We start from the raw sequence: 46,023 nt of genomic DNA on the forward strand, positions 1-46,023 counted from the left end.
TGCTCGTGGGGGAGTTTAAGAAGACCGGGTCACGCAAAAGGGCCGGTTGCGCGCGCACCCCGCCGCACGTACCGCGGCGGGGGGGTCCCGCGCGCAACGGGCAGTACTCAGAAAGAGCAGGGCATGGCGCGTACGGCGTGCACGAAGTTGCTGGTGAGGAACTCCGGTTCGCCTGCCTGGATGTCGGGGACCTGTGTCAGGAGCTCACGGAACAGAGCGCGCAGCTGGGCCTTGGCGACCTGGTTGCCCAGACAGTAGTGCGCTCCCCCGCCGCCGAATCCGAGGTGCGGGTTGGGGTCGCGGCCGAGGTCGAACGCCGTGGGGTCGGTGAAGACCTCGCTGTCACGGTTTCCTGAGGTGTAGAACATGACGACCTTGTCACCTGCCGCGATGTGCCGGCCGCCCAGCTCGTAGTCGGTGACCGCGGTCCGGGCGAAGGTCTTGATGACGGTGCCCCAGCGGACGAACTCCTCGACAGCGCTGTTGATACGGCCGTCGAAGTCCGCCCGCAGCCAGGCCCGTTGCTCCGGGTGGTCGGTCAGGGCTTTGAGGGCGTGGGTGGTGGTCTGCCGGGTGGTGTCGGTGCCGGCGACGGAGAGCAGGACGAAGAACGAGCCGATGTCGGCGTTGCTCAGTTTCTCGCCGTCGATCTCGGCCTGGACCAGGTTGGTCATCAGGTCGTCCCGGGGTGAACTGCGCCGCTCCTCGGCCATCTGGACCGCGATGGTGTGGAGGTACTGATGGGCGGCGTCGGTCACCTCCCTGCGCGGCCGTCCGGCGAGGAAGACGGGGTCGGCGGCGCTGAGGAGTGATTCCGCGGCGTTCGCGACATGTTCGCGTTCCTCGTCGGCGATGCCGAGCATGTCGCCGAGCGTGAGGACCGGCAGCTTGGCCGCGCACGCGTGCACGAAGTCGGCGCCGCTGCCGGCTTCGGTGAGCTGCTCGACGATCCGCTTGGCGTTGGCCGTGATCTGGTCCTGGAGCCGGTTGACCTCCTTGGGCGTGAAGGCGGCGCTGACGAGCCTGCGCAGCCCGGTGTGGCGCGGGGCGTCCATGACGAGGAACGACAGCGCCCGCTCCATCACGTCCTGCGGGAAGATCTCGAACAGGACGCCGTTGCCCGAGACGAACACGTCGTTGCGGCGGCTGACTTCCACGATGTCGGCGTGGCGCACGACGGCCCAGAAGCCGGGGGCGTCCGGGGGTTGCGGCAGCGTGCTCTCGGCGGGCCGGTGCCAGGAGACGGGACGCTTCGCGCGCAGCTCGGCGAAGTCGGCCTCACGGGCCGCGGCGGGCTTGGCCCAGAAGGCGAGTGTGGAGAGGTCGATCTCGTCGTAGGCCCGCCCGGCGGCGGGTCCGGCGGTCCGGGCGGTGACCACGGCGGTCTGGTCGGGGAGTCCGGTGGCGTGCGGGTGGGGGTGCAACGTGCCTCCAAGCGATCGCCGCTCGTCGGGTCTCCGCGCGACGACTCGCGCTCCGGTCTGTGGACGGGCGGGGCGTGGCCTGCCGACGGTCTCTCGGCAAGTGGTTTCGTGGGTCGGTTCACGGGGTTCCGACCACAGGCTATGGACCGTGAGACCCGTCACAGAACGACAAGCGTTCAGATTCTGGCGTGCGGAACGCGAAGCGCTAGGACGCGAGGTCGTGCTCGATGTCCGCGGCCACCGACCTGAGGAGCGCGACCAGCCGCGGCAGGTGCTCCTTGTCGTACCGGACGCTGGGCATCGACACGGCGATGCCGGCGGAGACCTCGCCGTCCGGTGTGTGCACCGGTACGCCGATGGCGACGACGCCGCGTTCGGAGCGTTCCCGGTTGAGGGCGAAGCCGTTGCGGCGCACCTTGGCCAGGTCGGCCCGGAGCGAGGCCAGGTCGGGCAGCTCGCCCGGCCGGTCTTCGAACCGCGCCTGGTCGTAGAGGGCGGCGAGCTCCTCGGGTGTCAGCTCGGCCAGGAGCAGCAGCCCGGCGGTGGTGCGGTGGGCCGGGAAGACCATGCCCTCGCGGTTGCCGACCCGCAGCGCCTGGCTCGACTCGACGCTGGCGACGAACCGCACCGCGTCGCCCGTGCGGACGGTGAGGTTGGCCGACTCGTCGAGCAGGTCGACCAGTCGGCGCAGATGAGGAAGAGCGGCGGCACGCAGTCGTGACGTGGCCGACCGGGAGTGGGCGGCGAGTTCGAGCACGGGACCGACCCGGTACGCCCTGCCCTCGTCCTGCACGGCGAAGTCGCGGTAGACGAGCATCGAGAGCAGGCGGTGCGCGGTCGAGGCGGCCACGCCCAGCCGACGGGCGACCTCCGAAACGCTGAGAGTGCCCTCGAGCTGGAGCATCGCGGCGATGCGCAGCGCGTTGTCGACGCTGGTGATCGCGTACGGCGGCGGCTGCTTGGACGGCTTGTCCACCGCCGGCCTCCATTCTGCTGTCCAGAATCTTCTTTTCTGCGTCGGCGTCGACGGCCACCGTACACCCATGACCGCGACACCCGTCGAGACCCCCGTCCAGCTCCACGCAGTCGATGCCCCTGACCAGCCGGACGTCACTCCCGCCCTCGAAGAGCTGTATCGCGGCTTCGAGCAGGAACTGCTCGTGCCGCTGTGGACCGAGATCGGCGACCTCATGCCGGCCCACCCGCACTCCCGCGCGGTGCCGCACCGATGGAAGTGGGAGAACCTCCTCCGCCTCGCCGATCGGGCCGGGCACATCGTTCCGGTCGGCCGTGGCGGCGAGCGGCGCGCGATCGCCCTGGCGAATCCCTCGCTGGGTGGACGCCCGTTCGCGACACCCACGCTGTGGGCCGCGATCCAGTACCTGATGCCGGGTGAGGACGCCCCTGAGCACCGCCACACGCAACATGCCTTCCGCTTCGTCGTGGAGGGCTCCGGCGTGTGGACCGTCGTGGGCGGCGACGCGGTGCCGATGAACCGCGGCGACTTCCTGCCGCAGGCGGGCTGGAACTGGCACGCCCACCACAATGCCTCCGACCAGCCGATGGCCTGGATCGACGGCCTCGACATCCCCTTCCAGTACGTCACCGAGTCGCAGTTCTTCGAGTTCGGCCGCGACGAGATCTCCGAGGGCGAGCGGATCACGCCCGAGTACTCACGCTCCGAGCGGCTCTGGGGTCACCCGGGCCTGCGTCCGGTCGGCGTCGCCCACACCACGCCCGGCTCACCGCTGCTCGCCTACAAGTGGGAGCACACCGACCGCGCGCTGGCCGACCAGCTCGCGCTGGCGAAGGAGGGGTACGCCGGCACGGTGGAGCCCGGCCATGCGGCCGTGCGCTTCAGCAACCCGGCCGACGGCACCGACGTACTGCCCACCGTCCGCGCCGAGTTCCACCGGATCGTGCGCGGCACCGAGACCGCTCCCGTGCGCGAGACCGGGTCGAGCGTCTACCAGGTCTTCGACGGCTCGGGCGTGATCACCGTCGGCGAGAGGACCTGGTCGGTCACCCGGGGCGACCTCTTCGTCGTCCCGTCGTGGGAGCCGTTCTCCGCGCGGTCGGAGGCCGGTTCGACCGACTCCGACTCGGGCGCCCTCGATCTGTTCCGCTTCTCCGACGCACCCGTCTTCGAGGCGCTCCGGCTCAACCGCACCCAGCTCGACAAGTAAGGAATCCCTCAGCGATGAAGCTCGCGACCATCCGCACCGCAGGCGGCACCCGCGCCGTCAAGCTCGTCTCCCTCGACGGCGCCGACACGCTCGTCGACCTCGGCGCGCCCGACCTCGGCACCTTTCTCGCCGACCCCGCGTGGCGGACCGCGGCGGAGCGGGCCGAGCGCCCGACGTACGACGTCGAGGGCGCCGACTTCGCACCCGTCGTCCCGAACCCCTCGAAGGTCATCTGCGTCGGCCACAACTACTCCAACCACATCAAGGAGATGGGGCGGGAGCTGCCGTCGTACCCCACCCTCTTCCCCAAGTACGCCGACACCCTGCTCGGCGCGAACGACCCGATCGTCAAACCGGCCGAGACGGACGCCCTGGACTGGGAGGTCGAGTTCGTGGTCGTCATCGGCCAGGAGGTCCGCCGCGCCGACGACGCCCAGGCGGAGGCGGCGATCGCCGGCTTCACCGTCATGAACGACATCTCGGTGCGCGACTGGCAGTTCCGCACCGTCGAGTGGACGCAGGGCAAGATCTGGGACTCCTCGACGCCGGTCGGCCCGTACCTGGTCACCCCCGACGAGGTCGGCGGCATCCGACCCGCGCTGCAGGTCCGCACTCTGGTGGACGGCCGGGTCATGCAGTCGGACAACACCGGCACGCTGCTGTTCGACCCGGTGTTCCTGGTCAAGTACATCTCGACGATCATCACCCTGCGCCCCGGCGACCTGATCGCCACCGGCACCCCGGCCGGGGTCGGCCACGCCCGCGACCCGAAGGTCTATCTGACCGGCGGGGAGACGGTCGTGACCGAGATCGACGGCCTCGGCGTGTGCACCAACGTCGTCCTGAAGGACGCCTGACACCTGGCTCGGCCCGCAGGTCTCAGTGCCCGCGGGAACCGGGCGTGGTGTCACACGTGGGCCTGGCGATCGCCCGGGCGGCGGCGTGCGGGGCCATGTGGCGACCGGCGGTGCTATCGAGCCGGGACGACAGGGGGAAGCATCGGAGATCTCCACGGCAGTTCCTCCAGCGCGTCGAGGACCCCTGACACTCGGTGGCGTACTCGGGGCAGGAGCCTCGGTAGCCGCGCAGACGGCGAGTTGGCGTGCCGCCTCAACCCAACTCGCCAGATGACGCATCAACAACGCTCCAACAAGCCCAGAGACACCGAGAGGTGACGCAGCGACAGCAAAACCCTCCAGTGACCGGAAGGCGCGGAGCGGCAACGCGATCACACTTGACGCCGACATGGCGATCGATAGATGATGCATCAACTTCGGGTCCGCGCGTCTCACGTGCGCCCCACGATGCCGAAGACGGAAGGTATGCATCTCATGAAGAAGCAACTCATCAGCGCGATCACCGCAGGCGGCGCGGCAGTCGCGGCACTGGCCGTGACCGCGGGCCCGGCCCAGGCGGCGAGCACGCCGCCCGAGTGCCAGGCCGATGCGGGCTCCGCATGCGTGGCCGTCACCAATGGAGCCGGCGGCCAGGTCCACAGCATCAGCGTGAACGGCCAGTGCGCGACCTTCACCACGGACAGTCGCAACATGTACTTCCCCGACGTGACCGTGGACCCCTCCCAGGCATCCCCCACCACGCTGACCTACTCGGGCTACTACTGCGAGAGCAGCACCCAGAATTCTCAGGTCGTGGCCTGGACCACGGGCTCCACCGGAACCGGCAACTACCGCTGGGTGACCATCGGCCGCGTCTGGATGTGACACATGCGGTGGGGGTGGCCGTCCCGGCGGCGGCCACCCCCACCGGCGCGCTCCGGCCATGGATACGAAGGCGGCCCAGGGAATAGATGACACATCACTCGAATTGAATGATGTGTCCTGCGGCGCGGCAAGGTCGCCGTACGCGTCGCATGACGTGCCCCGACCCCCTTCACGGAGCAGTGATGACCTCACAGTTGACGGGCCGACGGACCCTCGCCCGTATCACCACCAAGCAGCACCTGGGCCCCGACGCCCAGGTCGACGACAAGGCCCTGGTCTTCATGCCGACCGACCCGGCACTGACGGATCCGTTTCTCGTCCTGGTCGAGGACTGGTTCTCCACCCCCGGCTTCGAGTGGCACCCCCACCGCGGCCTGGAGACCGTCACGACCGTCGTCGAGGGCGTCCTGGAACACGGCGACAACCTCGGCCACGCCGGCGCCCTGGAAGCAGGCGAGGTGCAGTGGATGACCGCCGGGAACGGCATCATCCACCGCGAGCTCGCCTACCGCGACGAACGCGCCCACATCCTGCAGATGTGGCTCAACCTCCCCAAGGACAAGAAGCTGACACCGTCGCGCTACCAGGACCTCAAGGACGCCACCATGGCCCGGGTGCACGCGCCCGGCGTCAGCATCGACGTCCACGCCGGCACCGTCGACGGCGTCACCGGCACCGCCGCCACCCACCACCCCGTCCAGGGCGTCGTCGCCACCCTCGACCCCGGCTCCTCCTACGACCTCCCCGTCCCCGCCGAACACCGCCTGTTCGCGTACGTCATGAGCGGACGCCTGCTGATCGGCGACCGGGAACTGCGGGCCGGACAGACCGGCTGGTCCGACCCCGTCACCGGCGAGGCGTCCACGACGCTGCCGCTCACCGCGGTGGACCCCGAGCGGTCGGCACGCGTGATGGTCTACAGCGGCACGCCCCTGCGGGAACCGGTCGCCCTGGGCGGCCCGTTCGTGATGAACACCAAGGACGAGATCAACCAGGCGTTCACCGACTTCCACGCCGGCGCCTTCGGACCCGTGCCGCGCACGGCCCGGCTCGCCCACGACCGCTGAACCGGTGGCCGCGGCGTTTCGGGCGCCGCGGCCACCGGGTCAAGTCCAACAGCCGTTGAGTCCGCTGCCGTCGTACATCGCGAAGTTGTCCATCGACACGCCGTAGCGGCTGAGCACATCGCATACGACCGCCGTTCCGTCCTCGAACGTGGCCTGGTGGCCGACGCCGAGCGCGGTCATCCGCAGCAGTGTCTCGGCGATGTTGTTGTCGCTCACCTTGAGCATGTGCTTCACGATCGTCGGCAGCTTGTCGGATCTGTGCGACGTCACCGTCGACCGTGACACCCCGCTCGGCGAGGAGCCCGGCGAAGGCCTCTCCCGCGTCCAGTGAGGTGTCCTCGACCGCGTGCGCCGTAGACGACCCTGGTGGTGGACCTGTGGTCGGGGCCGAGCACGGTCAACGCGGCGGTGACGGTGGCGAGTTTCGTGTTGGAGGCGGGCATCAGCGCGGTGTCCGCGTTGCGGCCCCAGACCACCTTGTCGGATTTCGCGTCCATGACGACACCGCGTTGGTGCCCAGGCACGTCCTGGCTCCGGTGTCGAGATTGTCCGCGATCTGCTGCTCGGCGGGCTTGCGAGGACGGCCGACGACGGGGGAAGAACTGCGCTTGTGGAAAGCCTCGGTGGGGAGACTACGACTCGGACGGCTGCTTCCCGGCGTCCGTCATGGACCAGTGGGGCAACCTCAACGGCGGTCTGAAGCCGACCGGGGCGGGACGGCGGCTGCCACGGACCACCTCACCAACGCCAACACCTACGCGCGGGCCAAGTGCAACAACGGCTGGTGCGGGATCGTCTACAGCCTGTACTTCGAGCAGGACCAGGTCTATCCCGGCATCGGACACAGCCAGGTCCAACGGCGGATGGAACACGCCGGCCCTGGTGAGCTGAGACCACTTCCCGAAGAGCAACGACCCCAGCAAGATCCCGTTCAACCCCTGGGCCTGACGGCCGGACGGTCCGAACCACATTGACATCTGGTTGATGCATCATCTATAAAGATGATGCATCAACCAGATGTTCGGGGCGTCCAGAGGTTCGGGTCATGGAGACAGCGCAGCATCGGCAGCAGGCGGCACCGGGTGCCTTCGCGGCCTTCGCCCGTTTCGTGCTCTTCGGCGGCGGCGTGGGGCTCGCCTCCAGCTTCGCCGTGGCGGGCCTCACCTCCTGGATTCCCTGGGTCCTGTCCAACGCCCTGATCACCGTGGTGTCCACGCTCCTCGCCACCGAGCTGCACGCCCGCTTCACCTTCGGCGCGGGCAAGCACGCGTCCTGGCGGCAGCACGCACAGTCCGCCGGGTCCGCGGCGGCCGCGTACGCCGCGACCTGTGTGGCGATGCTCGTCCTGCATCTGCTGGTCGCGACCCCCGGCACCATCCTCCAGCAGGTCGTCTACCTGTCCGCCTCCGCACTCGCCGGTATCGGGCGGTTCGTGGTGCTGCGCCTCGTCGTCTTCGCCCGGAACCACTCGCAGGCCGCGCCCACCGTCCGCACCTCCCGGCCCGTTCACACGACCGTGGACCGCACCCCGGCTCTGACGGCCCCGGCGGTACTCCTCCGCGCCGCCTGACCGCCCGGCCAGGGGTGCTCCTCAACGGAGCCGTCGCGCGGCGCAGCCTCTCAGGGTTTCCACGTCTCGGCGTCCTCGTACGAGTAGGCGGCGAGTTCCGGCGCTCGCAGGTCGAGCGCCGCCACGGCGGACGCGTCCGGCGCGACCCGGACCGGGGAGAAGTCGCCCGTGTCGGGGTCGTCCGGATCGGGGCCACCACGACGGCCGGGGTGCATCTCAGCATGTCGGCGCGGGAGTAGTGCCGCACGACGGTGCCCCTCTCGCCCGGCTCGATCAGCGTCAGGAACTCGCACCTCGGCCACGTGGTCGTGCATGTCGACCCGGAGCGACTTCAACTCGGCGCTCGTTTCGGCGAGTTGCCGGGTGGCACTCAGGTGTGGACCTCGCCCCGCTCGGCCTTGGCCACCAGGGAGGCCGGCGGTACGAAGCGCTCACCGTAAGCCGAGGCGAGCTGACGGGCGCGGGCGACGAATCCGGCCAGGCCGCCCTCGTACTGGTTGATGTACTGGATGACGCCGCCGGTCCAGGCCGGGAACCCGATGCCCAGGAGGGAGCCGACGTTGGCGTCGGCCACCGAGCGCAGTACGCCCTCGTCGAAGCAGCGGACCGTGTCCAGTGCCTCGGCGAACAGCATGCGTTCCTGCATGTCCTCGAAGGGGATCTCGTGACCCGGCGTGGTGAAGTGTTCGACCAGGCCGGGCCACAGGCGGGTCCGCTTGCCGTCGGCGTAGTCGTAGAAGCCCACGCCGGACGAGCGTCCCTTGCGGTCGAACTCGTCGATCAGCCGGTCGACGACCGCCTCGGAGCCGTGCGGCTGCCACTGCCCGCCCTCCGCCCGTACCCCGGCCATGAACTCCTGACGGATCTTGCGGGGCAGGGTGAGCGTGAGCTCGTCCATGAGCTGTAGCGCGGGCGCGGGGTAGCCGGCCTGGTTCGCCGCCTGCTCGACCGAGGCCGGGTGGATGCCCTCGCCGACCATGGCGATGGCCTCGTCCATGAACTTGCCGATGACCCGGCTGGTGATGAAGCCGCGGCTGTCGTTGACCACGATCGGCGTCTTCCTGATCTGCCGGGCGACGTCGACCGCCTTGGCCAGCGGGCAGGCACTCCTGGATGAGGGCGAAGGGCGCCCGGAGCTTCGCCGTGTACTGCCGGTCCAGGCGGCGGAGCCGGAAGTCCGCGAGCCGTCCGGCCTGGCGACCCCCGGCTGTCACCGGCCGACGCGGTGCGGCTGCTGAACGACCCGGAATCCTACGTCCGCGGCACCGCGGTGCGCAATCCGCGGCTGCCGGCCCGCGTCCTGGCCGGGTTGCTGCACGACCGCGACACGGCATGCGAAGCGGTCACCAACCCGTCGATCCCGGTCCCCGTCCTGCACCGCATCCTGGCCGCGTCGGCGGCAGCCGTGGCAGCCCGGCGCTGAACGCCGACACGGACCGGCCAGCCACTCCTACTCCCCGAGCACTCGCCGTACCCGGTCGTACGTGCGCCGCCGGCGCACCTGCGGGGCCACCTCTGATGAGCAGCCGGTGCGGTGGCCGCCGGGGAGGCCACCGCAACCCCGTGTGTCACATCCAGACGCGGCCGATGGTCACCCAGCGGTAGTTGCCGGGTGCCGTGGAGCCGGTGGTCCAGGCCACGGCCTGGGAGTTCTGGGTGCTGCTCTCGCAGGAGTAGCCCGAGTAGGTCAGGGTGGTGGGCGACGCTCCGTCGGCGGCCACGGTCAGCTCGGGGAGGTAGAAGTTCCGGCTGTCCGTGGTGAAGGTGGCGCACTGGCCGTTCACGCAGATGCTGTGGACCTGGCCACCGGTCCCGTTGGTGAACGGCCACGCAGGCGCTGCCCGCGCCGGCTTCGCACTGGGGCGGCTGGCTCGCGGCGCAAGCGCTCACGTCATCCCGACCCCGCCGGCAACGGAGCGTGTCACACGACTCAACATCCATACAATTGCGGGCATTTGACCGATCCATAGAAGTGGAGTCACGATGCCCGCCCTGACGTGGAGCCAGAAGCCCACCCTGGATGCATCGTTGACGCATCATGCAAAAATGCGCGCGGTGACAGTGAACGACTACGGACGGACGCCGATCCTGTCCGACCATGCGCTCCCTGCCGGGATCGCGCCACGCTCACCGAACGCCGACTGACGCAATGTCGGATCGTCCACCGGCAGGCCACATTCACTGTCTGCCTCGATATTGGCTCTCCGACGGTCCCCCACCCATGCTCCTGCACCGGACGTCCAACCCGCACCACGATCCCCCCGCAAGGAGTCGCAGCCGTGAACGAGTCGAAAGCCGACGCGAACCGCCCGACCAGCCCCGCGAGCGACGGATCCCTCACCCGCCGCCGCTTCTGGCAGCTCGGCACCGCCGCGGCGCTGAGCGCGGGGGCGACGGTCCTGCTTCCGGGACAGGCCACCGGGGCCACGGCGGCCAGGAGCAAGACTTCCCAGTACTACTTCGGCCGGGCGGCCGCACTGGCCGGCGACAACCCGATCCTCACCGACCTCGTCGCCGGGCTCACCGCCGGATTCAGCATTCCCTTCCCTCCCGCGCCCGCGCCGCTGAAGATCTTCGACGACGTGGCCGTGCTGAGCATCGGCTGGGTGTCCGCCACGGCGATCCTCACCTCGGACGGCATCATCCTCATCGACGCCCTGACCTCTCCCGCCACCGCCCAGCAGACCCTCGTCCCCGGGCTGCAGGCCCTCGGCCTGGACCCGGCGACGATCAAGTACGTCGTCGTCTGCCACGGTCACGGCGACCACTTCGGCGGCGCCCAGTACCTCGCCGACACCTACGGCGCCCGCGTCATGATGGCCCCGGCCGACTGGGACATGCTCGCCGCCAACCAGCCGGCCAACGCGCCCACCCGCGACCTGGACATCACCGACGGCCAGAAACTCACCCTCGGGAACACCACGGTCACGCTCCACCACACCCCGGGCCACACACCCGGCAGCGTCTCCCCGATCTTCCCCGCCCACTGGCAGGGCAGGGCGCACAGGGCGATGCTGTGGGGCGGGACGAACCCTCCCACCGCCACCGCGGACAAGGAGACCTATCTGGCCTCCGCGCAGACCTTCGCTTCCCGGATGAAGCGGGCCCGGGTGGACGTCGAACTGAGCAACCACGGATTCTGCGACCACGGCCTGGCGCGCATGGAGGAGCTGCGCGCCGCGCCGGACAGCGCCGACAACCCGTTCGTCATCGGCACCTCCGGCGCACAGCTGTTCATGAAGGTCATGCAGAACATGCTGCGCGGCCGCATCCTTCTGGACCAGGCGTCCGCCGGCACGGCCACGTCCGCCGCCGCCACCACCGCAGCGGGCTGCGGCTGCTGACGGACGGGTAACGTGGCGCGGGCGCGACCGGTGTGTCTCACCGGTCGCGCCCGCGCCACGTGATGTGTTGCGGTCCGCGTCGTCTACGATCCCGTGCCGGCGTCCGTCTGCCCGGGGGCGGCCGGAGCTTCGGTGGTTCGGGCGGCGAGCGGGCTCCTGCCCCTGCTGAGGGCGAGGTAGACCACTCCGGCGACGGCGACGCCGATGAACCAGGAGTACGGGCCCAGGTTGTCCCCGTATCCGGAGGGGCCGTAGACGGGCAGGATGCTGGAGAAGACGGAGCCCACCGCGGCGGCGACGAGCGCCCGGACGTTCCAGCCGCCCTGGAAGCGGAACTCCCCGTCCTCCTGGTAGAGCGCGGGCACGTTCAGCTGGGTCTTCCGGATGAGGTAGTAGTCGACGACGAGTACGCCGAAGAGCGGGCCCATCGTCGAGCCGATGGCGTTGACGAAGCTGGGGGCGTTGTCCCAGGGGTGCAGCGGGTAGAGCAGCAGCGCGATGACGGCGGCGATGAGGCCGCCCCGCCGGAAGGTCAGGTACTTCGGTGCCACGTTGGCGAAGTCGAAGGCGGGGCTGACGAAGTTGGCGACGACGTTGATGCCGAGCGTCGCGACGGCGAAAGTCAGGGCGGCGAGCAGGACGAGGACCGCGCTGTCGAACTTGGCGGATATCTCGGCCGGTTCGAGGATGACCTCCCCGTACACCTTGCTGGCGGCGGCCGTGGTGATCGCCGCGACGAGGGAGAAGAGGATCAGGTTGACGGGCAGGCCCCAGATGTTGCCCTTCTTGAGGGTCTTCTTGTCGGGGGTGAAGCGAGCGAAGTCGCCGAAGTTGAGGAACAGGGCCGCGAAGTAGGTGATCCAGGTGGCGGCTATCGCGGCGATCGCGGCGAACGAACCGGGGCTGACGTCGAGTCCGGTGGCGCTCTTGGCGAGTGCGGCCAGATCCTTGGCCGGCATGTCGACCGAGAAGGACAGTGCACCGGCCTTCACGGACAGGGCGATCGCCAGGATCAGCATCATCAGCCAGACCGCGGGTCCGGCGAAGTCCTGGAAACGGCGCACCGTCTCCATGCCCTTGCTGATGATGAGCAGCTGAGCGGCCCAGACACCGAGGTAGCACAGCACTTCGAGGCCGCTGTGGTCGAAGAGGTGCGTGGTCTCGTGCAGGTCCCTGGGGCCGTCGTAGCGGACGAGGAAGGCGACTATGGCGCCCGCCGCAGCGCTGGTCTGCGCGCCGTACCAGAAGGTGGCGACCACGGCCCGGGCGAGCGCCGGGACGTTGGCACCGAAGGTGCCGAACGAGGCGCGGGCGAGGACGGGGTAGGGGACGCCGGTCTTGACGCCCGCATTGCCCATGAGGGTCATCAACCAGTAGATGACCAACGAGCCGACACCGATGCCGATGAGGAACTTGAAGGTGTTGCCCGCGACGAGGAACAGGCTGGCGGCCAGGAAGTAGCCGTAGAGACTGTGTACGTCCGAGGTCCAGACGTTGAAGATGCTGAAGGCGCCCCATTTGCGCTCGGTGGCGGGGGCGAGGTCCTCGTTGTAGAGACGGGGGGAATACCCCGGCGGTGTGGCGGTTCTGTCCGCGTCCGCGTTGTCCGTCGCCGTCATGTGCTGCTCCTTGGTGCTGGGCCCGACATCTCCCTCCGGCGTCGCACCGGATGGTTGATGTGTCAGACAACGGCCTGTGTGTTGCACCGGGATGCCTGGCATGTAACAGGCTCGTCAACGGAAAGTTTTTTCCATTTCCAGCCTCGTTGGCGACCGCGGGCCACCTCGGGCTCAGTCGGCCTCGGGCTCGATTTCCGGGCGCGGCACCGGACCGGTGGAGCTCCGGACCTCCAACGTGGGCGTCACCAAGTACTCGACGGCCGTCCGTTCGGGTTCGGCGATGCGGTCCAGGAGGACGCGGGTCACCCGTCGGCCGACCTCATGAGCACCGATGTCGACGCTGGTCAGGGAGAGGTGCCGGATCTTGGCGAGGAAGCTGTTGTCGAAGCTGGCGAGCGAGAGGTCTCCCGGCACGGAGAGGCCGAGTTCCACGGCGGCGGAGAACGCGCCGACGCAGGCGGGGTCGTTGGCGACGAACAGCGCGGTGGGGCGGGGACGGGCGCGGCCGAGCAGGCGGACCGCCGCGCGGTAGCCGCCGTCTTCCGTGGTGTCGCAGGTCTCGACGAGGACGTGATCGCCGTAGCCGTGCTCGCGCATGATCGTCTCGTAGGCGCGGCGGCGGATGCCGAAGACGGCGGCGTGGTTGCCCGCGATGTGGGCGATCCGGCGGTGGCCGAGGTCGAAGAGGTGGCGCATCACCAGTTCGACGCCGCGCCCGTCGTCCTCCGCGATCACGTCGACGTTGGGCAGCTTGAAGTCGCGGCTGCCGGCCACGGCCGTGGGCAGCCGGGAGGCCGCCTCGGTGATGGTGGTCGACTCGGGCATGGTGCCGGCGAGGATCAGGCCGTCGACGCGCATCTCCATGAACGCGCGCATCAGCCGTTCGTCGGCGTGCCGGTCGAGACGTCCGTCGCCGACGAACATGTGCAGGTCGCTCTCGGTGAGCGCGGTGTTGACACCTTCGAGGAAGTCCACGAACCACGGCTGGCGCAGATCGTTGACGAGCACGCCGATCGCCCGGGTGCGCCGCTCCGTCAGGCTCCGCGCCGCGCCGTTGGGTCGGTAGCCCAGCTCCTTGATCGCGTCTTCCACGGCCTTGCGCTTCTCCGGCCGTACATGCGGCGAGCCCTGCAGAACCCGGGAGACGAGGGACTTGGACACACCCGCGTACTCGGCCACGCTGCGGATCGTGTGCTGACCGTCAGCCGCGTTGCGCGGGTTCGTGCTCATGGCGGTCATGCCCCCTTGTCGCTCCACAGTTCCGGTACCGGTCCCAAAGGATCGCTATCACCGAGATTCTACGGCAGCCAGGCGGTACGGAGAGGGCGCCGTCCCCACACAGCACCTGCCCGGTAGCCACACCTCACAGCGTGATTGTTTCGTCCGCATGTCTTGACATGAAAAGCCGGCCAGCCACAGTGTTGGGACCGGTCCCAAAGCCGCTCGTTCGGCTGCCGAGTGATCCGCCGTGGACTTCAGAGAAGAGAGCTGTCCCGATGACGAGCCCGATCACCCACCACGCACCGAAGCACGCAGCGCTCGCCCAGGTCAGGGTGGGCAGCGCCCCGGATTCCTGGGGTGTGTGGTTCCCCGACGACCCGCGTCAGGTCCACTGGTCGCGATTCCTGGACGAGATCGCCGAAGCCGGATACGAGTGGCTGGAACTCGGCCCCTACGGCTACCTGCCCACCGACCCGGCCGCCCTGGCGGCAGAGCTCGGGCAGCGCGGCCTGAAGATGTCCGCCGGCACCGTCGGTGGTGCGCTGCACCGCGCCGAGGAGTACGCCGGGGTGCGGGAGGAGGCCCTGCGCGTGGCCGGCCTGGCCGCCGCCGCGGGCGCCTCGTACCTGGTGTTCCTGCCCGCGATGTACCGGGACCTGATGACCGGTGCGTCGCTGGAACCCGCCGAACTGGACGCGGACGGCTGGAAGCGGCTGACCGGGTCGGTCGAGGAGCTGGCGCGGACCGTGTGCGGCGAGCACGGCGTACGGCTGCTCCTCCACCCCCACGCCGACAGCCACGTCGAGACCCAGGCCCAGACCGAACGGTTCCTGTCCGACACCGACCCGGCCCTGGTCGGCCTGTGCCTGGACACCGGGCACATCGCCTACCGGCGCGGCGACAACGCCGAGCTGCTCCGCCGGTTCCCGGAGCGGGTCGAGTACGTGCACTTCAAGCAGGTCGACCCGGTCGTCCTGGACGAGGTCGAGCGCGAGAACCTGCCGTTCGCCGAAGCGGTCACCCGGGGCGCCGTGTGCGAGCCGCCGAAGGGCGTGCCGAGCCTGGAGTCGCTGGCCGACGGCCTGGCCGGACTCGCCCCCGACGTGTTCGTGATCGTCGAGCAGGACATGTACCCGTGCCCGCCGGACCAGCCGCTGCCGATCGCCACCCGCACCTGCGGCTACCTGCGCGGCAGCGGACTCGGCTCCGCCGCACGGCGAGCCGGACGCGGCTGAGCCCGCGCTCCCCTTTCCACCTCATCGAACCCGTACATACAGCTGGGAAGTAGGAACAATGACCGAGCGAATCGGCGTGGCAGTCGTCGGAGCGGGCATGGCCGGTCAGGCCCATGCCTACGGCTACCGCAACGCGACCATGCACCCCGACCTGGCCGGGCGGGTCGCCGTCGACCTGGTCGCCGTGGTCGACGCGAACAAGGAACTCGCCGAGAGCACGGCCGCCCGGTACGGGTTCGCCACCGCGCACGCGGACATCCAGGCGATCCTGGACGACCCGGCCGTCGACGCGGTGAGCGTCGCGCTGCCCAACAACCAGTACATCGGGGTGATCCCGCGCCTGCTGGCCGCCGGCAAGCACGTCATGGCGGAGAAGCCGCTCGGACGCACGGCCGCCGAGGCGCTGCAGCTCGCGCGGACGGCGGAGAAGTCGGGACTGGTGCACGCGATCAGCTTCTCCTGGCGCCGGCTGGCCGCCGTGGAAGGCATCGCCAAGCTGGTGCGGGAGGGCGCCATCGGCGAGCCCCGGCACTTCTCCGCCTGGTACCTGACCGACTACGCGGCCAACCCCGAGGCGCCGCTGTCCTGGCGGTACGACCGCGCGCTGGCCGGCGGCGGCGCGATCCTGGACATCGGTCCGCACATCGTCTCCGTCCTGGAGCACGTGCTGGGTCGGACGGGCCGTGTGGTGGCCGCCGACATGCGGACCGTCGTGCCCGAGCGCCCGGTCCCGGCCGGCGCCGTGGTCGGACACGGCCCGGTCGCCACCACCGGCGAGCGGGGCCCCGTCACCACCGACGACGTCACCACCGCCATCACCGAGTTCGCCTCCGGCGTGACGGGGCACATCACCGTCAGCCGGGTCGCCACGGGTGTGCCCAACTCCCTGGGCTTCCACCTCATCGGCTCGACCGGCTCGATCCGCTTCGACTCCGTCCACCCCGACGAGTTCGAGCTGTTCACCAGCTCGCCGCCGAACGGTGTCACCAACGGATCGCGCACGGTGATCGTCGGCCCGGAGTACGACTCCTTCGCCCACACCATCCCCATGCCCGCCCGGGGCGTCGGATCCGGCTACGGCGCCGGCTTCGTCGCCCAGGTGCAGGAGTTCCTCGGCGCCATCGCGGGCAACGGCACCATGCAGACCGACTTCTTCACCGGTTACCGCGCCATGCTCGTGTGCTCCGCCGCCCAGCGGGCGGCCGCCACCGCGAGCGCCGTCGACCTCGCAGCCCTGGACACCGAGCTCCGTGCGGCCTCGTCCGCCCTGACCGGCGGCTGATCCCTGACGTTCCACACCGCGCACAGCCCGGCCGCCGTGCCCGCGGCGGCCTTCCGGGCCCGGCCCGGAGCAGCACCACCCATTCGAAGAGCACAGTGAGGTGCCCGCCATGAACCGCAGCTCCCGATCCCGCAAGACCCGCAGAAACGCCGCGCTCGTCGCCGCCGCCGCGGCGACCGCCCTCCTGGTCGCCGGCTGCTCCAGCAGCTCCGGCGGCAAGAAGGCCGAGGACTCCGACGGCGGCGCGGCCGCCGCAGGCAAGGCCGACACCCCGCGTATCAAGGTCGCCCTGGTCACGCACGCGGGACCGGGCCAGGCCTTCTGGGACACCGTCCGCAAGGGCGCCGAGGTGGCCGCCGCCAAGGACAACGTCGAGCTGCTCTACTCGGCGGACCCCAGCGCCGGCAACCAGGCGAACCTGGTGCAGAACGCCATCGACCAGAAGGTGGACGGCATCGCCGTCACGCTCGCCAAGCCCGACGCGTTGAAGGGCGTCCTCGCCAAGGCGGAGGCCGCCGGCATCCCGGTGGTGGGGCTCAACTCGGGTACGGACACGTGGAGGTCGCTCGGGCTGCTGGAGTTCTTCGGGCAGAACGAGTCCGTGGCGGGTGAGGGCTTCGGCGAGAAGCTCAACGCCCTCGGCGCCAAGCACACGCTGTGCGTGGTCCACGAGCAGGGCAACGTGGGCCTGCAGGCTCGGTGTGACGGCCTGAAGAAGACCTTCAAGGGCAAGACGGACACCCTGTACGTGAACGGCACCGACATGCCCTCGGTGAAGTCCACCATCACCGCGAAGCTCCAGCAGGACAGCTCGATCGACGAGGTGGCCACCCTGTACGGGGCGATCGGTCTCACCGCCGTGGAGGCCGCGAAGGACGCGGGCAGCAAGGCCAAGGTCGCCACCTTCGACCTGGACAAGCAGGTCGTCGCCGCCATCAAGGACGGCACCCTGCAGTTCGCCGTCGACCAGCAGCCCTATCTCCAGGGCTATCTGGCGATCGACTCCCTGTGGCTCTACCAGACCAACGGCAACTACATGGGCGGCGGACAGGAACCCGTCCTCACCGGCCCGGCGTTCGTCGACAAGTCCAACATCGCCGCCGTCGAGAAGTACGCCGCCAAGGGAACCCGGTGATGACCATGACCCCACAGGCCGCGCCGGCGGTGACCGCACCGCCGGCCTCCGGCCCACAGCCGACCGACGGCCGGACCGCTGAACATCCCCTGGCCGTACGGCTGTTGGCACGCCCGGAGATCGGCGTCTTCCTCGGCGCCGTGGCCGTCTGGGTCTTCTTCCTGATCGCCGCGCCGCCGGTACGCGACGGCAGCTCGATGGCGAACATCCTCTATCAGTCCTCCACCATCGGAATCATGGCCCTGCCGGTGGCCCTGCTGATGATCGGCGGCGAGTTCGACCTGTCGTCATCTCCCACTGGGACAACGGCAAGATCCGCAACGACCTCTCCCCCGACGCCGTCATCAAGTCGCTCACCATCACCTCGGGCCTGTGGCGCCGCAGCGCCCATACGTGGCTGAAGCTGCCGGTCGTCGACGACGTTGAGCCTGCTGTGAGCGGCGTCAGCAAGTGCAGGCTGTCGTACGGCACTTCAGCCGACGACGTCACCGACTGCGCGTACCTGCCGCACAAGTCGGCGGCCCGGATCAGCAGCGCGCACGGGGGTCGTCACGCGCTGCCCTCCGCCCGTACCGAGCGGGGAGGTCACTCGGCTCGGTACGGGTGCAAGGAGGACGTGTCCGTCGAACGTCCACCAGCAGGCCACCGCGGCAGGCAAGCGGGCCCAGGCCCTCGGCGGCGCCGAGAACCACGCCGTCGTCCTGGTCGAGATCCTGGAGCGCAAGGCCCGCGAGGTGAAGGTCGGTATGGGCCCGCTGGTCACCAAGGCCGCCCAGGAGCGCGTCGAGAACGCCGTCAGCACCGCCGCCACGCAGGGCGCCACCGGCGGCATGATCGGCATCAACGTCCCCGAAGTTCCTTCTGCGTGCGCTCCGGTCAGCCGGTGAACAGCGAGAAGCGGGACAGCGGTTCCACGAGTTCGCGTTCCTCGTAGGACAGGTGCGACAGGAGCGTGTCCGACAGGACGTTCACGTTGTCGCGGAGCTGTGTCACGTCGCCGGAGCCGTCGACCAGGGCGACCAGTGCCCGGTCGACACGTTCGAGGACGTCGTGGATGACGTGGTGCTCCTCCTCCAGCCGGTCCAGTACCGGCTTCAGCCCCGGGTCCGCCCGCCGCAGCTTGGGGAAGATCGAGTCGTCCTCTAGGGTGTGGTGCAGGGTCACGCCGCGGCAGTACGACTCGCAGTAGGCGCCGAGCGTCCAGTTGTTCTGCCGCATCGTCAGCTCGTTGATGACCGACCGCGCGCCTCCCACGTCCATCACCCCGGCGGCGACCTGCTCGACGAGGTCGCGCACCTTCTCCAACTCGGCCCGGAGATGGTCGTGGACGTCGATCAGATGCTGACCGTTCGTGCGCTGGGTCGCCGTGTACGTCTGTCCGGGCCGCGGCGCCGGAGCGGTCGGCCGTGTCGACTCGTCCCACAGCCGTTCCCCGCTCAGCCGCACCCCGTCGTCGGGTGTCGGTGCGAGGCCGAGACCCGAGTCCGATACGACGGGTGCGGCAACGGCTGCTGTCGCGGTTTCGGTGACGCCCGCTCCCGTCGGCGCGGTCCCCTGTGCCCCCGCGCGCGCCGCCTCGACCGCCTCCCGCACGCCTTCGGCGACCTCCGCGAACCGGCGGATGTCGTCCGGGGCGTCGCTGCCGAAGACGTAGACGCTCATCCCATGGGTCAGGGTGATCTCCGTGAGGCGGTCGACCCATTCCTCCACGGGGCCGTCGAGTGGGCTGTTGCCGGGGCCGATGTTGTAGATCCGGCGGATGTCGGAGGGGTCGCGGCCCGCCTTGAGTGCCGCCGCGTCGATCTCGGCGTTGGGCTCGGCCAGCTTCTCCGGGGCGAAGTACGGGCTCGACACCATCCAGCCGTCGGCCAGCCGGCCCGTGAGCCGCAGCATGCGGGGCTTGACCGCGCCCAGCCAGATGCCGACGTCGTGGGCCGGGGCGGGTCCGCGCTTGGCGCCGACGACCTGGTAGTGCTTGCCGTCGGCCTTGATGCCGACGCGTTCCGGTGACCAGACCTCGCGGATGATCCGTACGCCCTCCTCCAGGGCCTCTACGTTCTCCCCCACGGTGCGGTCGGGACCGCCGGCCGCCACGATGGCCTCGCGGAACGCGCCCGCGCCCAGGCCGAGTTCCACCCGGCCGCCGCTGAGGATGTCCAGCGAGGCGACGCTCTTCGCGAGCACGTAGGGCGGGCGCAAGGGCAGGTTGGCCACGTTCGGGGAGACCTTGACGCGCTGGGTCTTGGCCGCGATCACCGACAGCAGCGTCCAGGTGTCGAGGAAGGCGGGCTGGTACGGATGGTCCTGCACCGTCACCAGGTCGAGGCCCACCTGCTCAGTGAGCTGCGCCAGCGCGACCACGCGGTCCGCCTGCGCCGCCGCCGGCGTGAGAAAGGTGCCGAACATCAGCTCGTGCCCGTAATCGGCCATGGCGCAGCTCCTTCGCCCCACGTACTATTCGCAGTACGAACAAAGTACTTTGTGGCACGAACAAAAACAACCGGAGGAGATCTCCCATGCGGGAAGCGGCCGGTCCGGCAGCCGGTCTGGTGCGGCTGTCGTTCCTGATCCAGACCGTCTACACCGAGTGCAGCCGGGACTGTGGACTGACCTACGCCCAGGCTCAGTTGCTGTGCTCACTGACCTTCGGCCCGAAGGGCATGGCCGAGCTGTGCGGCGTCCTGGGGGTCGAGCGGTCCAGCCTCACCGGACTCGTCGACCGCGCCGAGCAGCGTGACCTCGTCGAGCGCCGGCCCGATCCGGCCGACCGCCGCGCGGTCCGCGTGGCGCTCACCCCGAGCGGCGAGGAGGCGATCGGAGCCTTCCATCGCGGCATCACCGAACGCCTGGACGCGCTCCTCGCGGACCTCCCCGCCGCCGAGCGGAAGAGCTTCCATCTCACGCTCACGAAGCTCACGGCGGATGCACCACCCGTCTTCGTCGACTGAGCAGTCGACGCTTCGTCAATTCCCGTCCGGCTCCCCGGGATAGCGGATCCCGGTGACCGCGCGGGCGGCGTCCGAGGTCGCCATGACCGCGAGGGTGCCGTCCAGCGGGACGAGCGGTGACTCGGTGGCGCCGGCGCGCAGGCAGCGGGCCACCTCCAGGGCCTCGCGGAAGTAGCCGTTGCCCTGTGCGGTCGGAAGGCGGAACTCCTCGGGTTCGCGACCCTTGCGGTGCAGGACGAAGCCGTCGGCCCGGAAGAAGTCGCGGACGATCTCGATCCGGCCGAGCGTGCCGTTCACCGATGCGCGCTGGTCCGTCCCGGTGCCCAGCGAGCAGGAGAGCACGGCAATGGCTCCGCTGTCGTAGCCGAGCAGGATGCCGGTGTTGTCGTCGACGCCCGAGGGGTTGAGATGCGCCTGCGCGGAGACCGCGCTGGGCACCCCCAGGAACAGGTGGGCGAACGAGACGACGTAGAAGCCGAGATCGAGGAGGGCCCCGCCGCCCTGTCCCGGGTCGTGCAACCGGTGGTCGGGGTCGTAGGGCACGGCGATGCTGAAGTCGGCGTGCACCGAACGGACTTCACCGATCGCGCCGTCGGCGATCAGCTCCTGCATCTTCAGTACGGCAGGGTTGAGATAGGTCCACATCGCCTCCATCAGGAAGACGTCGCGCTTGCGGGCCATGCCGACCAGGTCCTGGGCCTGCGCGAGGTTGAGGGTGAGGGGCTTCTCGCACAGCACCGCCTTCCCCGCGTCCAGGCACAGGACGGCGGCGGCATGGTGGGCCGCGTGTGGTGTGGCCACGTACACCACGTCGACGTCCGGGTCCGCGGCGAGGGCGTGCCAGGTGCCGTGGGCGCGCGCGACGCCGTGCCGGTCGGCGAACCGCCGGGCGCTCTCGACGCTGCGGGAGCCCACGGCGACCAGCTCGGCGTCGTCCGGGATGAGTTGCAGGTCTTCGGCGAAGGTGTGGGCGATGGCGCCGGTGGCCAGGATGCCCCAGCGGACGGGGCGGGAGGCGGCCACCGGTGCTTGCGGGGTCGGGTCGGTCATGTGCTCGGAGCCTTCGGTGAGTGGGCGGGAAAAGACCTGGATCGGCTGCTCACTTGCCGAAGCCCGCGGTCATGCCGCTGATGAGCTGGCGGCGGCCGACGACGTACAGGGCGAGGATCGGCAGCGTGGAGAGGACCACCGCGGCCACGATCGCGGGGACGTTGATGGTGAACTCGCCCTGGAAGCTCCACACGAACAGGGGCAGCACACGCTTGTCCGGGCTCTGCGTGAGGATCAGCGGGAAGAGGAAGCCGTTCCAGACGTTGAGCGCGTCGTAGATCGTGACGGTGAGCAGCGCGGGGCGCGCGAGCGGCAGGGCCAGGTTCCACAGCATGCGCCAGTGGCCGGCGCCGTCCGCCCGCATGGACTCGTACAGCTCATCGGGGATGTCCCGCAGGAAGTTGACCAGGATGATCACGGTGAGCGGGATCGCGAACGCCGCCGACGGGAGCACGAGGGCGAGCAGGGTGTCGTACATCTGCGCCTTGGCGATCAGGTAGTAGATCGGGATGATCGTGGCCTGCATGGGGATGGCCAGGCCCAGCAGGAAGACGCTGAACGCCCAGCGCAGCCCTTTCCCGGTGCCGCGGACGATGGCGTAGGCGGCCAGGAAGGACACGACGAGTGTCATCAGCGTGGCCCCGACCGTGACCACGAGGCTGTTGAACAGGTAGTGCCAGAAGCCGTTGTCGAGGACCAGGCGGTAGTTGTCCAGGGTCGGATCGGACGGTATCGAGAGGGGGTTGGCCTCGAAGAAGCCGTCGCGGGTGCGCAGACTGGTGACGACGACCCAGTAGATGGGGACGATGACGATCACCAGCCAGACCAGGCCGCCGAGCGCGCCGAGTGAGTTGGTGCGGCGCAGCCGGGCGAACCGGCTCGGTGGTGCGGCGGGGGTCTTCAGGTGCGTCGGCGTGCCGGGGGTGCGGGTGGAGGGGGCCTCGGAGAGCGTGGACATCACATACCTGCCTGCTGGCTGCGCATCCGGCTGAAGCCGGAGAACCGGACGAGGGCGAGCGAGATGATGAGACCCGCCGCGACGAGCACCACCGAGATGGCGCTGGCGAGGCCCATCTGGTTGCTCTGGAAACCGGTGATGTACATGTCGAGCGGGAGGATGCGGGTGGAGTACCCGGGCCCGCCGGCGGTGAGCACGAAGATCAGGTCGAAGTAGGTCAGCGAGCCGACGACCACCAGCGTCGAGGACGTGACGATCGTGTAGCGCAGCTGGGGCAGGGTGATGTGCCAGAACTGCTGGAGCCGGCTCGCGCCGTCGAGGGCGGCTGCCTCGTACAGCGAGCCCGGGATCTGTCGTGCGCCGGCCTGGTAGAGCAGGGTGTGGAACGGCATGAACTGCCAGGAGATGACGAACACGACGACGTAGAAGGCGAGTTGCGGGTCACCGAGCCAGTTCTTGTCCAGCAGCGGCAGGTCGAGTGTCGCGCCCAGACCGAAGTTGGGGTCGAGCAGGTTCTTGAAGATGATGGCGATGGCGGCCGTCGAGATCAGCAGCGGGATGAAGAAGAACACACCGAGCAGGGCCCGGTAGCGCTGCTTCCCGGCGAGGAAGACGCCCAGCAGCAGACTGATCGGGGTCTGCACGACCCAGGCGAAGAGCATCATCTTGAGGCTGAGCCACACCGCGTGCCGGGTGACATCGCTGGACAGCGCGGTACGCCAGTTCTCGAGGCCGGTCCAGTCCGGCGTGCCCAGTCCGTCCCAGCGGGTGAAGCTGAGGTAGACCACGATCCCCATCGGGACGAGCGCGAACAGCGCGAACAGCAGCAGGGCGGGCAGCGCCATGACGAACGGCGGGCCGCCCTTCTGAGTGGCCGCGGAGACCTTGGCCGTACTCACTACCTTGGCGGTACTCACTTCGCCGCCGCCTCGTCCATCTGGGAGCAGAACTCCTGCGGGCTGATCTCGCCGAGGAAGAGCTGGTCGAGGTGGGTGAGCAGGGCGTCGCCGAGTTCGGGGGTGAGCGCCTGGTCCCAGGAGAGCTGGAAGCTCTTGGCGTCACGGGTGAGGTTGTAGACGTAACTCGACCAGTCTGCGCTGTCGGACGCCTTGATCTTGGCGTCCAGGTCCTTCACGGGCGGGACGTTGCCGATCTCGAGCAGGCTGTCGATGTAGGAGTCGTTGTAGACGCCGTCCTTGAGGTACGACAGCGCGGTCGCCTTCTGCTTGGCGCCGGCCTGCTCGGAGACGGAGAAGAAGTTGGCGGTGTTGCCGACGACGTTGGTCGGGTCGCCCTTGCCGCCCTCGACGGTCGGGAAGCCGGTCCAGCCCAGGTGGCCCTCGGAGACGAACTTCGGGGCGCCGGTGACGAAGGTGCCGCCGTAGGCCCAGCTGCCCTGGAGGATCATGGCGGCCTTGCCGGTGTACACCTGCGCCTCGGCCTGGCCGGTGTCGGCGGAGACGGAGGTGAAGCCCTTGGCGAAGCCGTCCGCCTTCACCAGCTGCCGGCTCATCTCGGCGGCCTTGAGGACGGCCGGGTCGGACCAGGCGCCCTTCTTGCCGGCGACGATGTTGGCGAAGACCTCGGGGCCGCCGATCCGGTCGACCAGGTACTCCATCCACATCAGGTCGGGCCACTTGGCGCCACCGCCCATCGCGAACGGCGCGATCCCCTCCGCGTTGAACTTCTTGACCAGGTCCAGCAGGTCGTCCCAGGTCTTCGGCGGCTCGGCGCCGATCTTCTCGAAGAGCTGCTTGTTGTAGTAGATGACCACGGGCTGCACGCCGTTGACCGGGACGCCGTAGACCTTGCCGTCGAAGGTGGCGGATTCGAGGATCGAGGGGAAGATGCGGTTCTTCCACTGGGGGTTCTTGTCCAGTTCGGGCGTGAGGTCGGCGACCTTGCCCGCGTCGACGTAGGTCTTGAGGATGCCGCCGCCCCAGTTCTCGAAGAGGACCGGGCCGTTGCCGGCGCCGACCGCCGTGCGCAGCTTCTGCTTGTAGGGGTCGTTCTGGAAGAACTGGTAGTCGACCTTGCTGTCGGGGTGGGCCTTGTTCCACTCCGTTGCCGAGGCCCGGAAGGTCGCCTCGGACCCCTGGGTCAGGGCCCACACCAGCGCCTCGTCACCGGAGCCGCCGTTTGCGGTCCGGCCTGAGCTGCCGCAGGCCGTGATGGTCACGGCGAGGACGGCTGTGGCTGCGGCAACGGTGATGCGGAAGGGATTTCTCGGGTTCATGGTGAGCTCCTTCGCTCTTCAGAGGCTCGAACGCGGAACCGGCTCGAAAATTTTCGAAACCTCTGCACTTCCAGACCGATAAGTTAAGAGCCCCTCTGGGCGGGGTCAAGGTGTCGGACAGAGGGAATCCGTTGAGATGTCAACTGACGTGACGTCACGCGAGGGCGGGCTCTACGCCCACGCCTCCCGGGCCGTGGTGACCGGGCCGCCGGTGCGCACCGACTCGCCGATCGCGAGGGAGATCAGGTGGTCCTGGCAGGCCTCGGCGAGCGGGTACGGCGGTGGGCCCTCCTCACGGGACCAGGCACCGGTCCGCTCCAGGAGGTCCGCGACCGCGATGTCGTCGTCGGACCGGGCGGCACCCGCGAACGGATTGCGGTACACCACCCGTCCGTCGAAGCTGATGTGCTTGAGATCGAGCAGCTCCAGATCCAGGTCGACACCGGTCTGCCGCCGGACCAGGCGGGACTCGACCGGCGTTGTCGGATCGACCAGCCTGACCACCCGGTCGTCGACGATCTCACCGACCGAGCCCCGCACCACGATGCGCCGGGCCCGCAGCGGGTTCCACCACTGGTTGTCGGTGAAGTCGTACAGGCCCATCCGCCCGCCGAAGTCGAGGGTCGTGATCGTCGTGGTGAGTTGCTTCGGCGTGTCGTCGCCGGTCCAGCCGCTGAACTCCAGCGGGTTCGCCAGCGGGGCGGTGAACGCGCTCGCCCGCACCTCGGCGGCGGCGAAGCCGACCCCGAGCAGGCCACGGATGAGCGAGACCGCGTGGTACAGGTGGGTCGAGGAGACCTGGACCGAGGTCGGCTCGCCGATCACTCCGTCACGGACCAGGCTCCGCCGCGCGGCGTGTCCCGGCATCAGCAGGTACTGCTCGGCCACCTGGACCCGCCCGCTGCGGCCCACGTCCGCCCACAGCGACCGCAGACCGGCCAGGTCCGGGGCGGGTGGCGTCTCGGCGAGGACCGGCATCCGGTGACCGACCACCTCCCGTACCGCGTCCGGCATCACCGCCCAGGGCACGGAGGCGAGGACGTAGTCGGGCCGTTCGTGCCGCAGAAGGTCGTCGACCGAGCGGAAGGTCGGCACACCCCACTCGGCGATGACCTCGTCGCCGCGCTCCGCGCTCCGGGTCACCACGCCGGCGACCCGGAACCGGTCCGGCAGCGCCTTGGCCAGCCGCAGGAAGAACCGCGTCCGCCATCCGCTGCCGATCACCGCGAACGCCGTACTCACGACAACCAGACCTCCTCCGGAGCCGGGGCGACCTCCTGCCACAGCTCCTCGGGAATCGGGTGCTCCGCGAGCGCGATCGTCCGCTCGACCCGCTCGGGCCGGGTGATGCCCACGACGGTCGAGGTGATACGGGGTTCGCGCAGCGAGAACTGGAGTGCCGCGGCGGCCAGCGGAACGCCGTGGCGTTCGCACGCGGCCTGGATCCGTCGGGCCGCGTCCATGATCTGCGGAGGCGCGGGGTTGTAGAAGTACCGGTCGGTGGTGTCCGGACCCTTGGCGAGCATGCCGCTGGCGAAGGGCGCGGCGTTGACCACCGCGACACCGGCCGCCGCGCAGTCGTCCAGCAGCGGCCCCGCCGAACGGTCCAGCAGGGTGTACCGGTTGTGCGAGAGGACCACCTCGAACACGCCGGTGTCGACGTAGCGCCGCAGCAGGTCGACCGGGCCGCCGGCCACGCCGAGATGGCCGATCACTCCGTCGGCCTGGAGTTGCCGCAGGGTCTCCACCGGACCGCCCGGGGCCATGCTGTCCTCGTACGACAGGCGCTCGGGGTCGTGCAGGTACACCAGCGGTAGCCGGTCCAGACCGAGCCGCTCCCGGCTCTCCCGCACCGAGGCGTGCACCCGTCGGCCGGAGAAGTCGCCGGTGGAGTCGGGGTCCACCTTGGTCGCCACCAGGAATCCGTCGGGCACACCGCCGAGTTCGCGGAGCACGGTGCCGATGAGACGCTCGCTGGAGCCGTCCTGGCCGTATTCGTTCGAGGTGTCCACGAACCTGACCGGCCCCTGGAACACCCGGCGCAGCGTACTCAGCGCCTGGTCCTCGTCGACCGAGTAGCCGTAGGTCTGCGGCATGCTCCCGAGTGCGCTGGTGCCGATGCACAGTTCGGTCACCTCAAGCCCGGTCTTGCCGAGCGTACGGATCTCCACGCCCGCCTCCTTCGAAACTTTTCGCAATGATGAGCGTAATTCGGCCGATAACCTAGGCATCGACGCCGGTGCGGTCAAGGCGTCGGACCAGAACAGTTCCGGGCTTGGCGACCCGGTTTTCCCTGCCAGTCCGAGCCAAGTTGCCCGAGATCCCCTCTGGACCCTCGCCGAAACATTGCGCTACGGTCTCCTCAAGTCTCCGAAAGGATCAGCATGGCGAAGAGAGCCGTCGAGCGGAGCCGGACGACGCTGACCGGTATCGCCGAAGCGGCCGGCGTGTCGGTGGCCACCGTGTCGAAGGTGGTCAACGGCCGTAGCGACGTGTCGCCCGAGACCCGGGCGCGCGTGGAGCGGCTGTTGGTCGAGCACGACTACGTGGCCCGTGGCCCGGGCGGCGTCCAGTCGCCCGTGCGTACGATCGACCTGACCTTCGACCAGCTGGTCAACCCCAACAACCTGGTCATCACCCAGGGGGTGACCGAGGCGGCCGCGGAAGCGGGCGTCGACGTCGTCATCGGCACGGCGCCCGACGACCCGCTCGGCGCCTCCTGGGCCCGGAAGATCACCAACGCGGGCCGGGAGGGCGTCATCCTGGTGACCTCGGAGCTGACCCAGCAGCAGCGCGCCCAGTTCACTCAGGCCGGCATCCCGCTGGTGCTGATCGACCCGATGAACGTGCCCGACGAGAGCGTGCCGAGCATCGGCGCCACCAACTTCAGCGGCGGCATGGACGCCACCGAGCATCTGCTGAAGCTCGGTCACCGCCGTATCGCCATGATCGAGGGCCGGCACGACGCCGTGTGCAACACCGCCCGGCTGCACGGCTACCAGGCCGCGCTCATCGGCGCGGGCATCACGCCCGACCCCCTGCTCATCAAGCGCGGCGCCTTCCGCTTCGGGCCCGCCTACGAGGCCGCCCTGGAACTCTTCGCCCTCGACGAACCGCCCACCGCCGTGTTCGCCGGCAACGACCTGGAGGCGTTCGGCGTCATCGAGGCCGCCCGCGTCCGCGGACTGCGGGTGCCGGAGGACGTCAGTGTCGTCGGGTTCGACGACACCGCGGCGGCCGGCACCTCCGCTCCGCCGTTGACCACCGTCCGCCAGCCCTTCGTCGAGATCGGCCGCGCCGCGCTGCGCACCCTGCTGCGCCTCGCCGCGGGTGAGCCGCTCGACAGCCACCGGGTGGAGCTGGCCACACAGCTCGTCGTACGGGCCTCCACCGCGGCGCCACCCGGCCGGTCCTCCTGAACTCCACATCCCGCGCGGCCCCCGCGCCACCATCCCAAGGGACGCACCATGACCACACCTTGGGCCGATCCGGCCCGCCCTCGTGACGACAGGGTCGACGCTCTGCTCGCCGAGATGACCCTGGAGGAGAAGCTCGCCCAACTCGGCAGTGCCTGGCCCGACGTGGCACGTGTCAGCGGGAACGTGGCCCCGATGCAGGACGTCTTCGCCCGGCACGCCGAGTTCGCCGTGGCGAGCAAGGACGGCCTGGGCCATCTCACCCGCCCGTTCGGCACCAAGCCGGTCGAACCGGCCGAGGGCATGCGCCGACTCGCCTCCCTGCAGAGGGAGTTGATGGAGAACACCCGGCTCGGCATCCCGGCGATCGCGCACGAGGAATGCCTGACCGGCTTCACCGCCTACCGGGCCACCGTCTTCCCGACCGCCCTCGCCTGGGCCGCCACCTTCAACCCCGGCCTGGTCGAGGGCATGGCCGAGGCGATCGGTACGAGCATGCGCCAAGTCGGCGTCCACCAGGGCCTCTCCCCCGTCCTGGACGTCGTACGCGACTACCGCTGGGGCCGCGTGGAGGAGACCCTCGGCGAGGACCCCTACCTGGTCGCCACCACCGGCACGGCCTATGTCCGCGGCCTGGAGGGCGCCGGCATCATCGCCACCCTGAAGCACTTCGCCGGGTACTCCGCGTCCAAGGGCGCCCGCAACCACGCCCCGGTCTCCATGGGGCCACGCGAGTTCGCCGACGTCATCCTGCCGCCGTTCGAAACGGCGATACGCGACGGTGGCGCCCGTTCGGTGATGAACTCCTACGCCGACGTCGACGGGGTGCCCGCCGGCGCGGACGAGGGACTTCTCACCCGACTCCTGCGCGAGGACTGGGACTTCGACGGAACGGTCGTCTCCGACTACTGGTCGATCGCCTTCCTCCGTACGATGCACCGCATCGCCGCCACCGACGCCGAAGCCGGCGCCCGCGCCCTCACGGCGGGCATCGACGTCGAACTCCCCGACGCCCTCTGCTACGGCGAACCTCTCGCCGAACTCGTCCGGAGCGGCGCCGTGTCCGAGGACCTCGTCGACCGCGCCGCCCGCCGGGTGCTGCGGCAGAAGGCCGAACTCGGCCTGCTGGACGCCGACTTCACCCCCGAGATCCCGGCCGGGGAACCGGTCGACCTCGACCCGCCCGCCCACCGGGCGATCGCCCGCGAACTCGCCGAGCAGAGCATCGTCCTGCTCGACAACCGCGAAGGTGTCCTGCCGCTGGCCCCGGACACGGCCTCCATCGCGGTGATCGGCCCCTGCGCGAACGACCCGAACGCGTTCTTCGGCTGCTACACCTTCCCCAACCACGTCCTCCCCCACCACCCCGGCCACGACAACGGCATCGAGGCGCTCTCCCTCCTCGAAGCACTCGTCGCCGAACTGCCGCCCACCACCCGGATCGCCCACGCCCAGGGCTGCCCCGTGAAGGACATCGACCGCAGCTGCATCGACGCGGCCGTCGAAGAGGCCCGGCAGGCGGACGTCTGCGTCGCCGTCGTCGGTGACCGCGCAGGCCTCTTCGGCCTCGGCACCTCCGGCGAGGGCTGCGACGCCGAGGACCTCGCCCTGCCGGGCGTCCAGGGCGAACTCGTCGAGGCGCTGCTGGCCACCGGCACCCCGGTCGTCCTCCTCGTCGTCTCCGGGCGGCCCTACGCCCTCGGCGCCTACACGGGCCGCGCGGCCGCGATCGTCCAGGCGTTCTTCCCCGGGGAGGAGGGCGGTCCGGCCCTCGCCGGTGTCCTGTCGGGGCGTGTCAACCCGTCCGGCAAGCTCCCGGTGCAGATCCCCCGCACGCCCGGCGGGCAGCCCGCCACGTACCTGCACGCTCCCCTGGGCGGCAACACCCAGGGCGTGAGCAACCTCGACCCGACGCCTGCCCACCCCTTCGGGCACGGGCTGTCCTACACCTCGTTCGCCTACGAGGGGCTTCGGCTGAGCGCCGAGCGGATCGCGACCGACGGGGAGATGGAGATCAGCTGCCTGGTCCGCAATACAGGTGACCGCGCGGGCGACGAGGTCGTCCAGCTCTACACCGCCGACCCCGTCGCCCACCTCCCGCGTCCCGTCACCCAGCTGACCGGCTTCGCCCGGGTGCGGCTGACGCCGGGCGAGCAGCGCCGGGTCACCTTCCGCCTGCACACCGACCGGCTCGCCTACACGGGACCGGACATGCGGCGCATCGTCGAGCCGGGCGAGATCACCCTCATGATCGGGGCGTCCAGCGCCGATGTCCGCCTCACGGGCACGCTGCACCTGACCGGGCCGGTCCGCGAGGCAGGACATGACCGGGTCCTTCAGACGCCGGTGCGGATCGACTGAGCCCGGCGACGGCGGTGCCTACGCATCGCCGTGGCCCGCGGGCACGTTCAGGTCTTCGAAGCCCGGAATGAACATCACCGCGTGGTCGATCAGATCGCCGTCGAAGTGGAGGACGTCCCAGCCGGTGACGTCCTCCGCCCTGGTCTCGGTGGGCTGGTTCCACTGGTACATGGCGTAGTCGTGGTGGTGCTCGATCGGGGTGGTGAGCGAGAACTCGAGCCCGGCGAAGTGTTCCTGAAGCAGCCCGATACGGGAGTTGAGCGCGTCCCTGCCACGGACGATCCCGTCGGGCTCGACGACGGTGACGTCCTCCGTGTAGATCGCGGCGATCCGCTCGGCCCGCTCCCTGGGATCGGCGACGGCCCACACGCTCAGGTGATCGTCGACCAACTTCTTCATGTCACGCATGTCTTCTCCTGTGTGTGTAAGTAACCGGGACCCCGGCACCGCGAACCGCCGATGGTTCAGGTGCCGTTGAAGTTCGGCTTCCGACGGTCCCGGAAGGCGGCCGCGCCCTCGGCGAAGTCGCGGCTGTGCAACAGCTCGGCCTGACCGGTGCGTTCGGTCTCCAGCGCCCGGGTGAGTCCGGGCAGTGCCGCTTCGTCGATCGCCTGCTTGATCCGCGCGTAGGCGAGCGGCGGACCGGCGGCCAGCCGGGCGGTCACGTCGGTTACCGTCGCGTCGAGGTCGTCGTCGTCGACCACCTGCCCGATCAGGCCCCACTCCGCGGCCGTCTCCGCCCCCACGGGCTCACCGAGCAGGGCCATCCACATCGCCCGGGTCCGGCCCACGGCCGCCGGAACGAGCGCGGTCGCCCCGCCGTCGGGCATGAGGCCCACTTTCGCGAAGGCGAGCAGGAAGGACGCCGACCGCGTGGCGATCACCAGGTCGCAGGCCAGGGCGAGGGAGCAGCCCACCCCCGCTGCGGCACCGTCCACGGCCGCCACCACGGGTTTCCCGATCCGCCGCAGGGCCAGGGCGGCGCGGCCGGCGGCATCCACGGTGTCCGCGTCGACCTCCGCCCCCAGATCCGCGCCGGAACAGAACGCCCGTCCGGCGCCGGCCAGCACCACCACCCGGACCCGCTCGTCCTCGGCCGCCCGGCCGATCACTCCGGCGAGTTCGTCGAGGTCTTCCGTGCGCAGCGCGTTCAGCCGCTCGGGTCTGGACAGCAGCACCCGCAGCACACCGTCGTCGAGGGCGGAGCGGATGCCCTCGGACATCCGCTCACCGTCACTCACGGGCCCTCACTCCCAGCCGCCTCATGCCGTCGCCGTCTCACTCGGCCGCCCCAGGATGTAGCGCAGCGCCTTCTCCAGAACCGGCCCCGGCGCCGGGTGCGCGCCCATGCTGCGCCAGCCGACGTGCTGGTCCGGTCGGACGAGGACCGCGCCCTCGGGTGCGATCTCGCGCTGGGCCGCCCAGGCACCGGTGACGTCGGCCCATGCCTCGTCGTCGGCGCTGTCCGCGCCGCCGATCCGCAGGACGTCCAACGGGACACCGAGCCGGTCGGCGGCATCTGCGGCGGCCTCCGCCCACGCGGAGCCCGCAGGAGCAGCGGCGTCGACGATCAGGACGAACCTGCCCCGCCCGGTGAGGTCGTAGACCGACCGCTGCCGGTCCCCTCGGCTCAGCCAGGCGTGGGGGACGCGGTGCCCGGGGCGCGTCTGGGGGTGGAAGTCCAGTACCGGATCGGCGTACACGTGGGGAGCGCTGCCGTCGTGCAGGACGGCCGACGAGGTGTAGCTGTAGCCGATCTCGATGTTGTGGGCGCGGACTTCGTGGCGCTCGTGCGCGATCGCCTCCGCGACCCGCTCGCGCAGCGCGGCCGTCTCCTGGGTGCCGGAGAACAGCTCGGTGAAGCGTGCCCAGGCCTGCTCGGGCGGCATCCCCGGCGCCAGCCCGATGGCCGCGTCGATGTTCGGGTGGGCGAGGGCCGCGGTGGTGGCCTGCTCGACGTTGCGGCGGGCCACCGGGCGCCGTTCCTGCTCGTAGGTGTCGATCAGGGACTCGCCGGCGTGACCGGACAGGACGGCGGCCAGCTTCCACGCCAGGTTGTGGACGTCCTGGACGGCGGAGTTGAGGCCGAGGGCGGTGGTCGGGAAGTGCCGGTGGGCCGCGTCCCCCACCACGAAGACCCGCCCGACCCGGTAGCGGTCGGCGAGTGTCGCCTCCTGGCGCCAGTGCGAGGTGCGGTGCACGGTCAGCGGGAGGTCGGGGATGCCGAGCGAGCGCCGGATCAGGTCCGGCATGAAGTCGTCCTCGTACTGGACGGCGGCCCCGGGCGGCACCAAGGCGTGGAAGGCCCACTCCTCGGAGTGCTGGTCCCAGTGCTCCGGCCCCATCTTGATCAGGACTCCGCTGCCCAGCGAGCCGCTGCCGTCCGGGTTGACGAAGAAGTGGATGACGACACTGGGGTCGTCGATGTAGGCGGACAGGTCCGCGCTGATGTGTGCGCTGACCATGTCCACGACGTCCGTCAGGCCGCCCAGCTGGATGCCCGTCGTGGGCCCGACGAAGCGTCCCGCGTCGGCGCCGATGAGGTAGCGCGCGCGGACGGTGTGGCGGGTGCCGTCCACCAGGCGTGCGACGGTGGCGGTGACGGCGTCGGCGTCCTGGGTGAGTTCGACGACCTCGTGCTGGAACAGGACGCGGTCGAGTGCCAGCGACTCCGCGTGCTGGCGCAGCACCGGTTCGAGGCGCAGTTGAGGGAGGTTCGTCGAGGCGCACGGGCTGGCCTGGTCGTAGGCCGCGGCGTCCGCGCCGCCGCCCCAGGCGTCCACACGGCCGATGAGGCGGCCGTGCTCGGACCGAGGGCCGGCCAGGGAGGTCGACCAGGCGACGGTGGACATGTTGGCGCGCGGAGCGCCCCGCTTGTAGACGTCGTCGGCGACTCCCAGCTCCCGGAAGATCTCCATGGTCCGCTGGTTGAGGATGTGTGCCTTCGGCAGATGGGAGCAGCCGGGGTGGCGCTCCACCAGCAGGCTCTGCACCCCGAGCCTTGACAGCAGGAGCGAGGCGGTCAGCCCGGCGGCGCCGCCACCGACGATGAGCACGTCCACCTCTTGCGGCGGACGGGGACTGGCAACGGTCATCTCGGTCTCCTCATCGCGCGGCGTGGGTACCGGTCATCAGGGCGCCGAGGTCCTCCGGCAGGAGGAACGACGGCGGGACGGGCGGCCCCCAGGCGTAGAGCGCCCGGGCTCCTTCCAGGGCGTCCGGCTTCCAGAGCTGGTCGTCGAGGATGCAGTCGAGGTCGCTGTAGTACTCGGAGAAGTTGCCCGCCGGGTCTCTGAGGTACCAGAAGAAGTTGGAGCCGATGTGATGGCGGCCCAGTCCCCACACGTGCCGCTCCGGATGGTCCTCCAGCATGGCGGTGGCACCCCGGCCGACATCGTCGACGTCGTCGACCTGCCAGGCGGTGTGGTGCAGGAAGTTCAGCGGCGCCTGCTGGACGAGCACGTTGTGGTGGTCGGTGGAGCAGCGCATGAACGCGGCGATGCCCTTGATGTCGTCGGTGACCTTGAAGCCGAGCCCTTCGGTGAAGAACCGCTGTGAGGCTTCCTTGTCGACGGAGCCGATCACCACATGCCCCAGGTTGCGGGGCCGAACCGGACCTTCCCGCAGGATCCCGGGGGCCCGCGTGTCGGGCCGCTCGATGCGGCCGGGGCCGTTGTACGGCATCGCGGGCGTCGGGGGCTGGACGAAACGCGGGGCGACCCGCAGGGTCACCTCGATGTCGCTGACGGGATCGGTGACCACGAGCGTGTCCGCGCCCCGGGAGACCGGGACGTCCAGGCGGGCCAGGGCTTTCGCGGCGCGGCCGAGGTCGTCCACGTCGTCGGCGCCCACTTCGATGGCGAGCAGCCGGCGGGTGGCGGCGGGGCGGAGGATGAGCTGGTCGCCGCCGTCCACGGTGGCGAAGGTGCCGGATACGGACTCGGTCAGGCCGAAGTCCGTGTAGTAGGAGCCGGTTTCGGCGACATTGGGCACTCCGACGGTGACCGATGCCAGACGATGAAGAGCCATGTTCTGTTCCTCTGGGGACTCGTCGTTGAGCGGGAGAGGCGGGACTCGGCCGGCCGGTCAGCCGGTGCAGTGCTGGCGGATCTCGCCGATGCCCTCGACACGGCTGACGACCACGTCGCCCGGCGCGAGGAACTTGCGCGGGTTGCGGGCGCCGCCGACGCCGCTGGGAGTGCCGGTGAAGATCAGGTCTCCGGGGAGCAGCGGACACACCGCGGACAACCGGGCGATCAGTTCGGGAACCGGGAAGATCATCGAAGAGGTGCGGGCCTTCTGGACCCGCTCGCCGTTGACGGTGCAGCTGAGTTCCAGGTCGTCGGGGTCGTCGAACTCGTCCGGCGTGACCAGCCACGGACCGATGGGGCCGAAGGCGGGGAACGACTTGCCGAGCGAGAACTGCGGGGCGGGGCCCGCGAGTTGCACCTCCCGCTCGGAGAAGTCCTGGCCGACGGTCAGGCCGGCGACGTACTCCCAGGCCTTCTCCTCCTTGACGCGATGCGCCCGCCGGCCGATGACCACGACCAGCTCCACCTCCCAGTCCACCGCGCCGCTGGGGAGCGGGAGTTCGCCGTACGGGCCGGTGATGCAGGTGGGGAACTTGGTGAAGGTCGGCGGTGCCTCGGGGAGCCCCAGCCCCGCCTCCTGGGCGTGGTCGGTGTAGTTCAGCCCGATCGCGAAGACCTGGCGCGGCGACGGCGCGGGCGATCCGAGGCTCTCGGGCGCGACGACCGCTTCGGCCGCCCCGTCCGTCGCGGCCCCCACGTCGGCGGCCCAGTCCCGGAACTCACCCCATCGTTCGTAGACGGCCTGGGGGTCGGACGAGAACCGGTGATCGCTGAGTCGGGCGACGTCGATCGCGTCGCCCCCGGCGGGAAGGAGGGTGAGACGATGTGCCACGGATGCCATGCGCATGTTCGCTCCTGGAGCGGCATCGGCCAGTGTTGTCTGCCCTTCAACATCCGCCGACTGTTTCGACATGTCAATATGATTTCGAAATTCTATTGAGGTTCCGACAGTGAGCCGACTCTGCTTTACTTCAAGACATGCTCAGTGACGCACCGCCCAAGGCCGGCCGGTCCGGGGCCCCGACGCGGGCGGAGAAGGTCTACGCCGAACTCCGCAGCGACATCCTCAACGGCCGCCTCACCCCCGGAGAACGACTCCCGTTCGCCCAGCTGGGTGAGCGCTACCGGGCGAGTACCGGCGTACTGCGGGAAGTCCTGCCGCGACTCGTCGAGCAGGGCCTCGTCACATCCGAAAGGCAGTTCGGATTCCGAGTCATGTCGGTGTCCGAGGAAGACCTGTGCCATCTCACCGAGGTGCGGATCACCGTCGAGTCCCAGGCCCTGCGGCAGTCCGTCGAGCGGGGCGACCTCGCCTGGCAGTCACGTCTCGTGGCCGTCCACCACACCCTGGCCGCCACCCCGACGCTCGAACCGTCGGGCGCCATCAACGAGGAGTGGCTGGAGACGCACGCCCGGTTCCACGCGACCCTCAACGAGGCATGCCCCAACGGCAGGCTCCGCGGTCTCGCCGACTCCCTGCGCGCCGTCGCCGAGGTCTACCGCTGCTGGTCCTGCGCGGCGACCGACGGCGCGGGCCGGGACGTCGCGGGCGAACACCGCCGGATGCTCGACGCGGCCCTCGCCGGCGACGCCGACCGCGCCGTGGCCGAGCTGACCGCGCACATCCAGCGGACGACGGACGCGCTGCTGGCATCCCGCGCCGTCGCCGCTCCGGTCGGGGAGCACAGCCCTTAGAGAAACAGAGGAGTGTGACCGCGGGTGACCGACCAGGAACTCCTGTGGGAGCCGAGTGACGACGTCATCGACGCTTCCAACCTGACGAGGTTCACCGAGTGGCTGCGGACTCACCGCGGCATCCGCGTGGACGACTATCAGCAGCTGTGGCAGTGGTCGATCCGCGACCTGGAGGGTTTCTGGGGGTCACTCTGGGAGTTCTTCGACATCAACGCCTCCGCCCCGCCGAGCGCGGTGCTCACCGACCGGACCATGCCCGGCGCCACCTGGTTCCCCGGTGCCCGGCTCAACTACGCCGAACACGTCTTCCGGGCGGCCGACCCCGAGCGCCCCGCCCTCGTCGCGGTGGACGAGAACGGGCACCGCACCGACTGGTCCTGGGCGGAACTGAGAGACCGGACCGCGGCACTCGCGGCGCACTTGCGCGCACTCGGCGTCCGGCCCGGCGACCGGGTCGTCGGCTACCTCCCGAACATCCCGCACGCCGTCGTGGCCTTCCTGGCCACCGCCAGTGTCGGCGCCGTCTGGTCGTCCTGCGGCCAGGACTTCGCCGCGACGAGCGTGCTCGACCGCTTCGCCCAACTGGAACCGGTCGTACTGGTCACGGCGGACGGATACCTCCACGGCGGACGACGGCAGGACCGCCGATCCGCCATCGGCGATCTCAGGAGGGGCTTGCCCACCCTGCGGGAAACCGTCCTCGTGGACAACCTCGGACTGCCGTACGACCTCACCGGCGGCACCGCGGGCTGGGACGAGGCCACCGGCGGCGAGGCGGAACCGATCTTCGCACCGGTGCCTTTCGACCATCCGCTCTGGACGCTGTTCTCCTCCGGCACGACCGGCAGACCCAAGGGCATCGTGCACGGTCACGGCGGCATCCTGCTGGAGCATCTCAAGTTCACGGCCCTGCACCTGGATCTCAGACCCGCCGACCGGTTCCTCTGGTACACCACCACGAGCTGGATGGTGTGGAACGTCCTGGTGTCCGGCCTGCTGACCGGCGCGACCATCGTGCTCTACGACGGCAGCCCCGCCCACCCGCGGACCGGCAGGCTCTGGCAGGTCGCCGACGCCTGCGAGGTGTCCCTGCTCGGTGTGAGCGCCGGATACCTGCTGGCCTGCGAGAAGAACGGCGTGCGGCCTTCGGCGGACCACAAGCTCGCCGCGCTCCGGTCGGTCAACTCGACCGGTTCGCCCCTGCCGGAGTCGGGCTTCTGGTGGGTCCACGACCACGTCGGCGCCACGGTCCCAGTGGTGTCCGTGAGCGGCGGCACCGACATGTGCTCGGCGTTCGTGGGCGGCGCCCCCTGGCTCCCCGTCCGGGCCGGCGAGATTCCCGCCCCTTGTCTCGGCGCCGCCGTGGCGGCCTGGGACGAGGCCGGGCAGCCGGTGCTGGATCAGGTCGGCGAACTGGTGATCACCGAGCCGATGCCCTCCATGCCGCTCCACTTCTGGAACGACGACGGAGCCCGTTACCGGGACGCCTACTTCGGCACATACCCGGGAGTGTGGCGCCAGGGCGACCGGATCACCGTCGCCTCCCACGGCGGCGTCGTCGTCCACGGGCGGTCCGACGCCACCTTGAACAGGATGGGCGTGCGGCTCGGAAGCGCCGAGATCTACCAGGCGGTCGAGTCCCTGCCCGAGGTACACGAGGCGCTCGTCGTCGGCGTCGAGGAACCCGACGGCGGGTACTGGATGCCGATGTTCGTGGCGCTGGCTCCGGACCTACGACTCGACGACGCCCTTCGCGCCCGGATGGCGGACGCCATCCGCACCCAGGCCTCACCCCGGCACGTGCCGGACGAGATCATCCAGGTGCCGGCCGTTCCGCACACCCTTACCGGGAAGCGGCTGGAGGTGCCCGTGAAGAGGATCCTGCTCGGAACGCCGACGGTGTCGGCTGTGGACGAAGGCAGCGTCGACCGTCCCGAACTCCTCGCCCTGTACGCCGAATTGGCCGCCGAACGTAGGGGGCGCGGCGGGCGGGACCAGGCGACGCCGCCCAGAAGGAACGGCAGTCATAGTTGACACATCAAGCAAGGTTGATGTGTCAACCCCCTGGCCCTCAAGCCGCCCCCACTCAGGAAACCGGCCTTGAGCCCGTTCACCTCCACGCGCCCCGGGCCGGCTCTCGCTTCCGGAGCCCTCCAGTGACACGGCCCCGAGCCCGACGCCGCCCCAGCCGGCCCGGCCGCCCCTCCACTCCGCGGCGACGGGACCGAAGTTGTGGGACCCGTCCGGGCGGGCTAGGATCCAGGTAATGTTGATGAATCAACTACTGGCCGACCGATGCGGCCGCCGGCCTCACAGGCACCCCGGCCGCCGGTAGGAACGGAGCCCACAAGCCATGTCTCTCGCAGTGCAGTTCTCCGAATACGGCCCCACTGACGGACTGAGCGTCGTGCGGGTAGAACCCCCGACTCCGGGACCGGGTCAGGTCCGGCTGGCCGTCCGCGCGGCCGCCGTGAACCCCTTCGACTGGAAGGTCCTCCGGGGCTGGATGCGCGAGCAGATCCCGCTCGCACTGCCCGCCGGACTCGGTAACGACGCGGCCGGCGTGGTGGACGCGGTCGGCGAAGGAGTGACCGAGTTCAGCGTCGGCGACGAGGTGCTCGGATCCTCGCTCACGCCATCCTTCGCCCAGTTCGCCCTGGCCGACCCCGCGAAGCTGGTGGCCAAGCCGCCCACCCTCCCGTGGGGCGTGGCGGGCAGCCTCTCCGGTGCGGGCGGCACCGCGTGGAACGTCGTCGAACGACTCAAGGTTGCCGAGGGCGAGACGCTGCTGGTCCATGCCGCCGCCGGCGGTGTGGGCAGCTTCGCCGTCCAGATCGCCGTGGCCCGCGGCGCACGTGTGATCGGCACCGCGAGCGAGCGCAACCACGAGCTGCTGCGCGAGTTCGGCGCCGAACCGGTCACCTACGGCGAGGGGCTCGTGGAGCGGGTGCGGGCCGCCGCCCCGAACGGTGTCGACGCGGTGCTCGACACCTCCGGCCGCGGCGAGATCCCGGACTCGATCGAACTCGCCGGAGGCCCGGACCGCGTCCTGACCATCGCGGCCTTCGACGCCGCGGACACCGGAATCCAGATCTACTCGGGCGTCGCGGCGGACGGCCGGGTCCTGCGCGCGCTCCTGAACCTCATCGAGGAGGGGAGCCTGCACGTCCCGATCTCCCGCACGTACGGCCTCTCGGAAGCCGCGGCCGCGCTCGACGCGAGCCAGACGGGCCACGTGAGCGGCAAGATCGTGATCCTGCCCGAGTAGGGTGCGACACGCCCCGGGCCACACAGGTGTGAGGGGCGGACACCGGACGACCGGTGTCCGCCCCTCACACGTGCGCGAGCTCGCCAGCTCTATAGTTGCCACATCAACTATTATGCGATGAGAGGGCCGCCGGCCACCCCGACCCACCCCGAGGAGGCGCGAAGTGAGTGAGCACGCCAACGGATCCGCACCGCGCAGGATCTTCATCGACAAGCAGAGTCCACAGGCTTTCCACGCCTTGGTGAAGACCTCGGAGGCGGTGAGCGCCACGGCCGCGGAGGCGGGACTCGACCGCACGACCGTGGAGCTGATCAACATCCGCGTGTCCCAGCTGAACGGCTGCGCCTTCTGCCTCGACCTGCACACCCGCAAGGCCCTGCGCGCGGGCGAGTCCCCGCAACGACTGGGGGTTCTGGCGGCCTGGCGGGACACCGGCGTATTCACTCCCGCGGAACGCGCGGCGCTGGCGCTCGCGGAGGCCACGACCGATCCGACCGATTCCGCCGCCCAGGATTCCGCCTACGAAGTCGCCCGCCCGACCCTCACCGAGGACCAGATCTCGGCCGCGATCTGGGTGGCCATCGCCATCGGCGCCTTCAACCGGGTGTCCATCATGAGCAAGCATCCGGTACCGGCGTCCCGGCAGGCCCCCGCGACACTTAATTGACGAGTCACCTACCTCTTCTCTATGGTTTTGAGTTGACGCATCAACCACAGATGCGGCCCGCCGTTCCGGTGCGGGCCGCTCGGAAGGAACCGATCCATGTACGTCACCGCCGCCATTCTCAGCGCACTCCTCGCCCTCGGCTCGCTCGCCGCGGGTGCGCCCAAGGCGCTGCTGAAGGGCGACGTTCCCGCCGCGCTGCAGTCTCACATGGGGCTGAGTGCGGGCTTCGTCCGCTTCATAGGCCTGGCCGAGGTCGCCGCGGCCGCCGGACTCGTCGTCGGGCTGTTCTGGCAGCCGCTGGGCATCGCCGCCGCCACAGGCCTCGCCATCACCATGATCGGCGGGGCCGCCTTCCACGCCAAGGCAGGCGACTACGCGGACCCCGCCACGCGGAAGAACGCCATGAGCCCCTTCGTCTTCCTGGCCCTTTCCGTGGCCACCGCGGTGACCCTCGGACTGGCCATGTGAGTCCATCGCTGATCCTCCGGCACCTCGCGGCCCCTGGCCAGGAGAGCGCAGTCGTCCCGGCAGGCCGAACCGGCCTGCCGGGACGAAGCGTTGTGCGGGCGAGCCGCGCCGGGTCAGCCCACCTGGATCTCGGCGGCGTTCTCGGCCAGCCAGGTGTCGAAGCTCTTCAGCTCCGGGTGGAACTCCCTGATCCCGTCCAGGTCGCGGGCGCCGGTGAACTCCTGGTCGAAGTCGCCGTAGTACTGGAACATGTTGGCGATCTCGTCGCCCGCCGGAATGCCCAGGGAGCGGAAGACGTCGTAGGGCACCGACTGGAAGCGCACCGGCTCACCGATCGCGGCCCCGATCTTCTCCGCGTACTGGGCGCCGGTCAGGTGGTCGCCCGCCAGGCCCACGGTGCGGCCCACGAACCGCTCGGGGTCCTTGAGGATGGCCAGAGCGGTGCGGCCGATGTCGTTCACGTCCACGCCGGACAGCAGCTTGCCGTCCTCGAAGGGCAGAGTCAGCGTCAGCACGCCGTCCTCGCCCCGCTTGGGACCCATCGTCGACAGGAAGCCCTGGAAGAAGAACGTGGTGTTCAGGAACGTGGTCGGCACGCCGGCCTGACGGAACAGCTCGTTGGCCTCGCCCTTGGCGTCGAAATGCGGCACGTTGTACTTGTCCTGCAGAACGGGCATCCGCTCGTCCTCCAGCGGCAGCAGCTCGCGGGTGTCCTCCAGCGTCGACCACACCACGTGCCGCAGACCGGTGGCCTCGGCCGCGCGCACGAGGTTCTCGACCTCCGCGGTCTCCTTGGCCGCCGAGCCGTGCGCCCAGAAGTTGGTGACGAGGAAGGCGCCGTAAGCACCCTCGAACGCCTTGTGCACGGTCGGCTCGTCATCGAAGTCCGCGCGCACGACCTCGGCGCCGAGCTCGGCGAGTTCCTTGGCGGCGGCCGAGTCGGGGTTCCGGGTCAGCGCGCGCACCGTGAATCCGGAGTCCGGATCGGCCAGGATCGCCCGTGCGGCCCCACCGCCCTGCGCCCCCGTGGCTCCGGCGACCGCGATGACCTTCTTCTCACTCATGCCAACTACCTCTGTCTCAGGAAAGACGTTGTTGATGCATCAACAACAGCAGACTTCAAGTGATGGGTCAACTTTTACCGGCACTTTGCGCCATGATCATTCGAAACTTCACTCAAGTGGCCCACGCAGCGGCGGCCCCCGCCCCTGACGACAAGGGAGAAGGGAGGCGGCCTCATCGCCGAGCGACCGGCGGCCAGTTGCCCGGGTGCAGAACACCCTCGACGTATGCGCGGGCGACGAGCGCCGGCTTGCCGGACAGGCCCCAGCGCTTGGACAGCTGCTTCAACTGGTGACGCCGTCCGACGTCAGATCCAGGACGTGACCGCCGCCCGCGCCGACAGCGTCACCGGGCCCACGTCACCGACCCCAGGAGCCCGCTCCTCACCCACCGCCACCGCGACGCGGCGGAGCCGATCCACAACGTCGGCCATGTCGACCTCGTCGACAAGCCCGCCCGTGGTGCTGCCGCACCCCGGAATGGAGTTCGACCCCGTGACCATGGTCGGCGGGCAGCTGGAGCAGGTCCGCCGGCTCGCCGAGAGCGAGGGGCGTGATCCGGCGGACATCGGCGCGGCTCTGCGGGTCAACCCGGTGGCCGAGTCGTCGGTGGACGCGGTCGTGGAGGTCATCCTGCGCACGCGTGACGCGATCGACGTGGACGACGTCTTCGTGGACTTCACCTACATGGTCGACAACGGTGGCGTGGACCAGGCGATGGAGCTGCTCCAGCAGACGCTGGACCTGACGCGCTGATCAGCTCCGTGTCGCGTCCAACAGGACATTCCATTCACGGACTTCCGCCGTCGCGCTGCCGGACCGGACGACGGGGCTCTCGTCGTACAGGTCCTGCAGCGCTTGGCGGGAGTCGCCGCGCACGACGGCCATACCGCCACGGCCGTCCATGAAGGGGCCGGCCTGCAGGAGAGTGCCCTGCTCGTAGAGGTCGGCCACGAATGCCTGCTGTTCCCGGCCGACCTCGGGGGCGGGCGGCCCTCCGGTGAATGCGAGTGTCACGACGAAGTGCTTCATCAGATCTCCTGGGTGGTGAACGATCACGGGAAGCGGGGCGCGAGCCACTCGACGACGAGTCGCAGAGCCTCGTCCCGCTTGGGCAGGGGCGTGGCGAAGTGCTCGGCCTCCACGAACCGGATCAGCTTGTCCTCGGCCGGGCTGGCGTCGAACTGCGCCTGGCTGTCGTCGGGAAAGGCAATGCTGTCCGACGTCAGGTTGATCACGAGCAGTGGCTCGTGGACCGACTTCAGCGACTCGACGAGCGTGGCCCGGGTGGACAGCCCCGACCACGTGCTCAGCCATGCCCGCGGTGTGACGAGCCGGCCGAACCCACCGGGCGCGTAGTTGATCTGGTCCGGGCGGGGACCGAGGATCGAGCCGGCCTTCCGGGTGGACTTCCAGGTGTGCAGGCTCGGGTCCAGGTACGCGGGATCGGCCTCGGTCCGGTGGACGGTCATGTACTGGCCGAGTATCGCGCGGCGGCTGATGGAGGTGCGCTCCTCCAGCGGGAGGTCCGCGAATCCCGGTTCCTGCATCCGCTGCTTGTAGCGCCGCTGCTCGGCGATCAGGTCGCGGGCCCGGGCATCCAGCCGGGCCACGCGAGCCCGCTGCGCCGCCCGGTACCGCTGGAGGAACTCCGCGGCGTACTTGCTCGGCTCCGGGGGTTCGCGGAACCCGTTCGCCGGGTTGTACATGTCGAGGTCCGGATCCACCGCCAGCGGGTCGTTCTCGTCGATCACCGACGGGTCGATGCCGGTCAGCATGAACGCGCCCTGGCCGGGATGCGCGGCGATCAGGACGACTCCGTCGGCCTTGGGCATCTCCACCGCGTTGAGGTCCAGCGTGTCCCCGCACGCGGTGTCCGTCAGCCTGCCCGGCGGGATCGTGCTCGCCTGCTGCTGGTAGAACGTCAGCAGTGATCCGCCGCCGCTGTTGCCGAGCAGCACGATCTTCTCGTAACCCCGCTCGTTCTTCAGGTGGCTCAGTCCGGCCGCGAGATCGAGCAGAAGCCGCTCGTGCTCGACGTCGACGTCGTTGTTCAGGCCCCGGGTCAGGTGGACGTAGAAGGCGTACCCGGCCTCCAGGGCCGCCGGAGCGGCATAGTGCCGGCTCATGTCGCCCCGGGGGTGCGACACCACGACGACGGTCCGCTCACCGCCACGGGCGTAGAGGACTCCGCGAGAACCGGCACCGTCGGAGGCGGCGACCGGGATGAGCGTCGTCTCCGTCCCGGCCGGCAAGGTCTCGAAGTCGATCAGGCCGACGGCCGTGGTACTGATCTGCTTCTGCTGTGTCACCGGGCGTCACCGCCTTCCCGCCCGCCCTCGAAGAAGTGCTCACCCTGGCGCTGGGTGTCGAAGAGTTCCCGCGAGGGTGTCAGCGGCTGCAGCGTGTCCAGGAAGATGATCTCGTAGTCGAGGTGGTCGCCCGGCTTGACGCTCTTGCGCAGCACCTCCTGGTACTGCTCCGGGAAGCCGTGGTGCCTGCCGCGCGGAACGAGGGAGATGCTGGCCTTGGCGACGTCCAGGCCCATGACCGTGCCGTTGTGGAGGAACGTGAACTCGTCGTAGTCCACGTTGCGGTGGTACGCCGGGATCTTCTCCGTGTCCTCACCCGACTCGTAGGGGCGCGGGAGCAGGTTGCCCACCATGAAGTCCGGCGTCGCGAAGACGGCGTACGCGGACGGCATCAGGTGGATGCGGTCGCTCATGATCGGCCGGTAGTCCCGGATGTTCAGCTTGAAGGGGAACAGGACGCCCTTCCGGCCCTCGACGTCGATCGGGTCGAACTCGTAGTACAGCGAGGTGTATTCGCCGCGCGACTTGATCCGCACCGGATACTCGCCGTCCTCGTTGCGGCCGTCGCCCAGCTCGTCCAGCGCCGGGCTGGGCACGAACAGCAGGTCGGGGTCGAACGGAGCGCGGCGGCCGTGCGTCCCGATGTCGGCGAAGCCGAGCTCCTCGGGCGACTCGAAGATCAGGAAGTAGTTCACGGGGCCGGCCGGGCGGACCCGGTACGTCGTGCCCTTGGGCAGCAGGACGTAGTCACCTGGCTCGTAGGGGATCGGACCGAACTCGGTGTAGAAGGTGCCGGTGCCGTCGTGCACGAAGTACAGCTCGTCGCCGTCGGCGTTGCGCACCGAGTAGGGCATGTCGGCACTGCGCCGGCTCACCCAGACGGAGACGTCGTCGTTGTGGAACAGCCGCAGCGGCAGCCCGTCGGCGTGCGCCAGGTCGGTGGGCTCCACCACCTGCCCGTTGAAGTCGTAGGGCTGCGCGTCCCGGTCGGCGCGCTTCCAGGCGGTCGGCTCGTGGCGCCGGTAGAGGTGCGCGTCACGGCCTTCGAAGCCCTGCCGCGTGAACATGTCCTCGAACAGGCCCAGTCCGGCCCGTGTCGTCTCCGCCTGCCGCAGCACCTTGCCCCTGCTGTGGTGAATCCATGAGCGCATCGGCCTGAGTTCCATCGGACGTCCCTTTCCGTGGGTCTGACTGCTTGCGGCCGAAGATGGGCGACCCGCTCTCGGCGAGGAACGCCGGGCCGATACTCCGTACTCCCAGGGAGAGGCTCCGAGATCGCAGGGTCTCCCTGGGAGTACGGGTATCCGGCGGGCGTTCCTCCCGGGGTACTCGGTGACAGCGTCGTAGCTCACCCGCGTGTGCGACGAAAGGTGAACGCCGATGACTTCCCACCGTGTGGGTCTGTTGGTGCCGAGTTCCAATACGACGATGGAAACGGAGGTCCCCGAGGTGCTGCGCCGGGTCGCGGCACGCTCGGACAACCGGTTCACGTTCCACTCCAGCCGGATGCGGATGAAGACCGTCAGCGCCGAGGAACTCGCCGCGATGAACGCCGACGCCGACCGCGCCGCGGTCGAACTGGCCGACGCCGCGGTGGACGTGATGGCGTACGCCTGTCTGGTCGCCATCATGTCCCAGGGCCGCGGCGCCCACCGCGACATCGAAGAACGGCTCACGAAGACCGCGAA

Annotated in this window: 44 protein-coding genes and 6 pseudogenes; 25 read left to right on the top strand and 25 right to left on the bottom strand. The window is 69.9% G+C overall.

What is annotated here, in order from left to right:
* Positions 1–107 precede the first annotated feature (107 nt).
* Together ACIRF9_RS48890 and ACIRF9_RS48895 are read right to left on the bottom strand one after the other, a co-directional pair.
* A complete protein-coding gene (locus ACIRF9_RS48890) occupies positions 108–1,424 on the bottom strand; it encodes a cytochrome P450 (protein WP_403836772.1) in 1,317 nt (438 codons plus the stop codon).
* 205 nt (positions 1,425–1,629) lie between these two features.
* The gene (locus tag ACIRF9_RS48895) at positions 1,630–2,400 is read right to left on the bottom strand and encodes an IclR family transcriptional regulator (protein WP_403836774.1); all 771 of its coding nucleotides are present in this window, start codon (positions 2,398–2,400) and stop codon (positions 1,630–1,632) included.
* Between the two features lie 67 nt (positions 2,401–2,467).
* Here ACIRF9_RS48895 and ACIRF9_RS48900 point away from each other — a divergent pair, with 67 nt between their 5' ends.
* The 4 genes from ACIRF9_RS48900 to ACIRF9_RS48915 all read left to right on the top strand — a co-directional run bounded on the left by ACIRF9_RS48900 (position 2,468) and on the right by ACIRF9_RS48915 (position 6,398).
* A complete protein-coding gene (locus ACIRF9_RS48900; RefSeq protein WP_403836776.1) occupies positions 2,468–3,610 on the top strand; it encodes a cupin domain-containing protein in 1,143 nt (380 codons plus the stop codon).
* Between the two features lie 14 nt (positions 3,611–3,624).
* A complete protein-coding gene (locus ACIRF9_RS48905; RefSeq protein ID WP_403836778.1) occupies positions 3,625–4,467 on the top strand; it encodes a fumarylacetoacetate hydrolase family protein in 843 nt (280 codons plus the stop codon).
* Positions 4,468–4,941: 474 nt separating this feature from the next.
* Positions 4,942–5,331 carry a hypothetical protein gene (locus tag ACIRF9_RS48910; protein ID WP_403836780.1) on the top strand — a complete coding sequence of 130 codons (390 nt, stop codon included), beginning with the start codon at positions 4,942–4,944 and terminating at the stop codon, positions 5,329–5,331.
* Positions 5,332–5,513: 182 nt separating this feature from the next.
* Positions 5,514–6,398 carry a pirin family protein gene (locus ACIRF9_RS48915; protein ID WP_403836782.1) on the top strand — a complete coding sequence of 295 codons (885 nt, stop codon included), beginning with the start codon at positions 5,514–5,516 and terminating at the stop codon, positions 6,396–6,398.
* A 54-nt stretch (positions 6,399–6,452) separates the two neighbouring features.
* On the opposite strand, the pseudogene ACIRF9_RS48920 reads toward ACIRF9_RS48915, so the two are convergent.
* Positions 6,453–6,904 (bottom strand): annotated as a pseudogene (locus ACIRF9_RS48920) (D-alanyl-D-alanine carboxypeptidase); the annotation flags it as partial.
* Positions 6,905–7,072: 168 nt separating this feature from the next.
* Between ACIRF9_RS48920 and ACIRF9_RS48925 the strand changes: the two are divergent.
* Together ACIRF9_RS48925 and ACIRF9_RS48930 are read left to right on the top strand one after the other, a co-directional pair.
* The gene (locus ACIRF9_RS48925; protein WP_403836784.1) at positions 7,073–7,372 is read left to right on the top strand and encodes an NPP1 family protein; all 300 of its coding nucleotides are present in this window, start codon (positions 7,073–7,075) and stop codon (positions 7,370–7,372) included.
* A gap of 71 nt (positions 7,373–7,443) precedes the next feature.
* Positions 7,444–7,968 (top strand): hypothetical protein, encoded by a 525-nt coding sequence (locus ACIRF9_RS48930; protein WP_403836786.1) that lies wholly within the window; start codon positions 7,444–7,446, stop codon positions 7,966–7,968.
* 50 nt (positions 7,969–8,018) lie between these two features.
* On the opposite strand, the gene ACIRF9_RS48935 is transcribed toward ACIRF9_RS48930, so the two are convergent.
* Both ACIRF9_RS48935 and ACIRF9_RS48940 read right to left on the bottom strand, forming a co-directional pair.
* Complete coding sequence (locus tag ACIRF9_RS48935; protein ID WP_403836788.1) at positions 8,019–8,183, bottom strand: hypothetical protein; 165 nt, start codon at positions 8,181–8,183, stop codon at positions 8,019–8,021.
* A gap of 155 nt (positions 8,184–8,338) precedes the next feature.
* A pseudogene (locus ACIRF9_RS48940) lies at positions 8,339–9,064 on the bottom strand (3-hydroxyacyl-CoA dehydrogenase family protein); the annotation flags it as partial.
* 129 nt (positions 9,065–9,193) lie between these two features.
* Here ACIRF9_RS48940 and ACIRF9_RS48945 point away from each other — a divergent pair.
* Positions 9,194–9,391: a hypothetical protein gene (locus ACIRF9_RS48945; protein WP_403836790.1), complete on the top strand. Its 198-nt coding sequence runs from the start codon at positions 9,194–9,196 to the stop codon at positions 9,389–9,391.
* A 145-nt stretch (positions 9,392–9,536) separates the two neighbouring features.
* On the opposite strand, the gene ACIRF9_RS48950 is transcribed toward ACIRF9_RS48945, so the two are convergent.
* Positions 9,537–9,752, bottom strand: a complete 216-nt coding sequence (locus ACIRF9_RS48950) for a hypothetical protein (protein ID WP_403836792.1) — start codon at positions 9,750–9,752, stop codon at positions 9,537–9,539.
* A 199-nt stretch (positions 9,753–9,951) separates the two neighbouring features.
* Between ACIRF9_RS48950 and ACIRF9_RS48955 the strand changes: the two genes are divergently transcribed.
* Together ACIRF9_RS48955 and ACIRF9_RS48960 are read left to right on the top strand one after the other, a co-directional pair.
* Positions 9,952–10,113, top strand: coding sequence for a hypothetical protein (locus ACIRF9_RS48955; protein ID WP_403836794.1), 162 nt, complete (start codon positions 9,952–9,954; stop codon positions 10,111–10,113).
* A gap of 134 nt (positions 10,114–10,247) precedes the next feature.
* Positions 10,248–11,312: an MBL fold metallo-hydrolase gene (locus ACIRF9_RS48960; RefSeq protein WP_403836796.1), complete on the top strand. Its 1,065-nt coding sequence runs from the start codon at positions 10,248–10,250 to the stop codon at positions 11,310–11,312.
* Between the two features lie 83 nt (positions 11,313–11,395).
* On the opposite strand, the gene ACIRF9_RS48965 is transcribed toward ACIRF9_RS48960, so the two are convergent.
* Together ACIRF9_RS48965 and ACIRF9_RS48970 are read right to left on the bottom strand one after the other, a co-directional pair.
* Entirely contained in the window at positions 11,396–12,931 is a 1,536-nt protein-coding gene (locus ACIRF9_RS48965; protein WP_403836798.1) for an NCS1 family nucleobase:cation symporter-1, read from the bottom strand.
* A 171-nt stretch (positions 12,932–13,102) separates the two neighbouring features.
* Positions 13,103–14,161: a LacI family DNA-binding transcriptional regulator gene (locus ACIRF9_RS48970; protein WP_403836800.1), complete on the bottom strand. Its 1,059-nt coding sequence runs from the start codon at positions 14,159–14,161 to the stop codon at positions 13,103–13,105.
* A 266-nt stretch (positions 14,162–14,427) separates the two neighbouring features.
* Here ACIRF9_RS48970 and ACIRF9_RS48975 point away from each other — a divergent pair, with 266 nt between their 5' ends.
* The 6 genes and pseudogenes from ACIRF9_RS48975 to ACIRF9_RS49000 all read left to right on the top strand — a co-directional run.
* Positions 14,428–15,387: a TIM barrel protein gene (locus ACIRF9_RS48975; protein ID WP_403836802.1), complete on the top strand. Its 960-nt coding sequence runs from the start codon at positions 14,428–14,430 to the stop codon at positions 15,385–15,387.
* A gap of 58 nt (positions 15,388–15,445) precedes the next feature.
* On the top strand, positions 15,446–16,669 hold the full coding sequence (locus ACIRF9_RS48980) for a Gfo/Idh/MocA family protein (RefSeq protein ID WP_403836804.1): 1,224 nt from the start codon (positions 15,446–15,448) through the stop codon (positions 16,667–16,669).
* Between the two features lie 109 nt (positions 16,670–16,778).
* Complete coding sequence (locus ACIRF9_RS48985; protein ID WP_403836806.1) at positions 16,779–17,804, top strand: sugar ABC transporter substrate-binding protein; 1,026 nt, start codon at positions 16,779–16,781, stop codon at positions 17,802–17,804.
* Positions 17,804–18,094: pseudogene (locus tag ACIRF9_RS48990) on the top strand (ABC transporter permease); the annotation flags it as partial. The gene ACIRF9_RS48985 and the pseudogene ACIRF9_RS48990, both read left to right, overlap by 1 nt.
* A gap of 53 nt (positions 18,095–18,147) precedes the next feature.
* A pseudogene (locus tag ACIRF9_RS48995) lies at positions 18,148–18,288 on the top strand (aldolase); the annotation flags it as partial.
* 145 nt (positions 18,289–18,433) lie between these two features.
* Positions 18,434–18,628: pseudogene (locus ACIRF9_RS49000) on the top strand (methylmalonate-semialdehyde dehydrogenase (CoA acylating)); the annotation flags it as partial.
* 52 nt (positions 18,629–18,680) lie between these two features.
* Here the strand turns inward: ACIRF9_RS49000 and ACIRF9_RS49005 are convergent.
* Positions 18,681–20,234, bottom strand: a complete 1,554-nt coding sequence (locus tag ACIRF9_RS49005; RefSeq protein ID WP_403836808.1) for an LLM class flavin-dependent oxidoreductase — start codon at positions 20,232–20,234, stop codon at positions 18,681–18,683.
* An 86-nt stretch (positions 20,235–20,320) separates the two neighbouring features.
* Here ACIRF9_RS49005 and ACIRF9_RS49010 point away from each other — a divergent pair, with 86 nt between their 5' ends.
* The gene (locus ACIRF9_RS49010) at positions 20,321–20,752 is read left to right on the top strand and encodes a MarR family winged helix-turn-helix transcriptional regulator (protein WP_403836810.1); all 432 of its coding nucleotides are present in this window, start codon (positions 20,321–20,323) and stop codon (positions 20,750–20,752) included.
* A gap of 15 nt (positions 20,753–20,767) precedes the next feature.
* On the opposite strand, the gene ACIRF9_RS49015 is transcribed toward ACIRF9_RS49010, so the two are convergent.
* From ACIRF9_RS49015 to ACIRF9_RS49040, 6 genes are all read right to left on the bottom strand, one after another.
* On the bottom strand, positions 20,768–21,802 hold the full coding sequence (locus tag ACIRF9_RS49015; RefSeq protein ID WP_403836812.1) for a Gfo/Idh/MocA family protein: 1,035 nt from the start codon (positions 21,800–21,802) through the stop codon (positions 20,768–20,770).
* 49 nt (positions 21,803–21,851) lie between these two features.
* On the bottom strand, positions 21,852–22,760 hold the full coding sequence (locus ACIRF9_RS49020; protein ID WP_403836814.1) for a carbohydrate ABC transporter permease: 909 nt from the start codon (positions 22,758–22,760) through the stop codon (positions 21,852–21,854).
* Positions 22,760–23,605, bottom strand: coding sequence for a carbohydrate ABC transporter permease (locus ACIRF9_RS49025; protein WP_403836858.1), 846 nt, complete (start codon positions 23,603–23,605; stop codon positions 22,760–22,762). The genes ACIRF9_RS49020 and ACIRF9_RS49025 overlap by 1 nt, the downstream gene beginning before the upstream one ends.
* Positions 23,606–23,673: 68 nt before the next feature.
* A complete protein-coding gene (locus ACIRF9_RS49030) occupies positions 23,674–24,996 on the bottom strand; it encodes an extracellular solute-binding protein (protein WP_403836816.1) in 1,323 nt (440 codons plus the stop codon).
* A 171-nt stretch (positions 24,997–25,167) separates the two neighbouring features.
* Positions 25,168–26,238 carry a Gfo/Idh/MocA family protein gene (locus ACIRF9_RS49035; RefSeq protein WP_403836818.1) on the bottom strand — a complete coding sequence of 357 codons (1,071 nt, stop codon included), beginning with the start codon at positions 26,236–26,238 and terminating at the stop codon, positions 25,168–25,170.
* A complete protein-coding gene (locus ACIRF9_RS49040; protein ID WP_403836820.1) occupies positions 26,235–27,167 on the bottom strand; it encodes an aldo/keto reductase in 933 nt (310 codons plus the stop codon). The genes ACIRF9_RS49035 and ACIRF9_RS49040 overlap by 4 nt, the downstream gene beginning before the upstream one ends.
* Positions 27,168–27,380: 213 nt before the next feature.
* Between ACIRF9_RS49040 and ACIRF9_RS49045 the strand changes: the two genes are divergently transcribed.
* Together ACIRF9_RS49045 and ACIRF9_RS49050 are read left to right on the top strand one after the other, a co-directional pair.
* A complete protein-coding gene (locus tag ACIRF9_RS49045; protein ID WP_403836822.1) occupies positions 27,381–28,415 on the top strand; it encodes a LacI family DNA-binding transcriptional regulator in 1,035 nt (344 codons plus the stop codon).
* A 48-nt stretch (positions 28,416–28,463) separates the two neighbouring features.
* On the top strand, positions 28,464–30,773 hold the full coding sequence (locus ACIRF9_RS49050; RefSeq protein WP_403836824.1) for a glycoside hydrolase family 3 N-terminal domain-containing protein: 2,310 nt from the start codon (positions 28,464–28,466) through the stop codon (positions 30,771–30,773).
* An 18-nt stretch (positions 30,774–30,791) separates the two neighbouring features.
* Here ACIRF9_RS49050 and ACIRF9_RS49055 read toward each other — a convergent pair whose 3' ends face one another.
* Genes ACIRF9_RS49055 through ACIRF9_RS49075 form a run of 5 tightly spaced genes read right to left on the bottom strand, consistent with a single transcriptional unit; the run spans position 30,792 to position 35,711 of the window.
* Positions 30,792–31,181 (bottom strand): nuclear transport factor 2 family protein, encoded by a 390-nt coding sequence (locus tag ACIRF9_RS49055; RefSeq protein ID WP_403836826.1) that lies wholly within the window; start codon positions 31,179–31,181, stop codon positions 30,792–30,794.
* Between the two features lie 56 nt (positions 31,182–31,237).
* The gene (locus tag ACIRF9_RS49060) at positions 31,238–32,014 is read right to left on the bottom strand and encodes an enoyl-CoA hydratase-related protein (RefSeq protein WP_403836828.1); all 777 of its coding nucleotides are present in this window, start codon (positions 32,012–32,014) and stop codon (positions 31,238–31,240) included.
* A 21-nt stretch (positions 32,015–32,035) separates the two neighbouring features.
* Positions 32,036–33,868: an FAD-dependent monooxygenase gene (locus tag ACIRF9_RS49065; protein WP_403836830.1), complete on the bottom strand. Its 1,833-nt coding sequence runs from the start codon at positions 33,866–33,868 to the stop codon at positions 32,036–32,038.
* 10 nt (positions 33,869–33,878) lie between these two features.
* Complete coding sequence (locus tag ACIRF9_RS49070; RefSeq protein WP_403836832.1) at positions 33,879–34,802, bottom strand: VOC family protein; 924 nt, start codon at positions 34,800–34,802, stop codon at positions 33,879–33,881.
* A gap of 57 nt (positions 34,803–34,859) precedes the next feature.
* The gene (locus ACIRF9_RS49075; RefSeq protein WP_403836834.1) at positions 34,860–35,711 is read right to left on the bottom strand and encodes a fumarylacetoacetate hydrolase family protein; all 852 of its coding nucleotides are present in this window, start codon (positions 35,709–35,711) and stop codon (positions 34,860–34,862) included.
* 131 nt (positions 35,712–35,842) lie between these two features.
* On the opposite strand from ACIRF9_RS49075, the gene ACIRF9_RS49080 reads away from it, so the two are divergent.
* The 5 genes from ACIRF9_RS49080 to ACIRF9_RS49100 all read left to right on the top strand — a co-directional run bounded on the left by ACIRF9_RS49080 (position 35,843) and on the right by ACIRF9_RS49100 (position 40,962).
* Positions 35,843–36,559: a GntR family transcriptional regulator gene (locus ACIRF9_RS49080; RefSeq protein WP_403836836.1), complete on the top strand. Its 717-nt coding sequence runs from the start codon at positions 35,843–35,845 to the stop codon at positions 36,557–36,559.
* A gap of 24 nt (positions 36,560–36,583) precedes the next feature.
* On the top strand, positions 36,584–38,593 hold the full coding sequence (locus ACIRF9_RS49085; protein ID WP_403836838.1) for an acetoacetate--CoA ligase: 2,010 nt from the start codon (positions 36,584–36,586) through the stop codon (positions 38,591–38,593).
* A 319-nt stretch (positions 38,594–38,912) separates the two neighbouring features.
* Positions 38,913–39,827, top strand: coding sequence for an NADP-dependent oxidoreductase (locus tag ACIRF9_RS49090; protein WP_403836840.1), 915 nt, complete (start codon positions 38,913–38,915; stop codon positions 39,825–39,827).
* Positions 39,828–39,990: 163 nt separating this feature from the next.
* Positions 39,991–40,494, top strand: coding sequence for a carboxymuconolactone decarboxylase family protein (locus ACIRF9_RS49095; protein WP_403836842.1), 504 nt, complete (start codon positions 39,991–39,993; stop codon positions 40,492–40,494).
* A gap of 96 nt (positions 40,495–40,590) precedes the next feature.
* A complete protein-coding gene (locus ACIRF9_RS49100) occupies positions 40,591–40,962 on the top strand; it encodes a DoxX family protein (protein ID WP_403836844.1) in 372 nt (123 codons plus the stop codon).
* Positions 40,963–41,075: 113 nt separating this feature from the next.
* Here ACIRF9_RS49100 and ACIRF9_RS49105 read toward each other — a convergent pair whose 3' ends face one another.
* Together ACIRF9_RS49105 and ACIRF9_RS49110 are read right to left on the bottom strand one after the other, a co-directional pair.
* A complete protein-coding gene (locus ACIRF9_RS49105; RefSeq protein ID WP_403836846.1) occupies positions 41,076–42,026 on the bottom strand; it encodes an NmrA/HSCARG family protein in 951 nt (316 codons plus the stop codon).
* 305 nt (positions 42,027–42,331) lie between these two features.
* Positions 42,332–42,457, bottom strand: coding sequence for a hypothetical protein (locus ACIRF9_RS49110; RefSeq protein ID WP_403836848.1), 126 nt, complete (start codon positions 42,455–42,457; stop codon positions 42,332–42,334).
* On the opposite strand from ACIRF9_RS49110, the gene ACIRF9_RS49115 reads away from it, so the two are divergent.
* Positions 42,456–42,779 carry a hypothetical protein gene (locus ACIRF9_RS49115; protein ID WP_403836850.1) on the top strand — a complete coding sequence of 108 codons (324 nt, stop codon included), beginning with the start codon at positions 42,456–42,458 and terminating at the stop codon, positions 42,777–42,779. The genes ACIRF9_RS49110 and ACIRF9_RS49115 overlap by 2 nt on opposite strands.
* Here ACIRF9_RS49115 and ACIRF9_RS49120 read toward each other — a convergent pair whose 3' ends face one another.
* Genes ACIRF9_RS49120 through ACIRF9_RS49130 form a run of 3 tightly spaced genes read right to left on the bottom strand, consistent with a single transcriptional unit; the run spans position 42,780 to position 45,486 of the window.
* Positions 42,780–43,055 (bottom strand): YciI family protein, encoded by a 276-nt coding sequence (locus ACIRF9_RS49120; RefSeq protein WP_403836852.1) that lies wholly within the window; start codon positions 43,053–43,055, stop codon positions 42,780–42,782.
* Positions 43,056–43,078: 23 nt separating this feature from the next.
* The gene (locus tag ACIRF9_RS49125) at positions 43,079–44,335 is read right to left on the bottom strand and encodes a hypothetical protein (protein WP_403836854.1); all 1,257 of its coding nucleotides are present in this window, start codon (positions 44,333–44,335) and stop codon (positions 43,079–43,081) included.
* Positions 44,332–45,486 (bottom strand): homogentisate 1,2-dioxygenase, encoded by a 1,155-nt coding sequence (locus ACIRF9_RS49130; protein WP_403836856.1) that lies wholly within the window; start codon positions 45,484–45,486, stop codon positions 44,332–44,334. The genes ACIRF9_RS49125 and ACIRF9_RS49130 overlap by 4 nt, the downstream gene beginning before the upstream one ends.
* Before the next feature lie 229 nt (positions 45,487–45,715).
* Here ACIRF9_RS49130 and ACIRF9_RS49135 point away from each other — a divergent pair.
* Positions 45,716–46,023, top strand: a pseudogene (locus ACIRF9_RS49135) (Asp/Glu racemase); the annotation flags it as partial.

The sequence above is a fragment of the Streptomyces sp. NPDC096132 genome, from assembly GCF_044763345.1.
Lineage (GTDB): Bacteria > Actinomycetota > Actinomycetes > Streptomycetales > Streptomycetaceae > Streptomyces.

What these genes read in the sequence shown, in the direction of transcription:
- ACIRF9_RS48900 (WP_403836776.1), top strand. Translation starts at nt 2,468, where the DNA reads ATGACCGCGACACCCGTCGAGACCCCCGTCCAGCTCCACGCAGTCGAT.
- ACIRF9_RS49045 (WP_403836822.1), top strand. Translation starts at nt 27,381, where the DNA reads ATGGCGAAGAGAGCCGTCGAGCGGAGCCGGACGACGCTGACCGGTATC.
- ACIRF9_RS49070 (WP_403836832.1), bottom strand. Translation starts at nt 34,802, where the DNA reads ATGGCTCTTCATCGTCTGGCATCGGTCACCGTCGGAGTGCCCAATGTC.
- ACIRF9_RS49005 (WP_403836808.1), bottom strand. Translation starts at nt 20,234, where the DNA reads ATGGCCGATTACGGGCACGAGCTGATGTTCGGCACCTTTCTCACGCCG.
- ACIRF9_RS48965 (WP_403836798.1), bottom strand. Translation starts at nt 12,931, where the DNA reads ATGACGGCGACGGACAACGCGGACGCGGACAGAACCGCCACACCGCCG.
- ACIRF9_RS49010 (WP_403836810.1), top strand. Translation starts at nt 20,321, where the DNA reads ATGCGGGAAGCGGCCGGTCCGGCAGCCGGTCTGGTGCGGCTGTCGTTC.
- ACIRF9_RS48910 (WP_403836780.1), top strand. Translation starts at nt 4,942, where the DNA reads ATGAAGAAGCAACTCATCAGCGCGATCACCGCAGGCGGCGCGGCAGTC.
- ACIRF9_RS49065 (WP_403836830.1), bottom strand. Translation starts at nt 33,868, where the DNA reads ATGACCGTTGCCAGTCCCCGTCCGCCGCAAGAGGTGGACGTGCTCATC.
- ACIRF9_RS48980 (WP_403836804.1), top strand. Translation starts at nt 15,446, where the DNA reads ATGACCGAGCGAATCGGCGTGGCAGTCGTCGGAGCGGGCATGGCCGGT.
- ACIRF9_RS49115 (WP_403836850.1), top strand. Translation starts at nt 42,456, where the DNA reads ATGTCGACCTCGTCGACAAGCCCGCCCGTGGTGCTGCCGCACCCCGGA.
- ACIRF9_RS49025 (WP_403836858.1), bottom strand. Translation starts at nt 23,605, where the DNA reads ATGGCGCTGCCCGCCCTGCTGCTGTTCGCGCTGTTCGCGCTCGTCCCG.
- ACIRF9_RS48930 (WP_403836786.1), top strand. Translation starts at nt 7,444, where the DNA reads ATGGAGACAGCGCAGCATCGGCAGCAGGCGGCACCGGGTGCCTTCGCG.
- ACIRF9_RS48970 (WP_403836800.1), bottom strand. Translation starts at nt 14,161, where the DNA reads ATGAGCACGAACCCGCGCAACGCGGCTGACGGTCAGCACACGATCCGC.
- ACIRF9_RS49130 (WP_403836856.1), bottom strand. Translation starts at nt 45,486, where the DNA reads ATGCGCTCATGGATTCACCACAGCAGGGGCAAGGTGCTGCGGCAGGCG.
- ACIRF9_RS49075 (WP_403836834.1), bottom strand. Translation starts at nt 35,711, where the DNA reads ATGCGCATGGCATCCGTGGCACATCGTCTCACCCTCCTTCCCGCCGGG.
- ACIRF9_RS49090 (WP_403836840.1), top strand. Translation starts at nt 38,913, where the DNA reads ATGTCTCTCGCAGTGCAGTTCTCCGAATACGGCCCCACTGACGGACTG.
- ACIRF9_RS49015 (WP_403836812.1), bottom strand. Translation starts at nt 21,802, where the DNA reads ATGACCGACCCGACCCCGCAAGCACCGGTGGCCGCCTCCCGCCCCGTC.
- ACIRF9_RS48915 (WP_403836782.1), top strand. Translation starts at nt 5,514, where the DNA reads ATGACCTCACAGTTGACGGGCCGACGGACCCTCGCCCGTATCACCACC.
- ACIRF9_RS49120 (WP_403836852.1), bottom strand. Translation starts at nt 43,055, where the DNA reads ATGAAGCACTTCGTCGTGACACTCGCATTCACCGGAGGGCCGCCCGCC.
- ACIRF9_RS48985 (WP_403836806.1), top strand. Translation starts at nt 16,779, where the DNA reads ATGAACCGCAGCTCCCGATCCCGCAAGACCCGCAGAAACGCCGCGCTC.
- ACIRF9_RS49055 (WP_403836826.1), bottom strand. Translation starts at nt 31,181, where the DNA reads ATGCGTGACATGAAGAAGTTGGTCGACGATCACCTGAGCGTGTGGGCC.
- ACIRF9_RS49030 (WP_403836816.1), bottom strand. Translation starts at nt 24,996, where the DNA reads ATGAACCCGAGAAATCCCTTCCGCATCACCGTTGCCGCAGCCACAGCC.
- ACIRF9_RS49100 (WP_403836844.1), top strand. Translation starts at nt 40,591, where the DNA reads ATGTACGTCACCGCCGCCATTCTCAGCGCACTCCTCGCCCTCGGCTCG.
- ACIRF9_RS49105 (WP_403836846.1), bottom strand. Translation starts at nt 42,026, where the DNA reads ATGAGTGAGAAGAAGGTCATCGCGGTCGCCGGAGCCACGGGGGCGCAG.
- ACIRF9_RS49020 (WP_403836814.1), bottom strand. Translation starts at nt 22,760, where the DNA reads ATGTCCACGCTCTCCGAGGCCCCCTCCACCCGCACCCCCGGCACGCCG.
- ACIRF9_RS48955 (WP_403836794.1), top strand. Translation starts at nt 9,952, where the DNA reads ATGCCCGCCCTGACGTGGAGCCAGAAGCCCACCCTGGATGCATCGTTG.
- ACIRF9_RS49050 (WP_403836824.1), top strand. Translation starts at nt 28,464, where the DNA reads ATGACCACACCTTGGGCCGATCCGGCCCGCCCTCGTGACGACAGGGTC.
- ACIRF9_RS49110 (WP_403836848.1), bottom strand. Translation starts at nt 42,457, where the DNA reads ATGGCCGACGTTGTGGATCGGCTCCGCCGCGTCGCGGTGGCGGTGGGT.
- ACIRF9_RS49080 (WP_403836836.1), top strand. Translation starts at nt 35,843, where the DNA reads ATGCTCAGTGACGCACCGCCCAAGGCCGGCCGGTCCGGGGCCCCGACG.
- ACIRF9_RS48935 (WP_403836788.1), bottom strand. Translation starts at nt 8,183, where the DNA reads ATGCACCCCGGCCGTCGTGGTGGCCCCGATCCGGACGACCCCGACACG.
- ACIRF9_RS48975 (WP_403836802.1), top strand. Translation starts at nt 14,428, where the DNA reads ATGACGAGCCCGATCACCCACCACGCACCGAAGCACGCAGCGCTCGCC.
- ACIRF9_RS48905 (WP_403836778.1), top strand. Translation starts at nt 3,625, where the DNA reads ATGAAGCTCGCGACCATCCGCACCGCAGGCGGCACCCGCGCCGTCAAG.